Here is a 55,961-nt window from a genome sequence, read left to right as displayed (position 1 = left end):
GGATAATCTGCCGGGCATCTGGCAACCGCATCAATCAGTGCCTGCAAAAGCGTTGTAAGGGCGATGATGCGACAGGCTGGCAGAAAATCCCGGCACATCTTCGGCGCAATCAGCACGGCACGCAGCCTGCTTTCCTTGGGGCTGTGAACAGCATGCACCACACCCGGTGGCAGCAGGAGTGCCCGCCCGGGCGGTACCAGCCACTGGTTATCTTCGGTCGTGACGCGGATTACGCCATGCGTGGTCGCCAGAAGCTGCCCGAGGTCAGTGTGACAATGAGGTTCGACATCCGCAGCTTCCACATGATGCTCCGCATGCACGCGCACTGGACGTAGCTCTGTGGGCGGTGTGCGATCAGCAAGACTGCTGGCCTGCAGGGATCGGGATTGCTTCATCTGGCATATCCTCGATAGTCTATGGCATTCTGTCGAGCGCTTGATAAAAAATCAGCATGTATAGCAGAGGGCATGACACGTTCCGCCAAAACGCTTCTGCCCTGGCTGATGATCTTCGGTGCCGGTATCTGCCTGCGTACCGGAATTGCGTCCCTCTCTCCCATCCTCGACCGGATCGAACGAACTCTTGCCATCTCCAACGCAGAACTGGGCTTGCTGACCACACTTCCTGTCCTGTGCATGGGCGGCCTGTCTCCGCTTGGGCATATGCTGGAACGGCGACTTGGCCTGAAACGCTCCATGATAATGGCATTGGCGCTTCTGACGATCGTCCTGCTCCTTCGCCTTGATGGTGGCAGCTATGGACTGCTGCTTTTCACGGCCGTCGGCGTGGGCGTAGCCGAACCGGCGTCGTTCGCCCGCAAGATCGCGCAGCCGACCACGTGCCTCGGCATCATCTGGGCGGCGTGACGCATAGCGCCACGTCTTCGGGTCCATGCCGATCAGGCGGCAAGCCCACCGCTGCGAGTAATCCCGTTCGGTCATCGCCCAGGTCACGGCCTCCCGCCGCAAACCGGGCGTCACGAGTTTTTTGTCAGCAGGTCCTTCAGCGTCGAGATGTCCATCACGCTCTCCGCCAGGAGCCGCTTCAGCTTCGCGTTCTCTTCTTCAGGAGCCTTGAGCCGTCGCGCCCGCCTAATGCTCCTTCAGGATCCCAATGATCTGGTCCTGCGTGAAACGTGATCTTTTCATCGTCTGTCTCCAGTGGACAGACCTTACTTCAAATCGAGGGCATTTCAGGGGGCTGGGTCAATCGGCCATAGGGTTTATTCTCCGGTAAACCCGGGGCAGTTCAGTTTCTGGAAGAAGCCGAGCTGGACTATTCCATCAGTCCTGGACAGGTTCTTGCCGGACATTCTGGTCAGATATTCATGCGGCTGAGGTTGACAAGCCAGTCACAGAACAGCTCAGCCTGGCTACTACGCGGTGTGCGGGCCGTCAGCACATAGCCCCTGCGGCTTCTGAGTGGTTTCTGCCAGACTTTGACCAGCACGCCGCTTTCCAGACAGGTATCAACCAGCGGCCGCCACCCCAGCGCGATGCCTTCCCCCTGCATGGCAGACTGCAGCAGCAGGGGATAATTGCCAAAAGTCCGGAAACGCGCCGTCTTCTGGCTGCCCCGTGCTGACTGATCCGGGTCCATCCGGGCAAACCAGTCCGTCCATGTAAACCACAGGTTCTCGTGTCCATTCAGGTGCAAAAGATGTGCACGTCCCAGATCAGCCAGTGTCGTGAAAGGGCCATAGGTGCGCGCGTAGGCGGGGCTGCATACCGGATAGACTTCCTCCTCAAACAGCGTAATGCGGTTTTCGCCTGATTTACGGACGGCAGCCTCAAACAGGATGGAGACATCCGCCGTTATCCCCAAGGGGGGCTGGGCCTGCAGCGCTTGGGTTGTCAGGATCTGGATTTTTACGCCCGGACAGATTTTTTCAAAATCCGGCAGGCGGGAAATCAGCCAGTTGGCGGCAAAACCATAATCTGTCAGCACATTCAGGGCCCTATCCCGGCTAACGGCCGTAGCCTGTTCTAGCGCGGTCCTGATGGTGGCCCGTGCTTCCGACGCCGCGGCGACCAGCGTGCGGCCAGCCTCATTCAGCGCAACCCCGCGATGCCTGCGCATGAACAGCGGCATACCGACGACACGTTCGATATGGCCAATCTGCTGACTGACGGCGGGCTGGGTCATGCCCAGTTCGGCCGCAGCAGCGCTGAAACTGCCCAGACGGCCTGCCGCTTCGAGCACCCGCGCATTGCCCATCAGATAATCAACCGTGTAATCCGTCATAATTATTAATTATACAATATATAAGAACAAAACAACATCACAAATCACATTTAATGTCGCATATTAAGTCCATAACACAAACCACTATATTAGTTCGTTGTATATTCGTGAGAAGAGAACCATGCCCGAGCAGCAGCCCAACCGTCCCAATTTCCTTGTAGTGCTGGCAGATCAGTTAACGGCGGCGCTGCTGCCCGCAGTTCTGGGCGGTCGCGATCCATCGCCCGTCATCGTCCCCAACCTGACGGATCTGGCAGGGCAGGGCGTGGTGTTTGGTAACGCTTATACCAACAGCCCGTTATGCGGTCCGTCGCGGGCCGCGCTCATGAGCGGCCTCCTGCCCACCATAAGCGGCGTATATGACAATGCCTGTGAATGGCACGCCGATACCCCGACATTCGGCCACCGGCTACGACTTGCAGGGTACCGGACCATCCTTTCGGGCAAGATGCATTTTGTCGGGCCGGACCAGTTGCACGGGTTTGAGGAACGCCTGACAACCGACATCTACCCTGCCGATTTCAGCTGGGTGCCTGACTGGCTGCACCCGGAAATCCGGCCTGACTGGTACCATTCCATGGATTCAGTTCATCAGGCCGGTCCGGTCGTACGCAGCAACCAGATCGATTATGACGAGGAAGTCGCCTTCGCCACCCGCCGCAAGCTGTATGATCTGGCCCGTACGCGCGATGGGCGACCGTTCTGTATGCTGGTCTCCTTCACCCATCCACATGACCCGTTCAATATCGGGCAGGAATGGTGGGACCGGTATGCTGATGTCCCCATTCCGTCGCCTCAGGTGGACCTTGCACAGGATCCTCATCCCGCCGTTATCCGCATACGTGAGGCGTGCGGCATTGCGGCCGACCCAGCGACGCCACAGGCAGCCCTGCGTGCACGGCGGGCCTATTTCGGCGCGATTTCCTATATCGACCATCAGGTAGGACGGCTGCGCGCGGTGCTGCAGGAAACGGGGCTGGACCGCAACACGGTGATTGTATTCACCAGTGATCATGGTGAAATGCTGGGCGAGCACGGTCTGTGGTACAAGATGTCGTTTCATGAAGGGGCGTCGCGCGTGCCGCTGATATTCAGCGGCCTGGATTTTTTCCGTCCCCGCATCGTACGCGATGCGGTCTCGCTGGTGGATGTGGGAGAGACGCTGTGCACACTGGCGGGAGCGCCACCTGCACCCCGCACCGATGGCCGCAGCCTTGTTCCCCATCTGAATGGATTAGGCGGCCATGATGGCGTGTTTGGCGAATATTGCGGGGAAGGCACGACAGCGCCCGTGAGCATGATTCGCCGCGGGCAATGGAAGTTCATCCATACCCCCGGCGAACCCGACCAGCTTTTCGACCTGAACGATGATCCGGATGAAACCCGCAATCTGAATGGCAGCAATGCTGCGGTAGCCATACTGGCGGCCTTCAGGGAAGAAACGCACAAGAAATGGGATTATGCCCGCATTACCCGCGATGTCATTGCCAGCCAGAAACGGCGGCAACTGGTCAGCCGCGCGCTGGCGATGGGGACCTGTACGCACTGGGACTACCAGCCCCTGCCTAATGCCCACAACGCATACATCCGTAATCACAAGCCTCTAGAAACGCTTGAGGCTGAAGCGCGCCTTTATCCTCCCAGCGTCCGGTGAGACATTCGCCATGAACCGTATTCCCACCCTGTCGTATGTGACGACATTCGCCTTCGCCCTTTCGGTTGGCACGCTGCTCTGCGTCTGTGCATCCTTTGCGGCAGACCTGACCGATACCCAACCCGCCGCAAAACGGGCAAAATCGCCGCGCCATGCTCCCGCAACGACGATGGCCAGCGGCAGACCGGCAAGGAAAGACGCAGGCGGCGTGGAGGAAATAACCGTCCGCTCCACGCGGCGGACCCAGCGATCAAGCACCATTCCTGCCTCCATCGTCGCCCTGTCCGGCAACACATTGCAGACTACGGGCGTGCGGGATGCCCTGACCCTGGCCCATGACGTACCGGGGCTTATGGCCGAAACCACATCAGGCTCCGCCAATCCGCGCTATCGTCTGCGCGGTATCGGCACGAATGACTTCTCGGCCAACATGACCACGGCGGTCGGCGTGTCGGAAGATGACGTGTTTCTGGACAGTGGGGCCTCGCAGGGGGTACCGATCTATGATCTGGACCATGTCGAGGTATTCCGTGGCCCGCAGGGCACATTGCAGGGCAAGAATACCACAGCGGGCACCGTCAATTACTATACCAAACGACCCACCAATCATCTGGACGGCTACGTGCGGGGCACGGCTGGCAATTATGGGCGGCTGGGGGAGGAAGGGGCGATTGGCGGCCCTATTGTCAAGGATCGCCTGATGGCGCGCTTTGCCATCACCAACCAGGATTTTTCCGGCCAATACCATGATAGTTACCGGAAGGAAGATGCCAACGGTTACCAGTATTACGACATGCGTGGCGAGATACTGGCCAAGCCCACTGATAATCTGAGCATACTCGTCAAAGGTCATATCGGGCGCAACAAGACCGATGTGGAACTGGACCATGTGGGCCTGCTGGCCGGGGGAAAGGATGATCAGGGCTATGCCCAGACATCGGCCCGCAACCTGCAGAACAATGGCCGGAGTGACGCGACAACGCGCCGGTCGGGGCTGTCGGTCAATGCGCAGTACGCCTTTGCCCATGGCTGGACACTGACGGATATTTTCGGGCTGGAATGGAATCACTTCAATGTCTTTTCCGACGATGACGCCAGTCCTGCCCCGATCGACTATCAGGAAAACATCGGCGGCGTCGCGCGTGTGCTAAGCAATGAAATCCGCGTCGCATCGCCCCAGAGCAAAAAGATACGCTACATCGGCGGTGTCTATTACATGCGCAACCTGACCCAGTCCTACAGCCAGCAGCCACTCTACAGCCCGGTTGATTTTGGCGCGGGCGGCAACGCGTCCAGTTTCAATATCAACACGCAGGATGCAGCCGTATTTTCCGCCATTTCGGTTGACCTGATGCCCAGGCTGACGCTGGATGTCGGCGCGCGTTTCACATCGGAAACCCGTCAGGCCAATGGCGAGGCGTGGGCCTATGCCACGCAGGCTGGCAACCCCTATAATACATCCGACCGGGTGCTGACCTACATCAACACCAATACGAACACCTATATCGATCCCGCGACAGGCAGCGCCATCAGCGGGCCGACGCTGAAAAAGACGTTCAACAGGGACAGTGAGGACGCCAGCCTTAAATACCGCTTCAACAGCAACATCATGGGCTATCTGCGCTATGCGCGGGGGTTCCGTACTGGCAATTACAATACCTATGTCGCCACGGCGTCTGATTTTAGCCTGTATAACCCGGAAACGCTGACAGATTACGAAGGTGGAGTCAAAGCCCGGCTATGGAAGGGACGCGCCCAGATCAACCTGAGCGGCTTCCATTACGACTACGACAACATGCAGGTCACGATCCTGCAAAATACCGGTACGCACACCACCAATGCCGCCAGCGCCGTATCCAACGGCTTCGAGTTCGAGGGGCAGGTACGACCGCTGGACAATTTTCTCGCGACATTTGGTGTAACCTATCAGGACGCCCATTACACCAGCTTTACCAATGCCAGCGCGCCCACGCCGTTCAATGGCGGCAATCCGGTCAATCTGTCCGGACAACCGCTGGAGCGCGCGCCGCGTGTCACCGCCAATCTGCTGCTTAGTTACACATTGCCCGTCTCATTCGGTGACTTCGCCTTCCAGACAGACTGGCGTTACACCAGCCGTTACCGTTTTCAGGCATGGTCAGACGTCACGCCCACCACACCGGGTGCGCTGCTTTCATCCGCGCAGGCGCAGGCTCTTGTCCGCAACGCTTTTTCACAGAAACCTGTCCTTATGGGCAATGTACGCGTAGCCTGGCATTCGCTGGACAAGAAAACTGAAGTGGCCTTCTGGATGCATAACATCACCAATCAATTGACGTATACTAATGCATTTGGGGAATTTTTCAACGGCAATATCAGCCGCTATCCCGGTGAACTGCGCAGCTTTGGCTTTGAGGTCTTCCGTTCCCTATGACCAGTACCAACGAACTTCGCGCACCAGCGGGGACTGCCGGACGATGGGAATGGGTGGGTATCAGCGCCGCTGACTGCGCGGCCCATAGCATGAACTCGCTTGGACCGTTCGCGGTCAGTGCGCTCATGACCGACCTACACCTCAACACTTTTCAGGCAGGAATTTGGAGCACGGTCGAAATGGTGGCCTATGCCGGGGCCATGTTCGGTATCTCGCCATGGGCTGCGGGTCTACACCTGCGCCGGGTGGCACTGGTGGCGGGTATCATGGTCGTCATGGCTCAAGGTGCTTCTGCCATTGTGGCCAGCTATGGTATACTACTGGCATTGCGCCTGCTGGCCGGGACGGGACTGGGCATGCTAAATGCTGTGGTCAATATCGGCTCAGCCCGGTCGCATGCGCCCGTACGCAGGCTGTCGCTAGTCATGATCGTGCAGACCGTGGTGTTCACCATCGCCAGCCTGCTTCTGCCGCAGGCGGCGGCACTCGGGGGTAGGACAGGGGTATTCGGCTTTCTGGCGCTGCTGGTCGTTTTCCTCCTACCCCTTATGGGGTTTACGACCTCCCGATCGAGCATACCCCGGTCTCATCGTGTTTCCATAACCCGGTCAGGCGAACGGTCGTGTGTTCATTCCCGGTTCATCATTGCCGCCGTTGTTTTCTATACCAGTGGCAGTCTGGCCATATGGCCATTTTCCGCCCATGTGGGGCATCTGGCTGGATTGACGAATACGGCGTTTGGCTGGCTTGCGGCGGTTGCCAATATAGGTGGCCTTGCAATGTGTATCGCAGGCTCGCTGCTGGGGGATGGCAGGGCAGCCTTCCGTCTGCTGGCGCCCGCCGTCCTCCTGACCGCGCTGGCTTGCGTCGTGCAGGCCGTTCCATGGAGCATTTCCGCCTTCTGCACGGCGTTCCTGCTTAATTATGCATTGTGGTTTTTCATTTATCCCAATCTGATCGGCATCGCTTGCCGCATGGATTCGAGCGGCAGGCTGGCGACCCTGTGCAGTGGGGCGTGGATGATATCACAGGCCAGTGTGACCCCGCTTTCCGGGTTGCTTGGGCGCAATGGGCATTTCCTTGGCGTTGGGTTGCTGGGCATGGGCAACTGTCTGGTCAGCACCCTGCTGGTTGTCGGTCTTTATTTTAGCATGCATGGCAGGATCCGTAATCGCTCCATGTCCCAGCATCGATTGCGTAAAAATAAGCAGGTATATGCACGATCAGGACTAGATACCTATTTTTAGGGATCCTGAGGCAAATAAACCTCGATCACGGAGAGATGATCGATAAACGCGATCGCGAAGCTGACGGTTTCGCGGGCTGCACTGGCTCTATGCGCGGCTTCGGCATACAGCGCATGGGCCGCAGCCACCGCTTCTGGCTTGGATCCCGCGTTGGCAATAACGCCGCTGTAAGCGCCTAGTGCGCCCCGCCCCGGTGACATAAGTGTCAGGCGAGCGTCTCCCCCGGAAAGGGTCAGAGTGGTCACACCATCGGTGATATAGTCCACCGGACCGCTGACTGCGGCAATCGTGCTGGTGCGCGCGGCCAGATTCTGAAGAAAAGGTTGGGCTTGATCGGATGTCAACGTGGTACCGATACCGCGCCCGCTACCTGTGCCGTCGGCCAGGGCGATCAGTTCCGAAGCATTATCCCGGATCGCGGTCGGACGGAACGTCAGAAAATCCCACACGACCTGATCGTGGGCTGGCGCGCCGGTCCCGACCGCTAGCAGGAGGTTGGCCGACAGGGTGGCGGCGATGTAATTCGTGATGCCGTAGCAGAACGGCCTGCGTGCTTTGAAGCACACGAATTCCTCACGTACGCTCAGGGATGTCCAAGAACGCGCATCCATTACGATCCTTTCTGTTTCACCAGGCCATACCGGCGAGCATTGGCCGGTTCATAGCCTATCGGTTAGCTGAGGCATGCCACTGGGCACGCGGGATCGACGGTCCATCCGTTCATCGAATCATCATACAGGCGCCTGAAGGGAAGATGGGTCGCCGCCGTGGCCAGAGCCAGCCCCGCCGCAATACAGAATCGGCATGTAGTCTGATTGACGCGTCCAGAACTATCGTATGGCTTGTGTCTGCCTGCATCCAACCGGCTGTTAATTTTCACTGAGAACTGACCCGGGTAGAAGGGCGGGACGCGGCGTAAATAGGCGTAATCGGAAAAGGGTGAGAGAATGTCGCTTTGCCATGACACCGGCTGCCGGACTGTCGGGATAACGCTTCGCGTTGTGGGGCCGCAGGATGTGGGAGGGATGATGTGAAGAGGCCCGATAGGTAAGGGCGATTAGACGCATGTGCCTTCGGCAATGCTGCGGGCAAGCCTGACGACCAGTGCGTCCCTGCCTTCGCGAAGCGCTTCCAAGGCTGTCTGACCCGCAAGTTCGGGATGAGATTGCGTCAGGAAGCGGTAAATGGTCCATCCGCTATCGCCCAGCGTATCGAAAAGTGCGGGCAGGACAGGGAAGGGCTGTCCCATCGCATTGATCTGCCAGGCCGGATAGCGCGATTTCCGTGGTGAGGCCCCTGGCAGAACGAGGATAGTATGGGCCTGTTCCAGATCACGCAGGTCTGAGATAGTCAGTCCAAGACGGTGGGTAAAAACCTCACCCGTCAGCATGTCCGGACCTGACAGAATGGTGGCTGCCAGGTGGCGCCCCCGCTCTTCTGCCCGAGCGAAAGCGTCGCTCCGCGTTCGTGGCCTGTCTGTCATGACTGCTGTCTTTTTGTCTTTCAGGGAGAGAGGAGAGCGAGACCATCATGGGGCGGGCGGAAGGTCCACTGTATCATCTGGCCCGCTTGTATGCATTCGGTGCGTAAGACCCTAAAAATACGGGACATCAACGTCCAAATAGGATATACATAATATATATCCATAGGGAGGGATATCCGATGCTGACCCGTACGACACTCTTTCTATCCAACCGCTCACAGGCGGTGCGTCTGCCGAAGATGGTTGCCTTCGGGGAGCAGGTGCGTGACGTCGTCATCGTGTCCGAAGGGTCGCGGCGGATCATTGCTCCGGCCGATGCGGCGTGGGATGATTTCTTTGCGGCTCCTGGGGTGGATCTGGGGGAGCGAAACCAGCCGGCCATGCAGGAACGTGAGGCGCTCTGAATGCTGCGTTACTTGCTGGATACGAACCTCTGTATCCGGGTGTTGCGGGATCGGCCACAGGGGTTGCGTCCGAGGTTCAACAGCTGTGCGGAGGAACTCTGCATCTCGGACGTGGTTCTGTATGAGCTGCTTTATGGCGCGGAACGCTCGTCCGATCCCGTAGGCACAAGACGCGACGTTGAGCACTTCGCGGCAAGGCTGGCGGTCCTGCCATTCGACAGTGAAGCGGCTGCCCATACGGCGGACATTCGGGCTGTTCTTGAACGGAATGGCCGTATCATAGGTCCGTATGATCTCATGATTGCCGGGCATGCCCGGAGCAAAGGGCTGATTGTGGTGACCGGCAATCTGCGGGAATTTCAGCGGGTGGAGGGTCTTCGAACGGAGGACTGGCTGACTGACACGGTCTGACCGGCAAGGCTGAGGCGAGACAAAATATTGATTAAAACGACTGTTTATCAATCGACTATGTCATGCAACGAGCCTTTCAACGAACCCGCTGACAAGCAGCAATTTTCTTCGGTTGCAGGCCCCCGCAACCAATGTAGCCTGCTCATTACTGGCAGAGCGCAGTTTTCTTCGGTTGTGGGTCCCCGCAATACCCGATACCGACACTCCCGGAGCCCTGGCTCCGGGAGTGTTCGTGTTTTTGGTCCCCTGACCGCGTGAGGCGGCGAAATCCAGCAGGTTTCCGAGTTCGCCATGGAGCGTGGCGTGCATCTCGCCCCGGCCCTTGCCGGGATGGAGCACGATCTTCTCGATCAGCGCGCGGATGGCCTCGGAGGCATCCTGACGGTCCTCGGGATGGTTCAGGGTTTCCGCCAGCCGTTCGACCTTGTTTTTGAAGATCCCGGCGACGTTGGGATGGATATCGGGCACGTCCTGCGGCTGGGCGGCAAGCATAGCGACCAGTTCATCCTCACGGGCCTCCATTTCGCGCATGCGCTCGACCATGCCGCGCGTATAGCCGCCATCCTCGATCACCTGGAGCATCTGTTTCAGCCCCTTGCGCAGCCTGGTCAGTTCCGTCTGCCAGCCGGCCGTGCTGGCGCGGCGTTCGTGGTTGGCGCGATTGGTTTCTTCCACATAAGCGCGCATCGCCTCGGCGGCGGCTTCCGGCGTCATCAGCCGGTCCTTGAGACCCGACAGCACGCGGTCTTCCAGTTCCGGGCGACGGATCGTGGTCCTGTTGGTGCAGGAGCGGTTGTCCATGTGGGTGGAGCAGGCGAATCGGTCGCCGCCCCGGATCGAGCAGGGACCGCCGCATACCCCACAGAACACCAACCCCGACAGGAGCGATTTTGGACGGCGCTGGCCATTGAGCTTGTTGATCGACGCCCGGATGCCGGCACTGATGTTCACGCTCTTCTCAGCGATCAGCGCCTGCCGGGCACGGACGGCCTGCCAGAGATCATCATCCATGATCCGTAGGTCCGGCACCTCGGTGACGATCCACTCCGATTGCGGATTGAGTCGGGACACGCGCTTGCCGGTCTGCGGGTCTTTCAGGTAGCGCAACCGGTTCCACACCAGCCGGCCGATATAAAGCTCGTTGTTCAGAATGCCGGTGCCACGCAGGGCGTTGCCCCGTAGGGTGGTATTGTTCCATTTGCCGCCCGTGGGGCTGAGGATACCTTCGTCGTTCAGGCGGCCGGCGATGGCAAGCGCGCTGCGTCCGGACGCGAACTCACGGAAGATGCGGCGGACGATTTCCGCCTGTGCGTCGTCAATCTCGCGGTCGCCCCGGATCAGTTCGCCTCGCACGTCCATCTGATGCACGACGCGATAGCCGTAGCACAGGCCGCCGCCGGATTTACCCGCCTCGACCCGGCCGCGCAGGCCGCGATGGGTCTTCAGGGCCAAGTCTTTGAGGAACAACGCGTTCATCGTGCCCTTGAGGCCGACGTGAAGCTCACTGATTTCGCCCTCCGCCAGGGTGACAATAGTGACGCCGGCGAATTGTAGGCGCTTGAACAGGGTGGCGACGTCGGCCTGGTCGCGGGACACGCGATCGAGGGCTTCAGCGAGCACGATGTCGAACTGCCCGGCCTGGGCGTCGCGGAGCAGGGTCTGGATGCCGGGACGCAGGATCATGCTGGCCCCGGAGATGGCCGCGTCGCGATAGTAATCGACCACCTGCCAGCCCTCGCGCGCGGCGCGCTCTTCACAGAGGCGGAACTGGTCCTCGATAGAAGCCGCCCGCTGGTTGTCCGAGGAATAGCGAGCATAGAGTGCGACACGGGTCATGGCGGCTTTTCCCCACAGGTGGTTTTTCGTAAGCTTTACCTTTTGCGACTTTTGCCGCTGGGCTGTTTTATCCGGTCGGCTGGCGTCTCCGGGATGCGCCCGGTTGCCGTCGTGTAGATTTCGCTGTCCTCACGGCGTCCGACCGCGATGACAAAAATGACGATCCGCTGTTCCACGACCTGATAGACGAGGCGGTAGCCGTCCTGGCGCAGTTTGATCTTGTAGAATCCCGCGAGATCGCCGTGCAGTTCGTTACCGGGAGAATGCGAGTTCAGAACCAGTTTTTCGAGCTTTTTCTCGAACTTCCTGCGAATGCTGCCGTCAAGCCCGTCCCATTCCCGAAGTGCGCGATCATCGAATTCGATCGCGTATTCAGTCATCCGGATGGCGGGCCTTGAGTTCCGCCAGCGTCATGCGGTGGCGGGGGGCGGGATCGGCGAGGCGTTCTCGGACGATTTCGATCAGCATACTTGCATCTTCGTCGGTCACAAGCCGCCGCTTGACCGGTGGCTGGCCGGTCTCGGCGATATAGGCCAGGGTATCGCGCAGGACGTCGGAGAGAGACAGGCCGTGCGCGGAGAGTTTGGCGACAGCGGCGGATTTGAGGGCGTCATCGACACGGAACGTCACGGCGGACATGGCTTCCTCCTGATTGCATGACAAACGTAATACATTTGTACGAATAGAGGAAGCGCAAAAGTGGGTGATACCGGCCTCCCTGAAATGGTCCCATGGATAGGACGGGCATCATTCATCCGGTTCCTCCCGACTTGCCGTACTGCGGCCCGACGGATCGTTGTCGTTGGCGGTGTCAATCTCACCCAGCCGCCGTTCGAATTCCTCGCGGGCGATCTGGCGTCCCAACATCCTGGCGAGGATGAATACCAGTTCGTCCATCCGCGCTTTCATCGCCGGATCGGATGAGGTTCCCGATGGGTTGTTATCATTGGCCGGCGCGATCGGCCCAGTCGTCGCCGTGCGATCCTTGTCCGTCATCGTCCTGCCTTTTCCGTCTGGAGAGAACCAGATCATGGGGCATAAAAAACGAATACTTCAAGGCGAGCACATTGTACTTTTGAGGTGGGACAATAGTACTGGTGTCGGCAATTGTCGGCGTGTGCGTACTCTGGCGTATCCGGGCGTAATCCGGCGGACGACAAAAGCAGAACATTCGGTGATATGATGAATAACTATTAATTATTCTGAGGGTTTTGTGAATGAGGTGAGGCGTCAGAAGCACGGAATCGTCAGTTGAGCGCCGCGTAATTCACGGCGTTGCTACACCTGCTTTTACCATCGGGCCGGATCGTGACGGGGCAGGTAAGCCCCTTGGTTTTTCTGCCCCAAAACGCCGCCTGGAGACCAGGTGAGCCGAGCGCCGTGCTGGGCGTGGCCCAACTTGCACGCGATGTGGTCGCTCGCGTTGGTAGAGGTTCCCCTCCGTTACGCGAGGCTCTTTATCACGGAAAGCATGCAAGAGTTCAACGGGTCTTCGCGGCATCATAGACGGCAGAGTTCACCAGCGCCGCCACCAGCCTCTCCGCCAGATGTAGCCGCGCGGAGTCCAGAACCAGCGGCCCGGCTCCCAGACATAGCCTCGGCGTGGCAATGGCACCATTTCGTAGGGTGGCACCGGTGGTGGGGGGCGAATGATCGTGAGGGGAGGCGGTGCAATCACGACAGGCGGAGGTGGCGGCGCGACCACGACTGGTGGTGGAACGACAACTGGAGGTCCAGCATAAATCCACGGCCTGGCCTCCGCCGGAGCGGCACTCAGCATGGTCGCGGCGAAAGCCGCGGCCCGCAACTTCCATCTGACGCTATCAGGCATTCTCCTGGTCCACTCTGAACACGCGACGATGCTTTATAGCACGATGCTCGTGAAACGGGCATGGGTCCGTCTCACTCGCGAAGACGCGCAGGCAATGAAAACGCGAACGATAGAGGAAGCCCAAACCAGCCTTTCTGCATTTTTGATGCCTCTTGACACCATGCACGGAGTTCCCAGATTGAATTTGCCGGCCGCCGAAGGGGTCGGCAGACAGAACTATCAGTTTTGATCTTGTGTCCATGTTGCTCAAAGGAGGATATGGCTATGAGAGCCACCGTTGATTTTGCTCCCCTGTTCCGTTCGAGCGTGGGTTTTGACAGAATGCTCAATGCCCTTGATCTCGCCAGCCGGATTCCGACGGTCGATAACTGGCCGCCTTACGATATCGTCAAGACCGGTGAGGATGATTACCGGATCGACATGGCGGTTGCCGGACTTGCCGAGAATGACCTTACGATCACACAGGAGCGTAATACTCTTGTCGTGACAGGACGAAAGGCGCAAGAGCCGCAAAGCGCCGCCGAATATCTCCATCGGGGTATTGCGGGCAGAGAATTCGAACGCCGCTTCGATCTGGCCGAGCATATGAAAGTCACCGATACGCACTTCGAGAACGGACTTCTGTCCATTACCCTGAAACGTGAGATACCCGAAGCGATGAAGCCGCGTCGTATCGCGATTACCTCCTCTACAACACGTGCGGAGGAAGCCGTGCCCCAGATCGAGGCGCGGAAAGAGGCAGCCTGATGGCGTGACGAAAACTCTTCCCCGGCCATTCATCCGACCGGGGAAGAATCTCGAAAGGTCATGAGCATGAAGAGGATGAAAATATCTCTGTCGTGCGCTGCTCTGGGCTTGTCTCTACTGAGCCAGTCGGTCGCACATGCTGGTGATATTGTCCGGACGGCTGCAACATCGTTCGATGCGAGGGCGACTGAGGGAACGTCCACAATCCCCAAAACCGGGGCTCGCACTCATTACGAAGACGGCACAGGTGATATGCTGGTCGACAGCTTAAACGCAAGCCAGTTGGATCAGAACTACAAGGGGCCGGTCTATTATCCCGGACAACCCATTCCGCCGTTCCGGCCCATCGACACAGATCATCTGGCACCGTCAGGGTCAGAGACGGCGAAGAAGACGTCCTCATCGCACGGGACGTAGTGGGGATTGAGTAAAGGCGGCGTTATAGACCGCCTTTACCTCGATTCTTCAGGATGAAGACCGTTCAGGCTCACAGCCGGCCGCAGGATTATCTTCGAGATGCGCCTGTTCCTTGGCATCGCGCGCGACACGCGCATCCTGCTCGCGGACCAGCCAATAGACGACGCCCAGCGCCAGAACAGCCGCCGAGAGAGCGAACAGTTCCATGGCAGTCACATCATGCAGATCCAGCAGGATGAATTTGCGGGCAATCGCCAGGAGGGCGATCAGGACGATGGTCCGCACCCGGATGACGTTCTCATGCTGGGCAAGAACGACCAGCAGGGAGTGTTTGAACTCAAGAGCGATGATAACAGTAAAGATCGCGCCAAAAATCGCCTGGAAGATCGTCTGGTTGATCGGATCGATTCCGACATCGACGACCAGATGCCATACCGCGCCGATCAGATGAATCGTCGCGATGGCGGTGACCAGCATGATGAGCGCAATCAGGGTCAGAATGATCGCCTGTTCAAAACGCTCGTAGAATGTCAGGCCCCTGAACAGCTTGATGAAGCGGGACCAGTCCCTGCTCTGCCAGGAACGTTTCATGGAGAGGTCTTCCATAGCCGTTTTCCCATCTATTAATTGAGTTATAGTTCCCACGTCCTGGGTCTCGTTTTTCTTTTAGCGATGGAGAATGTCCCCATGCAGGACACGTTACGGATCATGGGCGCTCACCGCCCGTTCGAACCGCCTCCGCTTCCTTCTCGGGAGAAGGAACAGCGCCCGCGTCCGGCGCCGGACGAAGAGGAGCCACCAATTGATCCGGACAAGGAAGGACTGGTCGAACCGCTTGATCCCTCGGATGTGGATGCGAACCCCCATGCGGATTGAATCAGTCTCCGGAAGGGCTCGTGGCCCTTCCGGCGCACATCCGGGTCAGAGCCGGTGCCAGCGTGGCAGACGACAGGACAATGTTCTGGCATGGTCTCGCACGGCCTTTGGCAAGGCCGATGTCAGCTGGTTTTCGAGGTCTCCCAACGACCAGCCCAAGGCCTTGGCCATGTGCGTGCGGTCGGCGACAGGCAGGAGTTTTCGGACCACGGCGACGGTCGTCGCTTCCGGGTCTGACGCGGTTCTCCAGCGAGAAACCCGATCGTAAATCCGGTGGTCGGCCGCCCGACGCATGAGGCCGTCATATCCCTGGTTTTTTTCCTGGTCGCCGAGATAGTCGGCCAGCAGGACCGCCAGCTCTGTACCGATCCGAACGGTCGGAAGCGACATAATTCTGTTCGGCCTGTCCGTGTGAAGAGTCATGATGCAGTCCTCAGGCTGGCGCGCGTGTCGCCCGATGTCAGAGCCGTCGCATCCAGAGGGCTGACGCTCAAGCCCGAAACAGTGGCGGTGACGTCGACATGCACGGACCCGAACAGATGCAGGAGAGCGGCCTGAGGCGTATAGGCGCCCTTGACGGCTGCGGAGGTCCGACCGTCTATAAGGATCGGGTCGACAAGGATCGGGCACCCTGACTGGCGGCCTAATATCTCAATGGCGCGGGCCAGTGGCATGGATGGAATGTTCACCGGCTGCTTTTCTGTCTCGCACGACAGCACATCATGCGGCGCATGAGCCGATGCCGGCGAGGCCGTTCCGACCAGCAGCATGAGGACGAGACCGACAGCGACGTGTGGTCTCTCCCTCTGCCGAAGGCGCCGAGGTTGCTTGGCCGTCCGTTCCGCTCGCTCCGTCTCTCCCGCGGAATGCGACCAAACTGGCCGCATTGTCCCGAGTGAACGGGGCACGGGGGGATGGTTATTCCAATAGTGCTGAAGCGCCTTCAGGTTGAGAAAATGGATAAAACTCGACATCTCCCTGTTCTCGCTGCTTTTGACGTCATCTTCAGAAACGCGGGACCTCCGCTGGAAGGCCCCGCTCCACCCTCTCATTCCTGCGGTCGTTCCAGGGAAGATGGCATTTCCGCTCGGAGAAGGCGTTCTGATCTACCCGGCGCGGTCGGTGCCTTACGCGGCGATCGAAACTGGCGGTGCGGCTCTTGCCCGTAGGGGGAGACGGAACGCGAGATCAGACGCCAGGGGATCACACCCGGCAGGGGCGACCGCGCCCGCCTGGACCAGGCGTTCCAGCGTGGAGCGAAGTCTGATCCCCGGTATACCGGTATGGGCCACCAGAGACGTTAGCGTCACGCCACGTCCGTCATGACCGAGGCGGCAGAGCACGGAGAAGACACGCGGAGCGAGCGGATCGTCTCCAAAAAGGGGGCGCGTTACCATGATACGCCTCCCTCCAGTCGGTTGCGCCATCTCCGGGCGGCTGTGCGCAGGGAGCGGCGATAGCGGGAATAAAGTCCTTTCAGTGTCGACATCCACATCCTCCGATTAAAGCAACATGGACTCCAGTTGTCTGGCTCACAGAGCCTATGCCGGACCCGATGGCGTCCGGCGAAAGCAAGATTGGAAGAGATGCTTGCCTCGTCAAGGGGGCACGAAATGCAGATTCTTTTTCATGAATAATTTTATTATTTATATTTGTATTTATTTTTTGTGGCGGTGTTGCGGACGGAAATTACAGGGGTTTTGTTGATATTCGTTAACCATCATGGCGATGATCGCGGAAAATCAATATATTTTCCTTCTAGCAGCCTGTCGGGTTGGGGTACCCTGTGAAGGGGGGCGATTGTAAGGTGGTGTGATGAGCAGCTTCATCCCGTTTGACCGGTCTCAGCCGTATCTTCTGCCGCCTGATCTGAAGTCGTGGCTTCCTGCTGATGATATGGCGCATTTCATTGTAGCCGCCGTTGAGCGGGTTCCGATGAGTGCGTTCTGCGTGCCAGTGCGCACGGGAGGCAAGGCGCAGTATCATCCGCGCCTGATGCTGGCCCTTCTGATCTTCAGCTATGCGAACGGGTTGTTTTCCTCACGCCGGATCGAGCGGGCGACATATCGCGACATCGGGGTGCGATTCGTGGCGGCGAACCTGCATCCGGATCATGATACGATTGCGACCTTCCGCCGGACGAACCGGACAGCCATTGAAGCTGCATTTGCGCAGGTCCTGCTTCTGGCGCGCGAGACGGGTCTGCTGCGTCTGGGCGTGGTGTCGATCGACGGCACGAAAATCGATGCTGACGCATCGAAATACCGTTCGGTGCGCTACGACCGGATCAGGGCGCTGCGCGAACAGCTGGCTGTGGATATCGCGAAACTGATGGACCAGGCGGAGCATGCGGACGTCACAGACAGAGATCCGCAGGCATTGCCGGAAGAGCTTGCCCGGCGGGAAACGCTGAAAGCGAAGCTGGACGAAGCCTGCGCCCGGCTGGAAGCTGATGCGAAGGCGCAGGCTGAAACGGCGCGACCGGCCTACGAGAAGAAGAAAGCCGCTTATGATGCGAAAACAGGGCGTCGCGGCCGGGCGCCCAAACCGCCCGATGATGAACCACCACCCGACCGACAGATCAGTCTGACCGATCCCGACAGCCGCCTCATGCGGCGTTCGGACGCCCACGAGTTCCGGCAGGCTTACAATGCCCAGGCCGTGGTGTGCGCCGAAGGCAGCCAGTTGATCGTGACAACCGACGTTGTCGCCACATCAGCGGATGCGCCGTCCTTTGCCGACACGGTGCTGTCGATGGAAGACACAATCGGTCTCCCAAAGACAGTGCTCGCCGATACCGGTTACGCCAGCGGGCAGGCGGTCCGGAAACTGCGGGAAAAGGGCATTGATCCGCTGGTCGCCATTGGACGGCCCTGTGCCCGCAGACCTTACGACTTCCGACCCCGGCCCGCAGAAAGGGAGCCACGCCGGATAACCGAACCCTGGCGGCTTGCCATGAAGGACAGGCTGGAAACTACAGAAGCCGGAGATCTTTACAGACGACGAAAACAGACCGTGGAGCCGGTCTTTGGAATTATCAAAAGCATCATGGGCTTCAGAAAATTCAGCCTGCGTGGCCTTGCAAAAGTCACGACCGAATGGACACTCGTTGCTCTCGCATACAACTGTAAAAGAATGGCGCGGCTTCAGGCAGCATAAGCCAGGTCAGCCTTGGCGTTATCAGCCGCAAAATGCCCAACCCGACAGGCTGCTAGGGCCTGTTAGATCTTGAATTTCTTCCCATATTGTAGGGATGGAAGAAGGAGACAGAACAGGCACCTTTACGGACGAGACATGGGCGATCTGGGAACCTCTGATTGAGGAGGTTCGCCCGAGGGGCAAGACGCCGCCACATGATCTGCGGCGGACGATAGCAGCGATTTTCTGGCGTCATGAGAATGGCGCGAAATGGCGGAGTATCCCCGCTGAACTGGGTCCGTGGTGGCGGGCTGCGCAGCTTTTCATCCGCTGGGCGAAGCTCGGCGTATGGGAGCGGCTGCTCGCACTGGTTCAGGAACAACAGGGAGTGGCATTCGGAATGACTTTTCTGGATGGCACAAACATCAGGGCTCACCACAAAGCGGCGGGAGCCCAAAAAAAGGGGCCTCTTTCGAAGAGCGAGACCATCGTGAAGCACTTGGCCGCTCTCGCGGCGGCTATGGCACAAAAGTCTGCGTGATCGCTGATGGACATGGAAAAGCCTTCGGTTTTGCGCTGGCCCCTGGACAGGCTCATGAACTGCCTCTGGCACCAGCCATGCTCGACAGCCTTCCCGCCACTCCCCTGTGGGTAGTAGCGGACAAGGGCTACGCGTCGAACGCCATGCGTGAACGGATATGGGACATGGGAGCACGGCCAGCCATTCCCGCGAAACGACGCGATGGCCCGGTCGCCTGCCCGAAATGGGCCTATCGGTGTCGGCATCTCGTTGAGAACCTCTGGGCTCGCCTCAAGGAGTGGCGCGCTGTCGCAACCAGATATGAAAAAACAGCAACGTCGTTCCTCGCGGTCATCCACATCGCTGCCGCAGCAGACTGGATCAAGCCCTAACAGGCCCTAGGGCGTGTCGTCAGTTAATTCCGATGATGGCGGAAACGAGTTGCACTGCTGCGAGGAATGTTGACTTCGGCTTGTCGTAGCGTGTTGCAATGCCTCTGAACTGCTTCAATCTGGCAAAGAAGCGTTCAATGATGTTTCTGTTTTTGTAGAGCTGGAAGCTGATTTTCCGTGGATTGCGTCGGTTTTTCCTTGAAGGGATAACCAGTGTAATCTGCCGTTCTTCGATCTTTTCGACAAGCGGATCGGCGTCATAAGCCTTGTCGGCGATAAAGGCTTTGGGATCGACCTCATCCAGCAGGGGGGCTGCTTCCGTGATGTCCGCTCTCTGCCCGGGCGTCAGGGACAGGGCGACCGCCTTTCCTGCGGCATCGACAATGGCGTGGATTTTCGAAGTCAGTCCACCACGGGACCGCCCGATGGCCTGATCTGTGCCCCTTGTTTACGGGCACCCGCACTGTGCTGGTGCGCCCGGACAATCGTGCTGTCGATCATCATGTAGTCGTTGTCGCGATCGGCGGCCAGATGCCGGAAAATCCGTTCGATCACGCCGCCTTCGCACCAGCGACGCAGTCGCCGGTGAACGTTCTTCCAGTCCCCGAACCGGGCAGGCAGGTCACGCCACGGAATGCCGGCACGGTAACGATACAGAACCGCTTCCACAAACAGACGGTTATCGGCAGCCGTTCCGCCGACATGGCCTTCACGACCCGGGAGAAGATCTTTTATCCGTTTCCACTGGCTGTCACTCAGGCCATATCGTCGCATTCATTCTCTCCCTGAAAACAGAGAGAAAACATCACAGATCAAACGGGAGTACAAGCCTCATAGCGCCAGATGCTAAATGACGACACGCCCTAGAAGGCGTGCCCAATCCCATCGTGAAGGGCGTTGGTGTCGTGCTGGATGTCAGTACGGCCATATATGTCGCTCACGATGCGCTGGCCAATCACTTGCCGGACGGAAAAGGGACGACGGTTCATTCTGAGAATAACGAGGCAATAGACAATTCACCGCCGTCTGGGAGTGGTGGTGTTGCATCTTCAAGAAGTAGCGGAAGTGCAACTCCGGAGCCCGAAGGTGAGGAGCCTCCCCAAGACGAATACAAGACGTCAGATCCAACAAAACAGCTCTTAGACACCGGAAAATTACTTGATCCAAGTGATAAAGCTGGCGAGCTTATCCGGGCTGGCCGGGCTTTACAAAAGCATGGCGGACGAAGGGGATCGGCATTTCCTGCCCCGAAAAGAAATCCAGCAGCAATTAACGCGGCTGGGCAAGCAGAACTAGGGCCTGTTAGGCCTTGAATGACAGAACGGATTGCATAGCTGTTTATGATGAGCATGATGCAGTCTGTCTTTTCTGATGCCGCCTGGTCCGTCTGGGAGCCGTTGATCGAAGAAGTCCGTCCGAAGGGGAAGACCCCACCGAAAAACCTGCGACGGACGATCTCTGCGATTTTCTGGCGCCATCAGAACGGCGCAAAGTGGCGCGCCCTGCCATCTGAGTTTGGTCCCTGGTGGATTGCCGCACAGTTGTTCATTCGCTGGTCGAAGCTTGGGGTGTGGCAGCGCCTCTTTGAAAAGGTAAGAGGCACTGACCCGGAATTGGGCATGGTCTTTCTCGATGGCACGACGATCCGTGCCCATCACAAGGCGGCCGGGGCCGCCAAAAAAGGGGATACGGTGAACGCCGCAGAGATCGTGAGGCGCTTGGCCGCTCACGTGGAGGCTTTGGCACCAAGGTCTGCGTAGCGGCAGATGGACATGGCAAAGCATTGTCCTTCACACTGTCGCCTGGACAGGCACATGAACTGCCATCCGCTTATGCCCTGCTCGACGACCTGCCACACCCACCGACCTATGTTGTTTGTGATCGCGGATATGCTTCGCATAAATTCCGTGAATATCTCTGGGACCGGGGATCTCGTCCTGTCATTCCGCCAAGGAAGAATGATCCAGAAGTCGCCTGTCCAAGATGGGCTTACAGACACCGGCATCTGGTCGAAAATCTGTGGGCAAGGCTCAAGGAATGGCGGGCTGTCGCGACCCGATATGAGAAAACCGCGGCATCCTTCCTCTCCGTCATCTTCATCGCGGCTACAGCAGACTATATCAAGGCCTAACAGGCCCTAACGCCGGTTTGGTTGCAAACACCACGTCATCGGGAACGTGGGCCCGCTTCAGACGCTCAGGCTTTGATGTCCAGTCTTTCGGGAGATACAGGGCGCGGTCAATAAAGGCATGCCCCCGTTCCGAAACATAAGCGCCAAACACACCAATCTGGCAGTTCGTGATCTTGCCGGCAGATCCCGTATACTGCCGCCCCACACCGCAGGACGCCTGACCCTTCTTCAGAAAACCGGTCTCATCAATGACCAGCACGCCCTCTTCAGTGCCCAGATGCTCAATCACATAATCCCTGACGACGTCACGAAGGGCATCGGCATCCCAGTGCCCGCGTCCCAGAAGCGCCTGCTGCCGCCATGGACCAGGATCTCCTGCGGCTTCCGCTCGCATCCATCCCGTCTTGCGTGGTTCATTGCCAATCAAAACATCAAGAAAAGCACAGGCCGAATCTACGACACGTTTTTGCGTGAACAGCGGCGCCATCCGATCCTTGGCGGACCGAAGCGAGCGCGCCCATAATTCCAGCGTCTCTTCAACAGACGTACCGCCACTCATCATATCCTGAATCATGGTTACCCATAGATTCAGAACTCAACACAAAATGCAACTGTAGTGCTAGAATGCCACGACTGAACATAATGGCTGAGATGGACGCTCCGAGCGCTGCGCAGACCATTCTCGCCTCAAATTGGCCCACCAGTTCTTCCAGGACAAAAACGGCACCTGCGGCTGGCGCATTGAAGGCCGTTGCAAGACCTGCTCCCGCGCCAGCGGCAAGAAGGGCACGGCAGTCTGCACGTCCCAGTGAGAGCCGTCGTGCGATCGCATCGGCTACTGCGGCTCCCATCTGTACGCTAGGCCCTTCGCGTCCCAGGGCCAGACCACTCCCAATCGCCAGTAGACCGCCGACGAATTTGACCGGGATGAGTGGCCATGACGCCGGGCCGGTAATGCCCGATAGCACGGCTTCGACATGAGGAATGCCGCTGCCTGCCGCCAGCGGTGCAAGGCGGCGTACCATTTCTACAGCTGTCAGAGCTGCCAGGGCAACGCCGACGACCAGAAAGAAGCCTCCCCACGGCGAACCATGCAGAAACCGAGGGGCCATCTCCGTTCGCGTGAATTCCAGCCACTCCAGAAACAGGCGAAAGGTTCCGCAGATCGTACCGGTTGCGATACCGATCAGGATTGACGCTGACGCGAGGAAAACCAGACTGCAGGAACTGTCGGTTCGTTCTGAGTGCGGTGTTCTATCTGGCACCTGCTGTAGCACGGCGTCTTCTTTCGTTGACTGAGGTTCCCCGGCTTCGAATGCGACATCTGCGATCCGGGTCGCTGTTCATGAGGGACCCGTTTCCGGGCTCGGAGCAGTTTTTTTCTGAATCTCCTTCTGCTCGGTCTTTTCCATGAAACCTGTAGCAAGGACGGAATATAGTGGATGGGGGCAGATCATTCGCGACACTCCGAACGCCAGAAATGCGGTTGCCAGAAGCGCCAGCGTGACCTGCTGGTTATCGCATATCTCCATCACGATGATCGTCGCTGTGAGCGGAGATTGGGCAACGCCACAGAAATATGCCGCCATCCCAAGCAGAACGACAGCACCTGGAGAGGTATGGGGTAGGAACTGTCCGATCCACCCGCCCATGCCAGCACCGATAGCTAGGGACGGTGCAAACATGCCGCCAGGTATGCCAGAACAAAAGGTGATTAGTATGGAGAGGTATTTCAGGAAAAAGAAGGAGGCTGGATAATGGAGGGTGCCGTCTATGATTCCTCGCGCCTGGAGATAGCCCGTACCATAGGTCGCCCCGTCAGAGACTAGGCCGATCAGGGCCAGAAGCAGACCACATAAAGCGGCAAAACCGAGAGGGAAACGTGCCGCAAATGGGCGAAGTGATCCTGGCAGTCCCTTGGAGAGGCGAATGACACAACGCGCGAAAAGGCCGCCCGCCAAGCCACCACTCACGCCACATACCAGAACAGCCAGCCACGCGACACCGACGGGGATAGAGGTATTGGCACGACCAAAATATGTATAATTTCCCAGGAGGGCGATTGCGGTAATCCCGGAAAAGATGATGACGGTCAGTGTCCGGCCCGACGATTTCTGTTCAAAGGAGTGGGCAAGTTCCTCAATGGCGAAAACAACGCCTGCGAGAGGTGTATTGAAAGCCGCCGCCATGCCTGCGGCCCCACCTGCCAGGATCATGCCATGCCGGGTGACATCGTTGTGCTGACGCATGGCCCGCGAGAAAGCGTGCATGATGGATGCCCCGATCTGAACGCTGGGTCCTTCGCGACCAATCGATGCACCGCAGATCAGCCCGAGGCAAGTCATCAGGACCTTGCCTAGCGCAATGCGCAATGTCAGAATTTTGTCCACCAGCATGAAATTATGCATGTGCAATGTTGCGATTGTCTGGGGAATGCCGGAGCCTTGGGCACCATTGAACAGTAGGCGCGTCAACCAGGTAATGGTGATCATTCCAAGTGGTGCAATCAGAAGCATAGACCAGGCATTCAGGGCGACAATGCGGTAACGAAGACCGGCTGCCGCATCTCCCAGATGGGCAAAGATCACCGAAATAATACCGATCAGCACTGCCCCAGAGCAGTACATGAATGTTCTCTGCCATTTCAGTGTTCTGACACGAGCCAGGCGACGAAGGCGACGGGTACGTCTGGAGCGATTTCCACCTTCAGTGGACTGGCGGCCAGCCGGAACTGCACCACGATATGACAATGTCGGGAAAACGGCCACGGTAGGGAAGTTCCACACTGTGATGCAGGAAATGAGGCATATACCATATGTTCATATGCGCCCACTCGGAACCCATACCGGGAAGACGGCTGATATTCACCCTTAAAATCTATGGGACTGCTACGTAGATCATTCATGCATCCTGTAGTTCTGGCTCTACGAGAACGCGCGGACCGGAGCAGCTTAGCGGGCCTGAAGGGCGGGCAACAGGCCTCTTTAATTCCCCCGCAGCTGAAGGAGTGTTGAGGCGCTCTGGAGGCAGGGGTCAAGATAGGCTTAGAAGTTCGACTTTCCCGGATGCTGGCCTCGTCGATATAGGTCTCGAAGACCTGAAGGCTTTTGTATCGCGCGAAGCGCTTCAGTTCCAGGAGATCATACCCGTCTTTCGCCCCCGTGGTGATGGCGCCGCAGCGCTGGCTGTGTCCGCCAAAGTCTCCCTCAAGGTGGGTGTCGCCGCATCGTTTGCGGATGATGTCCGTGATCGCCCGATCCGACAGGGCGCTCTGATCGATCCTGGGAGGGCCCCTGGCGGGAGTGACTCCCGTCCTATAGCCCTCTGCGGACCAGATGCGCCGGAAGGCCAGACCTTCCGTGATCCCGCCCAGCCGGAGCCAGGTCTCTTACGTCAAAACCGGGCAGTTCCGGGTCAGGTCTCGCCCTTGTTCCGGTCATTCGATGACTAATCGTGCGGTTGCCAAAGCAGGCATATACCATTTCTTCGTATCACTTGAGCTGCAGGTGGCATTTAACTTGATGAGTAGCACACCTCTGCCCCGGACAGGATTTAATCCGGGACAGAAAGCGGTGTTTGCCTAATCTTCAGGCAACGCGGATCAGCTTGCGGTTGATGAACTCCTCAATGCCCAGGAAGGACAGTTCGCGGCCAAAGCCTGAATTCTTGATCCCGCCAAAGGGCAATTCGGGTGCTGCGGCCGTGGCCGTGTTGATGAACATCATGCCGGTTTCGACCGCTTCGGCCACTCGTTCCGCCCGGCTTAGGTCATGCGAGAACACGGAACCGCCAAGGCCATAGGGGGAATCATTGGCCAGTTCGATGGCTTCATGTTCGGATGCAACCTTGTGCACGACGGCAACGGGGCCGAAAATCTCCTGATAGAAGACCGGGTTGTCCTTTGACACGTTGGTCAGGATGGTCGGTTCCATGAAGAAGCCCTTGCGGTCCATCCTCTTGCCGCCAGCAACCAGCGTTGCCCCCGCCTTGACCGCTTCGTCGGTCTGCGCCAGTGCGGTGTCGAGTGCCTTCTTGCTGCTCATCGGGCCATGGGTCGTGTCTTCGGCCAGCGGATCGCCGATACGGAACTGCGTGATCGCCGTTTTCAGACCCGCGAGGAAGGCGTCATAAACCTTCTCATGCACGATCATCCGCTTGGCCGCCGTGCAGACCTGCCCGTTATTGGCGAACCGGCCCCATGTCGCCCATTTTACGGCAAGTTCAAGGTCCGCGTCATCCAGCACGATGAAGGCATCACTACCGCCAAGTTCCATCGTGTCTTTCTTCAGCGCCGCCCCCGCTTCGGCCGCGACCGTCTGGCCCGCGCGTTCGCTGCCGGTCAGGGCGACGCCACGAATACGAAAATCCTTGATCAGTTCAGCCGACTGGTCATTGTCGAGGAAGATGTTGGTATAGACGCCCACAGGCGCACCCGCGTCATGGAACAGCTTTTCAAAGGCCAGCGCGCATTGCGGCACGTTGGGCGCGTGCTTGGCGATGACCACGTTGCCCGCCATCAGGTTCGGCCCGGCCACGCGGGCAAGCTGGTAATAGGGAAAGTTCCACGGCTCGATGCAGTAGATCAGGCCAAGCGGCTGGTTGATGATCTTCGCATGGCCTTCCTTGACCTTCAGATGCGTGGGGGCAAGGAACTCTGCCGCACCATCGGCATAGAAGGACAGGATATCGGCGGTGATGTCGATTTCCTCCAGCGCGTCAGGCAGCGCCTTGCCCATTTCGGTCGCGATCAGGCGCGCATGCGCCACGCGGTCTCGACGCAGCAGGTCGGCGGCCTTTGACATGATGACCTTGCGGGCGGCGATGTCGCGCTTTTTCCAGTCGGTCTTCCACACATGGTCCGCGCGATCGACAATCGCCTTCATCTGCGCAGCGGTATGCAGTTCGAACGTGCGTTCCACGGTTTCTGTGGTCGGGTTGAGGGTCTGGTAAAAACTCATTGGTCCGTTTCCCTGTTTATTGGTTATGGAAAGGGTAGTCGGTGTAGCCATGCGCCCCGCCGCCATACATCGTCGCCGGGTCCAGCGGATTGAGCGGCCAGCTATGTTCCAGCCGTGCAGGCAGGTCCGGATTGGCGATGAACTTCCGACCAAAGCCGATCATATCCGCCCATCCATGGCCCAGCACATGCTGTGCCTTGTGCAGGTCGTAGCGGCCCGCGCACAGGATGCGGCCGCCAAAGATGTCGCGCACGCTGGCGCGGAAGGTATCCGGCATTTCGGGCGCGTTGTTCCAGTCGGCCTCGGCCAGCGAGACATAGGCAATGCCGACTTCCGCCAGCACGCGCACGGCTGCGGTGTAGGTCTCCGCCGGATTGTCCTCCAGCAGGCCGAGATACACGCGCTCTTCCGTGGTCGTGCCGAACAGCGGGGAAAACCGCACGCCCATCCTGTCAGGCGTGACGACGGCGGAGACGGCCTCGACCACCTCGCGCAGGAAGCGCAGGCGGTTGGACAGGCTGCCGCCATAGGCATCGGTGCGGAAATTGGCCCGTTCGGAGATGAACTGGTTGATCAGGTAGCCATTGGCGGCGTGGATCTCCACGCCATCGAAGCCAGCGGACAGCGCGTTACGCGCCGCCTGTGCATACATCTCCACTAGTTCATGGATTTCAGGAATAGACAGTGCGCGCGGCATGTCGGGTGGCACCAGCTTTCCCGTGCCCGGCCCCGTGGGGATGAACACGTTGATACCCGTTGCCGCAACCGCCGACGGGGCGATCGGTGCCTCATGACCGGGCTGCAATGCGCGGTGGGACACCCGGCCGACATGCCACAACTGCGCAAAGATGGGTCGCCGCTTTGCGTGCACTGCATCAGTGACCAGTTTCCAGCCCGCGACCTGTTCAGGGGAGTAGATGCCCGGTGTCCAGGCATAGCCCTGTCCGCGGGGTTCGATCTGCGTGCCTTCGGTAATCAGGAAACCCGCCTGCGTGCGCTGTGCGTAATATTCGGCCATCAGCGCGTTGGGAATATCGCCGGGCTGGGTGCTGCGGCAGCGTGTCAGTGGCGGCAGGAAGATCCGGTTTTCAAGGGACAGGTCGCCCAGTCGCACGGGAGCGAATAAAGAAGATGGAGACATAATCAACCTTGTTTACAAATGCAGGCCATCCGTCCGGCCCGCATGTAAACATTGACCCAGCCTGCGGTGTGCGCAAGAACGCACATAAACCGCCACTAGTGTCAGGAATGATACCATGCCCCGCATCCGTCACACCACGCTGGCCTGCAGCCCCGGCTGCACGGTGGAAGCTACGCTCGAACTGTTTGGGGGCAAGTGGAAGGCGCTGATCTTGTATCACCTGTTCGAGGACGGGGTGCTGCGGTTCGGCGAACTGCGCCGCCGCCTGCCCAATGTCACGCAGCGGATGCTGACCAACCAGTTGCGCGAACTTGAGGCGGATGGTCTGGTGTCACGGACTGTTTTTCCCGAGGTGCCCCCACATGTGGAATATGCCCTGACCGAGTTGGGCAAGACGCTGAAGCCGGTCATTCAGGCGCTCAAGACATGGGGAGATCGCTATGCCCATTCTGTCCAGCGGAACACAGCCGCTGATTGAGGTTAACGGCTAAGCGTTATGGATAGTTTCTGCAGCAACCTGCCTGTCTGCTCAGTGATGCAGGAGCAGACAGGCAGCAGTCGCTTTCATGTGGGTCATAAGAAAAGCTGTCGAGGCCTTCCGAAAGCGGTCATACCGTTGCGCAAAAATATGGGCATACAAATGCACATAAACATGTGCTATATCTTGGCCACCAGTCTATAGGAGCAAAGCTATGGTTCGCGTGCATTCCGGCACTCCATCACGTCGCCCCACAAATGTGACGCTACCCGTTCAGTTGCTCGAAGAAGCCAAGTCATTAGATCTCAATATATCGCAGGCCTGCGAGCAGGGGCTTAAGTCAGCGATCGCGTCGATCCGTGCTCAGCAATGGCTGGCAGACAATCGCGCTTCCCTCGAAGCTTCACGGCAATATGTTGAAGAGAACGGGCTTCCCCTGGCGGACTATCGGAACTTCTAAGTGGCCCGTTTTGATGTGTATCGTCTGGCCGGACGGGGAGAAGCACGTTTCGTTCTGGATGTGCAGGCAGATCTTCTGGATGCTCTGGGTACCCGTGTCGTTGTTCCGCTGCTGCCGCAGGGAACCGCACCAAAGCCTGCAAAGAGGCTGAACCCGGTGTTTATGGTTGACGGTTGTCCCTTTGTCATGATGACGCAGTTTATGGCCGCAGTTCCTGACCGTGATCTGAAGAAGATCATTGCTTCATTGTCGCTTTGCCAGGACGAAATTACTCAGGCGCTCGATCTGCTTCTCACAGGTTTCTGAAACGCGACGGTGGTCGGCTTATGCCTTCATTTCGGACATTGAGGTCATTCCAGATAAACCAGAAAGCAGATATTCGTGATGGTGACTTCTCTTGAAAAAATGGATTCAATTCTGAAGGGAGCCCAAAGAGATGTAAAGATTGGGAGATCAATAGAACGTCAACTAATGACTGCCTTGAAATGAAGGATACTATGATAGGTGCTTTCAGTGATGCGGTCCTGACCATTTTCGATCGCGATGAAGTCTCCGTTCTCCTCACCCAGGCTTTTTTTGACAATCCGGCCCATGTTTTCCTCTATCCCGATGCCGTAACCCGGCGCGCGCGCCTGATGTGGCTGATGAAGGCGAACCTTGGCGTCCAGTTCGCGCTGGGACGGAGTTTTGCGGCGCGTGACCATAGGGAAAGGGTTGCCGCCATGGGGTTCTGGCACCCACCCGGCTCTCCTGAAGCATCTCCTGCTCTGTTGGCACGTCATGGCCTTCTGGCATTGCCCTTCCGCCATGGGCTGGAGACCTTTCGATGCACGTTGAAAGTCATCAACATGATCGAGGCCCGGCGGAAAGCATGCCTGAATGGGCACCCAAGTTGGTATCTCAATAATATGGTTGTTCGTTCCGATTGCCAGGGGCGCGGGTTGGGTTCCAGCATATTGCGGCGCGAACTGTCATACGTAGTGGATACATCCCCATTCCCGGCATCACTTGTTACCCAGAAACCACAAAACGTGATCTTCTATGAGAAGCTGGGATTTCAGGTGACGAACGACGAACCCATTGCCATCAATGGCCGTAGCTTCCCGAACTGGATCATGGTCAGACAGAAACCGCGCTGATTTCCGATCATCGGAGATCTCCGTCGATAATGACTCCAGTGTACGTTTGCTCTTGAGCGACCATTCAATGCCTCCTTCCTCTGTAAACAGCCTTCCTGCTCAATGAATGGCAGCAGACAGGCTGTAGTCGCCCTCATGTCGGACATAAAAGTGGGTTGGCTCGCCTTTCGCATAGCGGACATAGTCCGCGCAGTCCCCCGCTATCACTTGGAGCCGAGAGTGGGGTGATCGTTATGGGAAATAACCAGCAAGAATACAGGCGCTTAGGTTGGCCGTAGCAAGACCGCCCAAAGCCACTGGGCAGGGAGCATAAATCATTTGGATTGGGCAACGATACTTTCGGTTTTCGGCCTTGACACGATGATGTTCGGTGCGGGTGGCAATCCAGATTTTCTGGACAGCGTCAAGATTCATGAAGGCAATTCCGAACCCAACCAGAAGGTCGAGCCAGACCGAATGGTGGCCGAGCGTGATACGGAAGCAGTTTTCATTCTGGGTTCTATTGGCATATCGGACATAATCTTCAAGTAGTTCGGTGCAGCAGTGGCCCATACCTGTCACTTGAACAAGGTTTCCGGAACTCCCGTTTCGTTTTCAGAAAAATTACCAAATTTGACAGCAAGAATAGGCAAAACAAACAGGTTAAGTATCATTGATGTCATGAGCCCTCCAAGAATGACAGCTGCCATAGGTCCTTCGATTTCCCGCCCAGGCGCATTCATATCAACAGCCAGAGGCGCCAGTCCAAGCGCCGTAACGAGCGATGTCATGAGTACGGGGACGACGCGGTCTCTGGCCCCCCGGAGCGCTGTTGTTACTCCCCATGTGAGATCTTCCCGCTCGACCAAAGCCTCAAAATGCGAAATCATCATCACCGAATTCCGAAGCGTAATCCCGAATAGTGTAACGAAGCCGACTGTTGCCCCCAGAGTTAGCGTTGTGCCGGAAACAATGATTGTCAGAATGCCGCCCACAAATGCGAAGGGAAGATTGACGAGTATCAGAGCGAGATTGCGCCATCCTTGTGTGATTATTGAGAGCAGAATCATGACCGCTATGGCAGCGAGCCCGGAATTTATAAACAGTTCCCTGCGTGATTGTGATTCAGCTTCCGCTGCGGATGTAAACTGAACGTAGGCTCCAAGAGGCAGTTTGATATTTTTTGCTATAGCCGTGCGTGCGTCCTGAACGAAAGATTGAGCTGATCGTCCTGTAACATTTGCGGTGACAGTCTGTGTTCTCTGTGCTCCCAGATGTGACACCTGATAGCGACCGTTCGTCTCATATATGTCCGCAACAGCGCGGAGTGGTACGTAGTTTCCGTGAACAGTATGCAGTGGCAGGGAACCGACAGACGCAACATCATTACGACTTGCGTCATCAAGACGAACCATAACATTAAAAGCCGCAGAACGCTCGTATATCTGCCCCACGGTTTCACCCTGCCAGGCTGTATGGATGGATCGGAGTACATCCGCCGACCGAAGCCCCCAGCGCTCCAGATCAGCAGGGCGTAGCTGAATAGCAAGTTCCGGAACACCAGGAGGTGCTTCTATCCGGACATCTGTTGCGCCATGTATCTGATGCAACATGCGGACAATATTATTTGCCTGGATATCCAATACATCCAGATCATCGCCAATAATATTGATTGCCACAGCCGAAGACGAACCAGAAAGGGTTTCGTTTACGCGCATCGTCAAAAAACTACTGACAGAAAAACTGGCCCCAACGAACCCGTCAAGCGCTTTGCGAACGCGGGCATCAATCTGTCGGGAAGCCTTCCCATCCACCTGATTCAAATCAACCTCAAACTCGCTGGTATGTGGTCCATACGTGTCCTCATCCAGCGAGGCGCGTCCGACTCTCTGAGCAACCGAACGGATTTCGGGAAGCTGACGAAGTTTTTCTGTAACCTGTCTGCCTAATTTCAGAGACTGTTCCAGGGAAGTCCCCGGAACTGCCGTCATATGAATGATAAGGTGGCCTTCCTTGAAATCGGGAATGAAATCGCTTTCAAGGAATGGAAGGGCCGCAAACCCTATCAAGGTGGTCAGGATCATCCCGCCTATAACAAATCGGGGATGGCGCATTAATCTGGCCAGAAGACGTTCATAAGCTCTGGCGGTCCATCCTGCCAGGGGGGGCTCTCTCCGGATTTCTCCAGGCGTCGCCAAGAGCCATGCGCAGAGTGCAGGTACAACGGTTACAGCAGCGGCAAGAGAAGCCATGACCGCAAGAACATAAGCTGTTGCCAGTGGAGCAAACAGTCGTCCCGAAAGTCCGGGAAGGGCGATGACAGGCAAGAAAACGATAATGACAGCAAAGGTCGCGTAAACCACTGCACTGCGGACTTCAACGCACGCATCGAGTACGACGCGCGCTGTAGATGCGGGCTGGACCAGAAGCCGGTTTTCACGCAATCGGCGTGTAACATTTTCGACCCCGATCACGGCGTCATCCACAACCTCGCCGATGGCAATAGCAAGGCCCCCCAAGGTCATGGCATTCAAAGTAACCCCGAGTGTCTCCAGCAACGACAGGGCTATCAGAATAGCCAAAGGTATGGTGGCGCAACAGATTGCAGCGGTTCGCAGGTCAAAAAGGAAAAGAAAGATTACGACAACCACCAGAAAACCGCCCAGAAGCAATGCTCGTGTGGCATTCCCCAATGCGGTCGTAATGAAATTGGCGGGTCGGAACAGGTCAGCATGCAATGTAATCCCCTGTCCCTGCAATTGCGGGCGGAAATCGGTAAGTGCCGCCTCGATTTCCCGGGTCACGGCCATTGTATTGGCACCGTACTGTTCCCATATATTAACTACAATGCCTGTCTTTCCCTCGATACTGGCCGCACCGAAGGCAGGAATAGGGGCTTCAGTTACAGTGGCAATGCTGCCCAGTGTGACAGCACCATTATCAGAGCGGACAATCACAGTGCGGGCCAGACTTTCTGGCGTCAGGGCCTGACCGTCAGACTGAAGAACGACTCTTTGGTTCGGGGTATCAATAAAGCCGGCCCCCTGTATGCCAGTCGCTTCCTGGGCAGCCGCAAGGACGTCATCGAGTCCGATATGATGCAAGATGAGTTGGTCTGGATGTACCTGTATCTGGAGTGACCGACGCTCCCCGCCAAACACGCTGACTCCAGCCACACCAGGCAACGCCAGCAGACGCGGCCTTAATGACCAGTCAGCAAGCGTGCGCAACTGCATAAAGGACTGTTGTTCCGACGTCAGACCGATCACCAGTACCAGACCGGCGGATGAGGTCAGTGGCGTCATAGTCGGAGCATGAACACCGGCTGGCAATTGCTGTGCAACAACATTCATTTGTTCCCCGACCAGTTGCCGGGCTCGATAAATATCGGTCGATGTCGCAAACAGGACGTTGACGACTGACAGTCCCTGAATCGAAGTCGATTGCACGCGCTGAATACCCGGGAGGCCGGTCAGGGCAATTTCCATTGGGCGACTAACCAATGTTTCGACCTGTTCCGGCGTGAAACCAGCGGCTTCGGTCTGGATCGTGACCCGTGGCGGAATGAATTCCGGAAACACATCATAGCTGGCATGTCTCAAGCCATACAGGCCATAGAAGAACAACAGACATGCGGTTGCGATAACCACGCCCCGGAAGCGGATCGAAAACCCGATAATAGCTGCCTGAAGGCTGAAAGAACGTCCCGTCATCAGTCGTCATCGTCTCCTGATTCAAGCTGAGCTCGGAATTCTTCAGACAGAAGTAATTGCGTACCCTCTATGACGATTTGCGTTTCGTGTGTGATTTGTCCTGGAGTATCTTGGATCAGGTAGCCACCTTCTCGGTCCGGCACGTCGGTCGTAAGGGGTAAGCGTGTAAATTTTCCGTGTCCGTTATCACGGTATATCCACGACTTACCTTGCAGCCAGATAATAGCTGATGCAGGTATCCGGATACCGGGACGTTCCTCTTCGGTAGGCAGGAGAACGGAAACATTCATGCCCGCGACAAGCTGACTTTCAGCCGACGCAAAATAGAAAAAGCTACGCCCCTGAATAGCAGGATCGGTCATGGTTACAGGAGACAAATAGTGGAGCATTGTCCCGTGTCCACCCGTGTTTCCATAATCGGTCACATCCGCCTGACTTGGTGGGGTTGGTAGATCCGTATCTGGTGGAAGGGTCACCTTGACCAAGACCACTTGTTGTTGAAGTAACTGTGTAATGAAAATTGTATTTTTTTCGGTAGCGTCAGATATGACCGAACCAAATTGCTGTCTGATAATATTAAGTGCGTTATTTACCAGGACCTGTTCTGCTTTTACCATAGCTGAATTGGACTGAAATCTAGCTGTTGTCTCCTGGAATTGTTCCTGAGAGATATTCTGCCGATCGCGATACAGTCCTTTGTCACGATCGAGTTTCGCACGGGCAAGCGTCTGCTGTGCCTGCATGCTCTCCAGCCGCGCTTTCATGTCAGCATAATTACTAACAAGAGTGATAAGTTGTGTTGCGTTCAGAACGTAACCATAGGCGGGAACCAGCTTTCTCCAAGGCACGATGCTGGGTCGTGCAGAAGCAATGCCGCTCTTCGTAACTGCTTCCGGGGAGACCGTCACGGTCGCCTCTGCACCAAGAACCGAAACTGGTTGATCATCATCATCTGCAATGGCAATGTCTGTCCCGTTTAGAACTAGGAAGACAGAAAGACCTGCAAGAGGCAGCCAGAAGGCCCTCGCTTTCATGGTGAATTCCTGTGGTTATTTTCAAGTAGGCCGGAAGCCTGCGCGGCATTGGTGTGATCAAAAATGGGCTGCTGCATGCCATCTTCGATCTGACCTATGGCTTGCCGTTGCTGAATTTCTGCTTCAAGAAGAGCGGTCTCCGCTTGAATCTGCTCTATATGAGTCATAACCATCGTTGGTCGGTCGATTGCACCTGACTGAAGGCGGTGCTGCATCTGGTTCAGCCTTACCCGTACGGTTTTGGCAAGTTCTTCCGCCTGTAGCAGAATTGATGTCGTGCCGCGGTAATTGGCCGTAGCCTGCGAGATGGACTTAAACACCGTGTTCTCTGCACGCCGGAGACGAGCCGCCGCCTCATGCTCCTGCCCAACAGCTTCAGCTATGGGGCCTTCGTTCTGATTGAAAATCGGAATTTGCAGAGAGGGATTTACCTCAAAGCGATTTGAAATATCCCAGTTATAGGCGGGACTGATGGTGACATCGGGATAGCGTCGAGAAACTTCGACCCGTAGAGCCTGTCGGGCGGCGTCATAAGACGCAAGAAGTTCCCGCAGATCCGCGCGTTGCATTACGGCTTGGTATCTCATGTCCTGTGAATCGCGGTATTCTATGAGGTCGGGACAGACATCAAATGCTTTTGTATCAAGAGCAATGGAATCAAGTGCTTCGGCAGGAACCCCGATTGCTCCTGCCAGAGCTGCCTTACGGACGGCATACTCGCGCCGCAGATCACTGACAGACAACTCGGCATGGATCATTTCCGTCCGTACCTGCGATATTTCGAAAGCGGATGCTCGTCCCTGATCAAAACGTGCCTGTTCCAGGGTAAAGAGTTCGCGTTTAGCTGCCGCAGTCTCTTCCACAAGCTTGAGGCGCCCGGATACAGCCCAGACGCCGAGAAGAGCAGACCGCGTGTCGCTGCGTAGTTTCCATGCAGTATTGATGACTTCCCATTGCGCGACCGCAGCCCGATATCTGGCTTCTTTGATACGGTGATAACGCCTGCCGAAAAATTCGATCAGTATTGACGCGCCGTAGCCGACGTAATGAGCCGATGGGCCACCCAGCACCGTGAAACTGGGATTGGGCAGTTGACCGGCTGTCTTGATTCCAGCGCGAGCCGTTTCCAGTTCAGCTTTAGCTACAAGGATATCGGGATGAAAATACAAGGTAGCAAGCGTCAGGCGAGTGATGCCCCATGCGTTTTCCTGACTCGATACGTTTGGTCCGAGAACTTTTGTAATGAATTCTTGCAATCCGGCATCCGTAAATTGACGGCTGGAAAATTTCTGGACATCTGATTCCGGCGAAATATTTGAGTGACCACTATTTGTGCAGCCACAGAGCAGGGGAAAAATCAGGAGAATGAATGCCGCATTATAGCGTGTTCGTCTCCTTACCTTCTTAATATATTCTAGAGTATTATATGATTTATACATTGATATGTCGTGATATATCTGATTTTTTATCTGTTAGTTCTACTTTCGATTGTCGCATAATCTGCACACCTCCACTAATACCAAGCATCGCAAGGATGGAAGCTACCGCAATATCCGGCCACGCAGAACGAGTGCCAAACACGCCCAGAGCTGCCAGCACAACGGCAACATTTCCGATCGCATCATTACGAGAGCAGATCCATACGGAACGGCGGTTGGCATCACCTTTCCGATGTGTCCATAATATGAGGGCACAGGCTAGATTGACCGCGAGGGCAAGCAGACCAATGCCGCCCATTGCGTCTGGGTGAGGCGGATGGTTGCTGTTCATTACCATCCACCCAGCATTGGCCATTACCCATATCCCAGCCACGAACAGGGTCAGGCCTTTCAGAAAGGCCGCGCCAGCTCGCCATCGCAATGCCATTCCGGCAACACTGAGGCTTATTGCGTAGTTGGCGCTGTCGCCAAGGAAATCAATCGCGTCCGCCTGTAAGGATGCAGATCCAACCGACACGCCAGCCCCAGCTTCAACGGCAAACATGCTGGCATTGAGAAAAAGCGCGATCAGGAGCGCTCTCCGCCATGATTTATTGATTGGTAGCGGCGTATCTGTGCATCCACCACAGCATCCTCCTGCCATCCAGCGCCTCCCTGACGAATCATCTGTTTTAATGTATGCTGCCTGTAGCAACTACAGGGTCAAGAGGCAGGGAATGCGATCGATTGGCGCCTTGGGAAAGGCAACGAATACCAAAGTCGAGACGATCCGCTATTATGAACGGATCGGACTGCTGGCTCCGCCACAGCGGACCGATGGCAATTATCGCGTTTATGATGATGCGGCGCTCGCGAGACTGTCTTTTATTCGTCGATCCCGTGATCTGGGTTTTTCATTAGATCAGGTAAGAGTTCTATTATCCCTAACGGATCAGGGAACCCAGGATTGTAAGACAGTTGATAGAATTGCTCGTGACCATATGGCAGAGATTGAGCACAAAATTGCGGATCTCAAGGCATTGCGTCATGAACTTTCTACGATAATAAAATCATGCCGGGGAGGTAATATTTCAGAATGCCGAATTATTGAAGCACTTTCTCCGTTTGATAATTAGTTCTCCTGACTTTTTTCGCAGCTAGTCGATTCTGTATTTGATGGGAAGATTACCCGAAATAATTATACGGCCTCATCCTCACGTGTCAGAATCTGAAAAATCCTCATGGGAAATTCAAGGACTATACGTGCTCCCATGGTGGCAGTTTATGATCAGGCCAGTTCTGAAGCAGACATTCTGCTGCCCCCCCAAGTCAGACGTTCCAGTCCGGCGGTTCATGCGGGGAGAAATTATCTTCGAATAAGGCTGGCATGATCTATGAAGCAGATATGTCTACTGGTGCGTCTTCACATGTGAAGGCGAGTGGAGGCGTTCTGGAAAATGGGGTCAAGACAGGCTCAGAATCTTGACCTTCCCGGATGCCGGGCCTTGATGCTGGCTTCGTCGATATAGGTCTCGACGACCTGAAGGCTTTTGTGCCGCGAGAAGCGCTTCAGTTCCAGGAGATCATACCCGTCCTTTGCGCCCGTGGTGATGGCGCCGCGGCGCAGGCTGTGTCCGCCAAAGTCCCCCTCAAGGTGAGTGTCGCCGCAGCGTTTACGGATGATGTCCGTGACCGCCCGGTCCGACAGGGCGTGCGGCCCGATCCTGGGCGGGGTTCCGACGGGCGTGGCGCCTGCCCTGTAGCCCCGCGCGGACCAGATGCGCCGGAAGACCGGACCTTCCGTGATCCCGGCCTGCCGGAGCCAGGTCTCGTATGCCAGAACCGGGCAGTTCCGGGTCAGGCCCCGCGGGATGCCGATCAGAGTACCCTTGCGCTGGGGATCGCCCTTGGACCGGCCCAGCCGGATCTGCATGCCATCCTCGTCCACCGTGATGTCGTCCACCTTCAGTGCCGCAAGCTCGGAGCGTCGGAACGCGCCGGCAAAACCGAGCAGGAGAATGGCCCGGTCCCGCGCACCGACCAGATCATGGGGACTGATGGCCTCGACGACCCGGACCAGCCTGTCCCAGGTGAGCGCGGTTTTCTGGCGGGGCAGGGTCTCCTTTGCCTCCCGCCGGATGCCGGCAAGCGTTGCGGTCACCATCGGGTGGGCGGTGGGTACGGCAATCTGCGCCAGGTGGTGCAGGTAACGCAGGGCGGCCCGATGCAGGTCGATGGTGCTGGTCCTGCGGCCCTGCAGCGCCATGTCGGCCAGATAGGCGGCAACGTCCTCGCTACGGGCCGGCAGGGCGGGCAGGGCATGACCGGCAGCCCAGCGACACCAGGACCGCACGGCGGCGCGATAGGTGCGTAGTGTGTTCTCGGCCTTGCTGCGATGCATATAGGCATCGGCCGCCTGACGGGCCGTAGCCAGGCGGCCATCATGTTCGGGTACGGGCTGGGCCGAGACGACAGAAAACCATTGCGCGACGGCAGCAGCTGGCTGGCCGACGGGCGCAGGAGGCGCTGTGTCTGCCGTCCCGGGACAGGAGCCTACGGGCTGGAGCGGCCGGAACCAGGCCAGGAAACAGGGGGTGCCATCATCGATTTCCAGTCCGACGACCAGTTCGAACCCCGATGGGATATCGGCTACATGGTCCTGAGCCATCTGCTGGGCCGCCGACGCATACGGCACGTTCTGGGCGAGGGGGGTATCCGGAGAATAGCTACCGTCCGGCTGTTCGATGCCCGCCAGAAGCAGGGGCAGGGGCGGGGTGAACCGCGCGGTCGAGAGGATTTCGCGCCAGCGCGCCGGGTCCTGTGTCTCGGCCAGACGCTGCCGTGTCAGGGGGTCAACGCGGGTATGCAGCGCGGCCTGCGCCTGCCCGCTGGCGCCAAGGATCCGGACATCGCTCAGCATGGCAGGCTTGCCCGCGCGTATGCTCCCTGGCCGTCACCTGGGCAGCAGGGGAGGGGTACGCAGACAGGCTTGGGGAAAAGGCTCTGGAGCAGGCGCATTTCGGGATTCTAGCAGGCATTTTGGAATTTTTCATCTACTTCCGACAAGATAACTTATCGGAAGTAAGAGTTTGATCAGTCGGATTTTGCCTGGCGGGGAGGGGAGGAGCAGAAAGTCCAGGAAACCGCGCCTTTCGGGATCAATCGGGTGTTTTTTTGTTCTCCAGAACTCGTTAACATGATACGACGTATTATATGAAGCGCGGACGCCTTAATGTGGTCAGGGTCAGGCGGCGCAGTTGCTCGCTGAGGATGGGCAGGCTGCCCTCTTCGAAAGCCCGTTCAGGATCGGCCCGCAGAGCGTTCGGGCCGGAAAACCGGGGATCCGATCAGAATGGCTGAGACCGGCCGACCGCTGCAGGCGGCGCGGCCGCCGACCGGGCTATCGCCGGCCACGGCGCGGGCTTACGCAGCGTCGTGGCGCGCCTTTGTCGGCACCCTGCCCGCCGATAGCGGCTTTCCGGTTGGCCCTGTCGCGGTGGCAGTGTGGCTGGAGGCCCGGGCCAAGGCCGGACGGCCGCGGCAGAGCCTGGTGGTGGATCGCGCGGCGCTGACGGCGTGGTGTGCCGCCAATGGCGAGGGGCTTGATGTCGCCATGCCCTCTACGCGGGTCCGCCAGACGGGGGCCGGGGTCGATGTGGCTTCGCTGCTGGCCGCCGCGCAACGCTGCGGCCCCGACCTGTCTGGCCTGCGCGACCGGGCTTTGCTGTTGCTGGCGGCCACGCTGGACATCGGCGCCGAGGCGTTGGCCCGGCTGGCTGTCGAAGACATCACCGACACGACCGACGGGATGACCGTCGCCCTGCTGCGGCCCCGGTCGGGGCGCCACCAGCTGCGCCGGTTGCGGCGACGCCGGGATCCGGCCGTCTGTCCGGTGCGGTCCTGGGCCGCCTGGCGCGATGCCGCGCAACTGCGCTGGGGCGCGGCGTTCCGGGGGATCGATGCGCATGGCACGGTCGGGGATCCTTTGTCGGTGCCGGGGATCCGGTTCGTGCTGGACCAGGCGCTGGGACGTCCGGACCGCCCGGCCCACCGCGCGCGGCGGACAAAATCGGGGTCCCCGCCAGAGTCCCCAGTTGGGACGGCGGCGTGTCGACGCACGACAACGCCCGCCCCGGACTGGATCCGGACGACGCTCACGGTAAGCGGTCCAGTGGATACGGTGAGCCGGTTCCGGGTGGCGGCCCAGGGTCCGGGGATCATTCCCTGGCAGGTGGATTTTGATTACGAACAGGCGCGCCTGCTGGCGCCGATGGCGGCAAAGGGGGCGCAGGCGGTGACGCTGGCCCGGCTGCTGCGCCAGGCATCCGAGCGCCTGCATCGGATTGCCCTGCAGCATCAGGCGGCGGGCACGCCGTCATGCGCGTTTGACCTGCACCGGCTTGTGCCGGTTCCCGGTCCCATTCTGGAAGCCGGGGCAGACTCCCGCGCGGCGGCAGCTTGGCTGCAGGCGCATTGGGGCACGCTGCTACCGCTGCGCCGGGTGGAGGTCGAAGCCGTGCGCGACCAGCGCGCCCGCCGCAGCGCCCGGCTGGTCTACCGCTTCTGGTCGGCGGAATGGACGCCGTGGCAGGCGCTGGAGCGGGTGCGGACGGATTGGCCAGAACTGGTGTTCGACATCAGACCGCAGTACGCGCGTGCTGGTGCCGGGAAGACCGCCGATGCGGCCTGACGAGGACGAAGACTGGGGTGACCCGCCGCGTCGGCTGCCGCGCTCGGTGGTGCCGGAGTTCCATGTTGAGGGGTTTGACGGGCCGCTGGACCTGCTGCTGGATCTTGCAGAACGGCAGCGTCTGGATCTGGGTGTGCTGTCCATCGCGGACCTGGCGGCCCAGTTTGTCGCTGAGGCGGAGAGGCTGGCCCGCACGACGCCGCTCATGCAGCGCGCGGACTGGGTGATCTGGATCGCCCGGCTGGTATTCCTGCGCTCGCGGCTACTGTTTGCCACGCAGGCGGAAAAACAGCTTGCCGAAAAAGAGGCGCGCCGGACGGTCGGCCAGATCGAGGGGCTGCTGGAGATGCGTGCGGCGGCTGACTGGCTGGAGGCGCGGCCGCAGCTTGGTGTGTCGGTTTTTGCACGAGGCAGGGCAGCCGTGGAGAATGGCGTTTCGGGAAGGCAGGGGACATATTTCAGTCTGATGGAAGCCTGTCTCGGTGTGCTGGAGCGGGAACTGGCTCAGGTTGAGATGGCCGTTCCCGTCTATCGTATCGAACTACCTGCGTACTGGCGCGTGACTGATGCGCTGGCTTTTGTCAGAGAGAAAATAGGGAACGGGACCTTCCGCAATATATGGGAAGAGTGCATACCCCCGATGAACTTAAATGGGCCGAACAAGACCATTGCCCGTCGAGCGGCTGTTGCTGCTACGTTTGTGGCTGGCCTTGAACTGGTGCGACAGAAAGAGGCATTGATTGAAAATGTCAGCTTCCCAAGCTGTGATCTACATCTATTCACCATAACAGGAATATCCATTCGATAGGCGCGGGTAGATCGCCGATATGGTCTGATACGCATGATTGTTCTTTCAGATATGTTTTTAAGAACATTTCTGGAACACATGTGTGGACATATGAATGTTCTGGCGCCATCATGGCGCCATGAGCCATGCTACAGAAAATTCGGGAGTCTGCGCGATGGGCCGGATCAATCTGCGTCTCTCTACGGAGACGTTTGGTGCGATTGATGACGCGCGCGCAAAAAGGGCTGGAAGAGTGTCTCGTAACACGTGGATAGCGGAAGCGATTGAAGAAAAGCTCGCGCGTGAGGTGGTGTCGTTACAAGAAGATGCCGTCAGGTCTGCAGCCAATGCCTAGCTTTTACGAATTTTTTGCCGGCGGCGGGATGGCCCGTGCGGGACTGGGGGCCGGCTGGACGTGTCTGTTCGCCAATGATTTTGATCATAAAAAAAGTCTGAGTTATCAGGCCAACTGGGGGACAGGAGGAGAATTGCGGGTTGGGGACGTCAATGATGTCCGTGTTGAAGACTTACCTGGTGTTGCGGATCTCGTATGGGGTTCATTCCCGTGCCAGGATTTGTCGTTGGCTGGAGGGGGTGCAGGTCTCAAAGGAGAGCGTTCTGGCACCTTCTATCCTTTCTGGAATGTCGTGAGAGAGCTCGTTTCAGAGGGAAGAGCCCCGAAAATTATAGCTCTTGAAAATGTCATTGGCACGCTGACTTCTCATGGGGGACAGGATTTCGACGCTATCTGTCGGACTTTTGTCGAGACCGGATATCGGTATGGAGCGCTCGTAATCAACGCCTCATTGTTTGTGCCCCAGTCACGTCCTCGCTTGTTCATGATCGGGGTGCATAATGATGTGGAAATTCATCCGTCATTGTTATCTCCTGAACCGCTTGACCCGTTTCACACCAATGGATTGAAGAAGGCTGTACAGGGAATATCAAAAAAGGCGCAAACTCAATTTTTGTGGTGGAATATCCCCACTCCATCGCATCGGCATACAACTTTCGCTGATCTGATTGAGGAAGCGCCTACTGGAGTGCCTTGGCATACAGCCAGCGAAACCGAAAGATTGATTTCGATGATGTCGGCCACCAATCTTGCCAAAGTAAATGCTGCAAAACGTGCGGGCAGGCGCATGGTGGGAGCCATCTATAGACGAACACGTCTTGATGAAAACGGGGCGAAGGTTCAGCGTGCTGAAGTGCGGTTTGACGATATCGCTGGTTGTCTTCGGACGCCGGCAGGAGGTTCAAGCCGTCAGACGATTATTGTTGTTGACGGCCGGAAGGTTCGGTCGCGGCTAATTTCCACTCGCGAAACAGCAAGGCTGATGGGGCTCGAAGATCATTACAAGCTGCCTAAGAATTATAATGAAGCTTATCACCTGACAGGGGATGGCGTAGCTGTGCCTGTCGTTCGTCATCTGGCGCAGCATATCCTGGAACCGCTACTTGGCGTGGTTTCCGAAGGGAAACAGGAAGCGGCATGACAATTATTCCCTGTAAACAGAATAAGGGATTGCGCGATCAAATTGAGAGATTTGCCGAAACACTTAAAACAGAAGCGCATAAACTTGGCGACCATGGTTTAGGTGAGCGAGAGTTCTATCAGTCTGGTTTGTTCCGTGGTGCGATAGAGCGTGTCCGTGGCCAGTTTTCGGCCACTATGCGTGGCAAACGAGAGTTTGTTCAGCATGCGCTGAATTATATGGAAGACGGCGGTTTTATTGCTGGATGGGATCTGACAGATAATACGAACCGTAATGATTATATTGTTCGTCTAAATAGTGGACGTGTTGCTGTTATTGACCTTAAGGGCTGTCTTGATGGGAATAACACGAATATTTTTGAACGACCGCCACTCGCTGATGAGTTTGTAATCTGGAGTATCTGTTCCAATCCTGGTGCAGATCCTCAACGAAACGCTTGGTCGGGCATTCACACACGTCTTAGCGCTGAAATGATTGCGCGGAACCAGCGGGTGGACGGGGTGCTGTTGTGGGATATGGTTTGTGCGACAATTGGTAGACCTTGCCCAAAATCCGTAGATGGTGATCGGTTGACCAATCTTGGTCCTTTTTGTGTGCCTCCTCCGTGTATCTATCTGTTTCCTGAGAATATCCCTTCAATTTCTATTCCTTTCGTTAAAGGACGGGATATTAGAGAAGTTGAAATTCTCGCGGCCTTTAATGCTGCTTTTGGTGGATATGCCGAGGAAATCCATCATGTCGACTTTCGGATGGAAATGCGGGGAAGTGAGTTGATGCGTCAGACAGTTGTGCGACGTGCTGGCACGATAGAACAGGTCTCAGAAATGACGGCAATTCGACGAGTTGAGAAATATTTATGATGCTATCACAACGAGCAGTATTGGCGGCGTTTGACAACGATTATATCGGCTTGTCAAAAGGGTCTTTATCTCTTGCTTTGATCCTAACGAGGAATGCGGCATCGAAGCGGTTCCCGTTAGATAAAAATTCGTTCGTAACAACAAAAGGTGGGCAAGTCGCCGGATTGGGCGGTGGGGCGGTAAAGAAAATACTTAAAGACCATGGCATTGAGCGTATTCTCTCTAGTGAAGGGGGTAGAACAAGTCGAGGGAATATGGAGAGAATGAATGCATATATTGATGTTTTAAACGATCTGCATTCTCATAATTTATTGGACTTAGACGCTGCGGAGGAATATTGGGTAGAGCGTGCTCAGGCGTATTTTGACGCTCTTCCGTTTACTTTCAAACTTGATCCATCACGCTCTTTACGGGCTTGTGTAAGAGATCTTTTGGCGCAGGCCGTAGAACGTCAACGTGAGGTTTCCGGCACCATGTATGCAGGCGCTGTTATGCAGCATCTGGTCGGAGCCAAACTAGATGTGATCACAAAAGGTAGTATTCTTCATCACGGTTTTTCGGTTGCGGATGCGCCATCTAATCGCGCAGGAGATTTTTTGATCGGAGACGTGGCTATTCATGTCACAACTGCGCCTGGAGAAGCACTTATTCGGAAATGCCAGGACAATCTTAGTTCCGGTTTACGTCCTCTTATTGTGACTACAGAAGATGGGGTAGGTGGCGCCAAAGCACTCGCCAAGCAGGTTGGAGCAGACGATCGCCTCGATATTATTGAAATCGAGCAATTTTTGGCGACCAATGTTTATGAGTGGAGTACGTTTGAACGGGACGCCAGGCAGACGGCAGTGAGGGATATTATCGAACGTTATAATAACATTATCGCTGAGTGCGAGAGTGATCCCAGCCTCAGAATTGAATTTGATGGATGAAAGTAGATCCTGTTCGCTCGCGGACTATGAGGGCAGTTAAGTCGAAGAATACGAGCCCAGAGTTGGTAGTGAGGAAGCTTATCCATGCAATGGGATATAGGTTTCGGCTTCATCGTAAAGATCTACCTGGCTCTCCAGATTTGGTTTTCCCAGGTCGAAAATTGGCTTTATTTGTGAATGGATGCTTTTGGCATGGACATGATTGTCAACGAGGAGCACGGATTCCGAAAAATAACGTAGAGTATTGGACAAAAAAAATTGAACGCAATCGCGCACGAGATAAGGAGACGTTAATCGCCTTGCAAAAGTTGGGCTGGCGTGTCCATCTTGTATGGGAATGTGAACTTAAGGATCATGAACGCCTTCAGGCTGATATTCAGGCGCTTATGGAAGAATAAGACGATATAATATTTTAGAACGGGGGGAGATCATGGCGCGTATGCAAGACACCACATTACTCTTTGATAGTCGTGTAAAATGTTTTTCGTTGATGACGGCCTTAAAAATAGGCGATTATCTCAAGCTAGTAGAGAAAGCTTATGCTGCCCGTGGTGGATTACAACACCAGCGTGAAGCGTTAAAAACGACCACCGCACGACGTATCCGCGGTCGAATGATCTCGGATGTAAAACGTGGCGCTGTATTGCCGCCTGTCGTTATTGGCGTCGTCGTGGATCAGGAAATACTAGAAAATATCCCTGACTTTAAACCCGACGATGTTATTCGTATGATGAGCGATACGTTGGTTGATTCGATTTCTATCATCGATGGTATGCAGCGTACTACAGCCCTATTAGACGCTATGGATCAAGATCATACTGTTTCAGAAAAAGTTGTGCGAGTAGAGTGTTGGATCGCTGAGAGCACTGATAGCCTTATTTATCGCATGCTCGTTCTCAACACTGGGCAAGTGCCATGGAATCTTAGCCGTCAACTCCAGGTAGTTTATGCCCCTCTTATTAAGGAAATGAAAAAACGTATTAGATTCGAGAGAGTGTTAAACCGTGAGAAAGCAGAGCGTCGTACAAAGTCCGGTGAGTATGCGCCTGACGACTTAGTTCAGCTTTACATTGCTTTTGCTTTAAAGAAAACGGACGTCGATACTCAAGAAACGTTGGCTGATGAGTTCTCTCGTCTTGATATGACTGATGCTCTTGCTGAAGATCAGTATAACCATTATTTCTATCCCGTCCTGCAGATGATGCTAGATCTTGATAGAGCTTTTTCGCGGCTCGATGATGAAATGCCTGCAGAGACGGAAGAGACTGGCGTGAAGAAAGCCATCAAGAAAGGGCGTAGTATTTTCGATAGTCAACCGGCCCGTATTGGCTTTGTCGTAGCTACTGCTATTGCTATTCTGGGACGGATGGGTATGGAGCGCAAAGCTGATGAAAGTCAAAAGCGCTTGACGGAAATTATTCGCCAAGTAAGTAATTTTATTGCAAGACTCGATGAAATGGACGTCAACCAGCTTACAGACTTCCTGCGACTTGATGTCCTTTCTGAACGACTTTATGGCCAAAAACGATCTGCCGTTGGGCGGTATGAACGTGCCTTCTTTGATGCAGCATTTAAAGTGTTGATCGAAGAGAAATTTGACGTGCCGACGATGGAGCCATCTTGGCGGGTATAAGTACATGGTAAATAGATCTCGGATGGAGATGAGCCGTATTATTTTTCAACGCCTCATCAACCATGCTAAAGCTTCTGATACTTTAGTCATGAACGCGGATAAAGATCGGTATATAAAACGATATAGCGATCTGGATGCCGAACTCATGGCGAAGGCTGCGGTTAGGGATAAACGAACAATCACTCGCCAGATGCGGGCTGTTATGTTTGAATATAATGGGAGGCGATACTACGCTTTTTTTGGTTTTACCTTTTCTTGCGGGATCCCATCGCGCATGCCTGAGGGTCTGACAGAGCTTGATGCTACGCCCGGGCTGTTTGCGATTGCCGTAACAGAAACTGACGTGATCGTTCGGGCAACACCCGCTGAAATTCGGGATATAATTGAAGAAGAATACATAGGTCATGATCATTACATAGGTCATGATTTAAATGATGTCGCTAATTTGTTTCCATCAGCAATATTTGTCGAGGCGGATACGAATTATGATTATACGGAGGATATTGATAGAGTAATTGGCGCAATGGTCGCCACAACGTATATTGATGGCCCAATTGCGTTTGATAAAGATACTCTGGGCGCGGCCGGAGAATTATTCACCAGCGGATCAAAGTTCATCCCTTTCGATAAAGCTTTACAGGGAATTCTTTCGATTTCTTGGAGCGGTTTCTATATCGAGTTATATCGGTGCATAGAGCAGCTTTATCCAGTTCCAAGACTGATGGACCTACTTCAGGAGTGGTCGAGTTCGGAGTCATTTTGTGACTTAGCTAATTTATTGCAGACTCGTTTAGGATGGCGCCCACGTGAAGACGAGTCTCTTATTAAACTCATTGCAGCTTGTTCTGAATCGATCGCCAGCGATCTTATTGCCGCGTTTGACATACAGTTCGACGAAAAAAGCACGCGTTCGGAAATCGCGGGACGACAGGTGTATGCAATGCGAAATGGTCTTGTGCATTTCCGTAACAACCACGGTATTCCTCCTTTATCGGATGAGAGGTGGAATGCCATTATAGTGGCCATGATTGCACTTGTGACTGCAGCTTATACGGAATTTGGGCTGAAGTACCATCAAGGATCGTAATGTTTGACGTTTCCCCGAAAATCTGCCCATTTTAAAATAGGAGCTGTTAGGCCTTGAATGATAGGACGGGCTGCGTAGCTGTTTATGATGAGCATGATGCAGTCTGTCTTTTCTGATCAGGCTTGGTCTGTCTAAGAACCGCTGATCGAGGAATTTCGTCCAAAGGACAAGACCCTATCAAAGAACCTTCAACGTACGATGTCCGCGACTTTCTGGTGCCATCAGAACGGCACGAAATGGCGTCACTGCCGCTTGAGTTTAGTCCCTAGCACTACTTTGGCAGAATGTGTTGCGGGGTCTGGAGTAGAAGGTTTCCACAGTGCGGGCATTGCCCGATGGGTGGTCGCAGGATGCGATCAAGAATGGCCTGTCGTATTGCTGGCAGACTGGGCTGTGGTGGTGGGCCGGTGACTCTTTTTTTTCCGCCCGACCGCCGTGAGGCGCCGGGACTGGAGAAAGGCGTAGGCCATCATGGACATCAGGGCGTGTCGGTGCAGGCCTGTCCATGATCGCCCCTCAAAGTGATTGAGGCCCAGTTCCTCCTTGAGTTGCTGATGCGCCTGTTCGCAGACCCATCGGGCCTTGATCGCAGCGGCCAGTAGCCTGAGGGAGGTGTCGGCAGACAGGTTGGACAGATAGTATTTCCGTTCTCCGGTGGAACGGTGCTCGCCAATCAGCCAGGCTTCCTCCCCGGGCATATGCTGGGCCGTCCGGCCACCGATACGCTGGGCTGGACCGTCTGCAAGTAAGCATCCGACGAGGACCACAGGCATGCGTCAGGCCGCCTGTGTATGATTGGCGTGACGGGTGTTTTTCCAGTTCCAGGGGAGCAGTTCGTGCAGGCGTGAGACGGGCTGGTCGTTGATCCGGGCGAGAACGTCGGCGAGCCAGGCTTGGGGATCGACTCGTTGAGCTTTGCGGTGACGATGAGGGAATACATATCGGCCGCGCGCTGGCCGCCCCGATCGGAACCGGCGAACAGCCAGGCTTTCCTGCCAAGGGCGATGCCGCGTAGTACTCGTTCAGCGGCATTGTTGGTCAGGCAGATCCGTCCGTCGGAGAGGAACCGGGTAAAACTCTCTGGCCTGCGCAGGATATAGGCCGTGGCTGTGGCAACGGGGGTCTTCTTCGACAGGCGGGCGCAACTTTCGCGCATCCAGGCGAGCAGGCCATCGACCATGGGAGCGATGCTTTCTTGTCGCACAGCGAGACGCTGCGCCGACGTTGCGCCATTGATGGCGCGCTCAGCCTCAAAGATTGCGTCGATCCTGCGCACGGCCTCCACGGCAAGAGGTGCGCGGCCGAGTTCGGCCAGCCTGAACAGGCCGCGTCGGGCATGCGCCCAGCAGCCCGCCGGCATGACGGGTGCCGGTTTGCGGTCGGCGTCGAACAGCCGGTTGTAGCCGCCATAGGCGTCGGATTGCAGGATACCGCTCCAGCCGGCGAGATGCTCCATGGGATGTTCGCCCTTGCGGTCACGGGAGTAACGGAACCAGGCCGCCGCGGGCGGTGCGGGGCCGCCGAATGGCCGGTCATCGCGCACATAGGTCCACAATCGCCCGGTCACGGTGCGGCTTTTGGCCAGCACCGGCACCGTGGTGTCGTCGCCATGCAGCCGTTCTGCCGCCAGCACATGGGCGCGGATCTGCGCGATCAGCGGCGCCAGGGTGGCGGTGCTGGCACCCACCCAGTCAGCCAGCGTGGAGGTGTCGAGATCGATTCCTTCGCGGGCAAAGGCCGCGCTTTGGCGGTTCAGCGGCAGGTGATCGGCAAATTTGCCGGTCAGGATCGTCGACAGCAGCCATGGCCCGGCGCGGCCCCGAGCGATCGGATGGAACGGTGCCGGCGGCTGGGTAATGCTTTCGCAGTCCCTGCAGGAGAATTTCTCCCGCACCGTCTGGATTACCCTGAATTGTCTGGGGACGACTTCCAGCGTCTCGGTCATGCTCTCGCCCAGTTTTGCCAGACGGGATGAGCCACAGCATGGGCAGTGCACGGGGGCTGGGATAACGACCCTTTCACGCGGCAGAGCCGCAGGGAATGGCCGGCGCGCCGGGCGCTGCCGCTCAACACCCGTTTCCGATGCCCTGGCCATGGTCTCTGGCGCGTTGGCGGGATCGTCTTCGGCGATCGCCGTTTCCAGATCCTCGAGTTCGAGTTCCAACTGCTCAAGCAGGCGTCGGCCGCGCTCAGAGGACGCACTGAAGCGATCCTGCCGCATCTTTGCGATCAGCAATTTCAGATGCGCGACCATCGCCTCGGCACCCGTTGCGCGCCGTTCAGCTTCCTGACGGGCCACCTCGGACGCTGCCAGGGCCGCCAGCAGGCGATCGATCTCCGATATCCCGGTCTCCAGAGCAGCCTCAAGTGGCGCACTGTCCCACACACCGGAACTGACGAAATGATGCAGCCGGTCATAAGGGATATCGCCATTGCGTGCAGCCATGGGCTGCACGCTCTTACGGTCACCAGGTCCGATCGGGCCTGCAATATAAGCCGGACACATCGCCCGCTGCGCTTTGTGACCCAGGGCCGCCAGAAATGGCGCAAGCCATACTTCCAGATCCGATCGCCAGTCGGTGTTCATCGCCAGCTCCCACTACAACTGGTCTTCCATGAATCACCGATCGCATCCGTTGGGAATCCTTATCCCAAATTTTCTGCCAAAGTAGCGCTAGGGCGTGTCGTCAGTTGGCATCTGGTGCCATGAGGCTTGTACTCCCGTTTGATCTGTGATGTTTTCTCTCTGTTTTCAGGGAGAGAATGAATGCGACGATATGGCCTGAGTGACAGCCAGTGGGAACGGATAAAAGATCTTCTCCCGGGTCATGAAGGTCATGTCGGCGGAACGGCTGCCGATAACCGTCTGTTTTTGGAAGCGGTTCTGTATCGTTACCGTGCCGGCATTCCGTGGTGTGAGCTGCCTGCTCGGTTCGGTGACTGGAAGAACGTCCACCGGCGATGACGTGCCCCCCGAAAATGTGCCCATTTTAAAGTAGAGTCCGATCGAGAAGGATACGGACGGATGAAACGCAGTCGCTTTACGGAAGAGCAGATCATAGGGATCCTGAAGGAACAGGAAACTGGGCTGAAGGTCTCTGATCTTTGCCAAAGACACGGGATCAGTGACGCAACCTTCTACAAATGGAAGACCCGCTATGGTGGTCTTGAAGTGTCTGAGGCCAAACGGCTGAAGGCGCTGGAAGATGAAAACAGCCGCCTGAAACGTCTTCTGACGGATGCCATGCTGGATAATGCAGCGCTGAAGGAAATCGTTGGAAAAAAGTGGTGACGCCTGTCGCCAAGCGGCAGGCGGTCGACCATATTCGCGGTGTTCTGGCCCTGAGTGAACGCCGTGCCTGTGCGCTTGTCGGTCTTGCCCGCCGTGTTGCGCGCTATATTTCGACCAGGGCGGACGATGTCGTCCTGCGCCAGCGTCTGCGGGAACTGGCGGGCCAGCGGCGCCGCTTTGGATTCCGCCGCCTGAGCTATCTTCTGGCGCGGGAAGGCCTCACACCCAATCACAAGAAGCTGTTCCGCCTTTATCAGGAGGAGGGGCTGAAAGTCTGTCATCGGGGAGGCCGAAAGCGAGCTTTGGGGACGCGTTCTCCCATGACCGTCCCCCAGGAACCTGGGCAGCGCTGGAGCCTGGACTTTGTGTCCGACGCCCTGATCTGTGACCGCCGGTTCCGCATTCTGGCTGTTATCGACGATTTCAGCCGGAAAAACCTGGCATTGGTTGCCGACATATCGCTGTCAGGCGGACGTGAAGCGTGGGAACTGACAACTCTGGTGGAGCGATATGGCAACCCTCTCATGATTGTCAGCGACAACGGGACGGAATTCACATCCCATGCCATTCTGAAATGGGCCGACGGGATGCAGATCGAATGGCACCATATCGCGCCGGGGAAGCCGCAGCAGAACGGGTTTGTCGAAAGCTTCAATGGCCGACTCAGGGATGAATGTCTCAACGAAACGCTGTTCACATCCCTGACGCATGCCCGCCAGATTCTGGCTGACTGGCGGGAAGACTACAATACGGTACGCCCACATTCCCAACTGAATGGCAGGACACCGGATCAGGTCGCCAGACAAGGGCCTCGGGGGCATGCCCCCGAGGCCCTTGTCATCCCATCAACCCCAAGACATAAAAACCGGGAACTCTCCTTTTGAGTGGATACAAAAAGGAGGGCACGTCATTCGTCGTCCATATTCTGCCAGTAAGCCTCGTTGAACACCGCGTCCAATTCACTTAGGTTTCTTAGACCAAGTTCCGCGGCGACGCGCCGAGCGTCCAAGCAAAATTGTGCGTATGTTTGAGGCGTGATATTGCTGTTAGAGGGCCGTTCGGGAAATTCAGGACCGGCCAGCCGCATTCCTGCTGAGCTATTTCGATTCAGGACCGCGAATTTCGATGGATCGACGCTATGGAGCATCTCCGTGCGCCAATTCGGCCCCACGCCCCGGATGCTCACTTCTCTGACCTTCTCGAAGGCCTGTTCCGGGCTGAGATCGCCTGATGCCAATGCTCTCGTGCATAGCTCCGCAAAGGCGGCCGGCTCGTCCGCGATGGCCTTCATAAAAATGGGAACGATCGCCGAGTGAAAGCTAGCGTCCAGCTTACGGAGCTGGTCATCAAATCGCTCTCCGGTCGGCCTTGACGTAGCGATGAGTTTCATAATTTTGCTCGCGCGCTCGGCCGCCTCAGCGCGATTGCGCACTTGCGCGTCGAATCCTTGCTCGGACTTATCGAGGCGGAATTCGCGCAGTAATTCACGCAGCACTGCGAATGTTGTGGGCTTTGCGGTGCGCAGGCGCTTCAGCCGCCGTTGTTCGGTAGCCCGGGTGGCCCTGGCGATATCGTATCTCCGAGAGTAGTCGCGGAGGATGCAGGGGTTGAGCGCGCTAACGAGTCCGTCCTTGCACAGCTCGTCTAGACGGTTCCGAATTTTGGTCTCGCTATTCAGGCGCAACAGGACTGAGCATTCGTAGTTATCCACCATGCCGCCATTCGTCCAGTTCGCCGAGCCGATGAGCATAGAAACAGACTTGTTAACGTATTCGAACCGATAGACTTTCGGATGAAAAACACCGTCGAGTTCGTCTCCGACAAAGACCGACAGCGAGTGTTTCCGTGATAGCTGGAGCAACAACTTCAATAGCGTCGGCTCTGACTGACAGAAGTCCAACCCGATGATGAATCGTGCCGAACCGCCCTGTTCGAGATGGTGCAGCAGGTGGTCCTTAATATGCCCCCAGCCTGACATCTTGGCGAACGCCACTGCGACATCCACGTGCCTGGCATTCTTGAAAAGACGGGCGAGTGCTGCGGAATGTTCGCTACTCTCGTCATTCCATATGAGGTCGTAGTGGCCCGTCTTCATATTTCGATTACCTATGTGTGCTTCACTTTGCGCTATGCATAACGTTACATCAAGGTGATGCACCTCAACAATGTGAGTCGCTTTCCAACAACGGCCGCATCATGGCGAGCAGCGGCGAGATTCGTGCTGACGCGCTCCTCCTCGAACGTCTGCTTTCCCTTCGCGGCCCAGGGCGCCAAAGTCCTCTCGCGCTTGTCGCTTCGGAGCTTATCGGTCACCCAGAGCAGTGCGACGTTGTTTCTACACTTCGACCACTCTCGGCGCTGCATTTTGCATGGCGGTGTCGAAAACCGATACTGCCACGTGATCAGCCTTAAAGCGAACCTTCACGCAGCTAAACACGCGAGAGGAATACCACCAAGGGACCATCCTACTCTTTCCGAGGCCAGTTGCTATACAGGTCCTCTTGCGAAATCTCGAATTCGGTATGGAATGGCTTGATGGTTTCCGTCATCGCCGTGACGGCGGCGGCCAACGGTGCTGGCATCTTTTCGCCGCCTGCCCATGACCGTTCACTCAGGAACAGGCTGAAAGAAGTAAGTGAAACCATGTCGCTTAGCATTCGGCAAATATGTCCCATTTCCAACGGGACGAGGTCGCTTCCCCGGGTTGCACGGTCTTCTAAGAGGTCCAGCGCCCTCGAGTTAGCGTGAGCAACGTGGCTAGACATGCTATAGTTGTGTGCAAAAACCTCAATGCCAATCAGTGGAATGATACCGTGACGACCACTGTTTAACGCTTCAAGTATTCCAGAGAACGACCATCGTTGCTCCAATTGTTTCCGGAAGCGCTTATCCCCAAGCGGGTTGGTCCTGTAGACGCGGTTATCGCGAAGCGTTGCCATCACGCGAGAACTGCCATCGCTGTCAGAGCAATTGAAGAGACGTTCGCATGGCTCGGCTTTTAAGGCTGCCTGCCTGTCATAGACAGCGCCGAGTAGCTCCCAATACTCGTGGAGCAATTCCGGACGTTGCTCTTCAGAAGCAGTTGCCAGAAAAGCCACCTTAGCGAACGTCTCATAAACGACCCGGATTATGACCTCGGCATCCCAGACGAGCCCATTTACTATAAGACAATATGCTGCTTGAGTGCGGTCTTGCTGAAATTGGTTCAGCACCCGCAGCGTCTCGGAATACAAGGTTTTTTCCGGATTTTTTGTAAAAACTTGAAAGTGGTAGTCCTTGATGATTCGCATGCACTCAACAAATTTCACGAATAATGGCTTACTCGTGGCGAGTGCCGTCTCTGATATCTGCATGTCTTCGTGCCTTTGCTGCTAACTAGGATTTTCCACTTCCCGTTCTAGCTCAATTCTGCGTCGCCGGATCACTGAGGGCAGTTTTTAATTCCGTGCCACATCGGATTGAACTGGGAGATTTAGGCTGCGTAGCGGGTAATCAGCTCTCTAAGATCGCGAACGATCAGTCCCTGCGTGAACGGGCATTCCTACGACCACCTCAAAACGGCTTGAGTTGACCGGCAGCCGTTATGAACGTGAGCGCTGCAAATGGCTGATTTCGGTCTTCTTTTCCCAATAACCGGGCTTTCTGCTTCCCCCCAAAGGCGACATTTAATAACTGCCTGTCGGGGAAGCATGTACCATCTTTAGGGCATTGTCGGGCAGGGGGCGCTGCAACTGTAGTGCTTCGTCCAGAGGCACCTTCATCCACAGATCCAGTTCTTCCGACCGGGTCAGGATTACCGGCATAGCTTTCGGATGAATGGCGCCGACTTCCCGATTGGCCGTGGTGGTCAGGAAGCCGAACAGATCATCCGTCGTCTCGCCATCCGCCAGTTTCCGCACTGACGTCCACCGGCACCAGATCCCTGCAAAGAAAGCCAGCGGCTTCCCATCGCTACGGGCAAACCAGACGGGCCTGCTGGTCCCATCCGGCAGGCGTTCCGGTTCGGAAAAGGCCGTGAGCGGTACCAGGCAGCGATGCGCGACACCTTCCCAGCGTTTCCACCAGGTCGAGGTGGGATTGCGGATATTGGTCACACCCCGATCGACCCTGTGCCCTTTCAGGTAGCCCGGCGGGGTGGGCATGCCCCAGCGTGCCATGACCAGTTCGCGACCATCCGGCGCGTTCCGCACGATGGGCGCCATGGTGTTGGGCCAGATCTCGGGCAGGGGCCGGAGATTGCCTGTGCGGTCGGTCATGACCCTGGCCGCCTCCCGGATCGCCTGCTGGCTGCTGGTCATCGCATAGAGGTTGCACATCACGCCGTCCTTTCGCGAGTCTGGATATGGGTGTCCTGCCAGACGGTATCCACCCTGCAGGAAGGGGATGGCCGGACTGTTCCTGATAAATCCCTGCAATCCAGACAGTTTTCATCGAGCCTGGACCGTGTGGCAGCCCTGCGTCCGCGTCCGGATCACAGTCGCTTTTCCGAAACGGGTTGACATTCGTCACCGCCCTAGAACAAATAACGAACATAATTACTGATTTCGTGCCAGAAACACCCGAATGGACTGTCCACCCCCATGCCCGCACCCGAACCCCGTCCCGCGCTGGAGGCGCTGAGAGCACAGGTCAGCCGCCTCGAAGGCCAGGGTCGGCGCAGGCGGGGCGCGCTTCCCTTCGGCGTGCCCGAGATTGACGGTCGCCTGCCGGATGGCGGCCTGGCGCTGGGCGCGCTGCATGAGGTGGCCGGCGGCGGCCATGACGCCCTGAATGCAGCAGCGTCCGGTCTGTTTTCCGCCGGGATCGCAGCGCGGACACGGGGCAAGGTGCTGTGGATTGCCACCCGCCAGGACCTGTATGCCCCGGCACTGCAGCAGGTCGGCCTGTCGGCGCGACGGACCATTTACGTCGCGGCCAGTTCGGACGTCGATGTCCTGGCCTGTTTCGAGGAAGCACTGCGCCATCAGGGGCTGGGGGCGGTCGTGGCCGAGGTGGCCCGCCTGTCCATGACCGCCTCGCGCCGCCTGCAGCTGGCGGCCGAGACATCCGGCGCGCTGGGCATCGCCATACGGCGCTGGCGGCGACAGACGGATGCGGCCGATTTCGGCCAGCCTACCGCTTCG

General features: G+C 56.9%; 56 protein-coding genes and 4 pseudogenes (2 of these 60 running past the window's edge). 30 read left to right on the top strand and 30 right to left on the bottom strand.

Annotated features, from left to right (window positions below; genetic code table 11):
- On the bottom strand, positions 1 to 395 hold the start of the coding sequence (locus R5N89_RS14845; protein WP_239019527.1) for a helix-turn-helix domain-containing protein. 406 nt of this gene lie to the left of the window's left edge; 395 of the gene's 801 nt are visible here — the first part of the coding sequence; it begins with the start codon at positions 393 to 395; its stop codon lies off the left edge, out of view.
- 21 nt (positions 396 to 416) lie between these two features.
- Here R5N89_RS14845 and R5N89_RS14840 point away from each other — a divergent pair, with 21 nt between their 5' ends.
- Positions 417 to 866, top strand: coding sequence for an MFS transporter (locus R5N89_RS14840; RefSeq protein WP_354680724.1), 450 nt, complete (start codon positions 417 to 419; stop codon positions 864 to 866).
- Here the strand turns inward: R5N89_RS14840 and R5N89_RS14835 are convergent.
- Together R5N89_RS14835 and R5N89_RS14830 are read right to left on the bottom strand one after the other, a co-directional pair.
- Positions 792 to 1,148 (bottom strand): annotated as a pseudogene (locus R5N89_RS14835) (IS3 family transposase); the annotation flags it as partial. The gene R5N89_RS14840 and the pseudogene R5N89_RS14835 sit on opposite strands and share 75 nt — an antisense overlap.
- 169 nt (positions 1,149 to 1,317) lie before the next feature.
- Positions 1,318 to 2,244, bottom strand: coding sequence for a LysR substrate-binding domain-containing protein (locus R5N89_RS14830; protein ID WP_110570044.1), 927 nt, complete (start codon positions 2,242 to 2,244; stop codon positions 1,318 to 1,320).
- A 121-nt stretch (positions 2,245 to 2,365) separates the two neighbouring features.
- On the opposite strand from R5N89_RS14830, the gene betC reads away from it, so the two are divergent.
- From betC to R5N89_RS14815, 3 genes are all read left to right on the top strand, one after another.
- Positions 2,366 to 3,898, top strand: a complete 1,533-nt coding sequence (betC, locus tag R5N89_RS14825; RefSeq protein WP_110560939.1) for a choline-sulfatase — start codon at positions 2,366 to 2,368, stop codon at positions 3,896 to 3,898.
- 10 nt (positions 3,899 to 3,908) lie between these two features.
- Complete coding sequence (locus R5N89_RS14820; protein ID WP_010510938.1) at positions 3,909 to 6,311, top strand: TonB-dependent receptor; 2,403 nt, start codon at positions 3,909 to 3,911, stop codon at positions 6,309 to 6,311.
- Positions 6,312 to 6,736: 425 nt separating this feature from the next.
- Positions 6,737 to 7,558 carry a hypothetical protein gene (locus R5N89_RS14815; protein WP_146220230.1) on the top strand — a complete coding sequence of 274 codons (822 nt, stop codon included), beginning with the start codon at positions 6,737 to 6,739 and terminating at the stop codon, positions 7,556 to 7,558.
- On the opposite strand, the gene R5N89_RS14810 is transcribed toward R5N89_RS14815, so the two are convergent.
- Together R5N89_RS14810 and R5N89_RS14805 are read right to left on the bottom strand one after the other, a co-directional pair.
- Entirely contained in the window at positions 7,555 to 8,169 is a 615-nt protein-coding gene (locus R5N89_RS14810) for a hydroxyethylthiazole kinase (protein ID WP_110570046.1), read from the bottom strand. The genes R5N89_RS14815 and R5N89_RS14810 overlap by 4 nt on opposite strands.
- Positions 8,170 to 8,615: 446 nt before the next feature.
- On the bottom strand, positions 8,616 to 8,948 hold the full coding sequence (locus R5N89_RS14805; RefSeq protein ID WP_010511770.1) for a recombinase family protein: 333 nt from the start codon (positions 8,946 to 8,948) through the stop codon (positions 8,616 to 8,618).
- Between the two features lie 272 nt (positions 8,949 to 9,220).
- Between R5N89_RS14805 and vapB the strand changes: the two genes are divergently transcribed.
- Both vapB and vapC read left to right on the top strand, forming a co-directional pair.
- Complete coding sequence (gene vapB / locus R5N89_RS14800; protein ID WP_010511771.1) at positions 9,221 to 9,445, top strand: type II toxin-antitoxin system VapB family antitoxin; 225 nt, start codon at positions 9,221 to 9,223, stop codon at positions 9,443 to 9,445.
- On the top strand, positions 9,446 to 9,856 hold the full coding sequence (vapC, locus tag R5N89_RS14795) for a tRNA(fMet)-specific endonuclease VapC (RefSeq protein WP_010511772.1): 411 nt from the start codon (positions 9,446 to 9,448) through the stop codon (positions 9,854 to 9,856).
- Positions 9,857 to 9,916: 60 nt separating this feature from the next.
- Here the strand turns inward: vapC and R5N89_RS14790 are convergent, their stop codons facing one another.
- The 5 genes from R5N89_RS14790 to R5N89_RS14770 all read right to left on the bottom strand — a co-directional run bounded on the left by R5N89_RS14790 (position 9,917) and on the right by R5N89_RS14770 (position 13,310).
- Positions 9,917 to 11,692, bottom strand: coding sequence for a recombinase family protein (locus tag R5N89_RS14790; RefSeq protein ID WP_110570047.1), 1,776 nt, complete (start codon positions 11,690 to 11,692; stop codon positions 9,917 to 9,919).
- A 35-nt stretch (positions 11,693 to 11,727) separates the two neighbouring features.
- Positions 11,728 to 12,072: a type II toxin-antitoxin system RelE/ParE family toxin gene (locus R5N89_RS14785; RefSeq protein WP_010511776.1), complete on the bottom strand. Its 345-nt coding sequence runs from the start codon at positions 12,070 to 12,072 to the stop codon at positions 11,728 to 11,730.
- Positions 12,065 to 12,331, bottom strand: coding sequence for a type II toxin-antitoxin system RelB/DinJ family antitoxin (locus tag R5N89_RS14780; RefSeq protein WP_110570048.1), 267 nt, complete (start codon positions 12,329 to 12,331; stop codon positions 12,065 to 12,067). The genes R5N89_RS14785 and R5N89_RS14780 overlap by 8 nt, the downstream gene beginning before the upstream one ends.
- A 108-nt stretch (positions 12,332 to 12,439) precedes the next feature.
- Positions 12,440 to 12,688 (bottom strand): hypothetical protein, encoded by a 249-nt coding sequence (locus R5N89_RS14775; RefSeq protein ID WP_010511782.1) that lies wholly within the window; start codon positions 12,686 to 12,688, stop codon positions 12,440 to 12,442.
- A 520-nt stretch (positions 12,689 to 13,208) separates the two neighbouring features.
- The gene (locus tag R5N89_RS14770) at positions 13,209 to 13,310 is read right to left on the bottom strand and encodes a YXWGXW repeat-containing protein (RefSeq protein WP_124296136.1); all 102 of its coding nucleotides are present in this window, start codon (positions 13,308 to 13,310) and stop codon (positions 13,209 to 13,211) included.
- 160 nt (positions 13,311 to 13,470) lie between these two features.
- Here R5N89_RS14770 and R5N89_RS14765 point away from each other — a divergent pair, with 160 nt between their 5' ends.
- A complete protein-coding gene (locus R5N89_RS14765) occupies positions 13,471 to 13,752 on the top strand; it encodes a hypothetical protein (RefSeq protein ID WP_010511784.1) in 282 nt (93 codons plus the stop codon).
- A gap of 35 nt (positions 13,753 to 13,787) precedes the next feature.
- On the top strand, positions 13,788 to 14,270 hold the full coding sequence (locus tag R5N89_RS14760; protein WP_110570050.1) for an Hsp20 family protein: 483 nt from the start codon (positions 13,788 to 13,790) through the stop codon (positions 14,268 to 14,270).
- Between the two features lie 465 nt (positions 14,271 to 14,735).
- Here the strand turns inward: R5N89_RS14760 and R5N89_RS14755 are convergent, their stop codons facing one another.
- Positions 14,736 to 15,293, bottom strand: a complete 558-nt coding sequence (locus R5N89_RS14755; protein ID WP_029335933.1) for a phosphate-starvation-inducible PsiE family protein — start codon at positions 15,291 to 15,293, stop codon at positions 14,736 to 14,738.
- 81 nt (positions 15,294 to 15,374) lie between these two features.
- Here R5N89_RS14755 and R5N89_RS14750 point away from each other — a divergent pair, with 81 nt between their 5' ends.
- Complete coding sequence (locus tag R5N89_RS14750; protein ID WP_010511790.1) at positions 15,375 to 15,563, top strand: hypothetical protein; 189 nt, start codon at positions 15,375 to 15,377, stop codon at positions 15,561 to 15,563.
- Positions 15,564 to 15,608: 45 nt separating this feature from the next.
- Here R5N89_RS14750 and R5N89_RS14745 read toward each other — a convergent pair whose 3' ends face one another.
- A complete protein-coding gene (locus R5N89_RS14745; RefSeq protein ID WP_239019534.1) occupies positions 15,609 to 15,953 on the bottom strand; it encodes a hypothetical protein in 345 nt (114 codons plus the stop codon).
- A gap of 29 nt (positions 15,954 to 15,982) precedes the next feature.
- Entirely contained in the window at positions 15,983 to 16,333 is a 351-nt protein-coding gene (locus R5N89_RS14740) for a hypothetical protein (RefSeq protein WP_244192283.1), read from the bottom strand.
- 1,045 nt (positions 16,334 to 17,378) lie between these two features.
- Here R5N89_RS14740 and R5N89_RS14735 point away from each other — a divergent pair.
- Positions 17,379 to 18,722 carry an IS1182 family transposase gene (locus R5N89_RS14735; protein WP_233043190.1) on the top strand — a complete coding sequence of 448 codons (1,344 nt, stop codon included), beginning with the start codon at positions 17,379 to 17,381 and terminating at the stop codon, positions 18,720 to 18,722.
- Between the two features lie 94 nt (positions 18,723 to 18,816).
- A protein-coding gene (locus R5N89_RS14730) for an IS5 family transposase (RefSeq protein WP_082779839.1) occupies positions 18,817 to 19,613 on the top strand; the annotation gives its coding sequence in 2 pieces (ribosomal slippage) (positions 18,817 to 19,156 and positions 19,156 to 19,613; 798 coding nt in all).
- Between the two features lie 19 nt (positions 19,614 to 19,632).
- Here R5N89_RS14730 and R5N89_RS14725 read toward each other — a convergent pair.
- A protein-coding gene (locus R5N89_RS14725; RefSeq protein ID WP_110570266.1) for an IS5 family transposase occupies positions 19,633 to 20,387 on the bottom strand; the annotation gives its coding sequence in 2 pieces (ribosomal slippage) (positions 19,633 to 20,048 and positions 20,048 to 20,387; 756 coding nt in all).
- A 384-nt stretch (positions 20,388 to 20,771) separates the two neighbouring features.
- On the opposite strand from R5N89_RS14725, the gene R5N89_RS14720 reads away from it, so the two are divergent.
- Entirely contained in the window at positions 20,772 to 20,909 is a 138-nt protein-coding gene (locus R5N89_RS14720; protein WP_010511923.1) for a hypothetical protein, read from the top strand.
- A 56-nt stretch (positions 20,910 to 20,965) separates the two neighbouring features.
- Positions 20,966 to 21,744 (top strand): IS5 family transposase gene (locus R5N89_RS14715; RefSeq protein ID WP_110570267.1). Its coding sequence is split into 2 segments (ribosomal slippage): positions 20,966 to 21,308 and positions 21,308 to 21,744, totalling 780 coding nucleotides; the frame shifts between segments, so codons are not numbered across the junction.
- Between the two features lie 7 nt (positions 21,745 to 21,751).
- On the opposite strand, the pseudogene R5N89_RS14710 reads toward R5N89_RS14715, so the two are convergent.
- From R5N89_RS14710 to R5N89_RS14690, 5 genes and pseudogenes are all read right to left on the bottom strand, one after another.
- Positions 21,752 to 22,318: pseudogene (locus R5N89_RS14710) on the bottom strand (IS701-like element IS1452 family transposase); the annotation flags it as partial.
- Positions 22,281 to 23,021 (bottom strand): chloride channel protein, encoded by a 741-nt coding sequence (locus R5N89_RS14705; RefSeq protein ID WP_354680719.1) that lies wholly within the window; start codon positions 23,019 to 23,021, stop codon positions 22,281 to 22,283. The gene R5N89_RS14705 and the pseudogene R5N89_RS14710, both read right to left, overlap by 38 nt.
- Positions 23,022 to 23,087: 66 nt before the next feature.
- Positions 23,088 to 24,371, bottom strand: coding sequence for a chloride channel protein (locus R5N89_RS14700; RefSeq protein ID WP_193733919.1), 1,284 nt, complete (start codon positions 24,369 to 24,371; stop codon positions 23,088 to 23,090).
- A gap of 960 nt (positions 24,372 to 25,331) precedes the next feature.
- A complete protein-coding gene (locus tag R5N89_RS14695) occupies positions 25,332 to 26,702 on the bottom strand; it encodes an NAD-dependent succinate-semialdehyde dehydrogenase (RefSeq protein ID WP_102325882.1) in 1,371 nt (456 codons plus the stop codon).
- Positions 26,703 to 26,718: 16 nt separating this feature from the next.
- Entirely contained in the window at positions 26,719 to 27,843 is a 1,125-nt protein-coding gene (locus tag R5N89_RS14690; protein ID WP_053323966.1) for an alkene reductase, read from the bottom strand.
- Positions 27,844 to 27,958: 115 nt separating this feature from the next.
- On the opposite strand from R5N89_RS14690, the gene R5N89_RS14685 reads away from it, so the two are divergent.
- The 4 genes from R5N89_RS14685 (at position 27,959) to R5N89_RS14670 (ending at position 29,920) form a co-directional block, all read left to right on the top strand.
- Positions 27,959 to 28,321 carry a helix-turn-helix domain-containing protein gene (locus R5N89_RS14685; RefSeq protein WP_025811845.1) on the top strand — a complete coding sequence of 121 codons (363 nt, stop codon included), beginning with the start codon at positions 27,959 to 27,961 and terminating at the stop codon, positions 28,319 to 28,321.
- A gap of 259 nt (positions 28,322 to 28,580) precedes the next feature.
- On the top strand, positions 28,581 to 28,781 hold the full coding sequence (locus tag R5N89_RS14680; RefSeq protein ID WP_010510340.1) for a type II toxin-antitoxin system CcdA family antitoxin: 201 nt from the start codon (positions 28,581 to 28,583) through the stop codon (positions 28,779 to 28,781).
- Complete coding sequence (locus R5N89_RS14675) at positions 28,782 to 29,087, top strand: CcdB family protein (RefSeq protein WP_053323965.1); 306 nt, start codon at positions 28,782 to 28,784, stop codon at positions 29,085 to 29,087.
- A gap of 179 nt (positions 29,088 to 29,266) precedes the next feature.
- A complete protein-coding gene (locus tag R5N89_RS14670) occupies positions 29,267 to 29,920 on the top strand; it encodes a GNAT family N-acetyltransferase (protein ID WP_053323964.1) in 654 nt (217 codons plus the stop codon).
- Positions 29,921 to 30,151: 231 nt separating this feature from the next.
- Here the strand turns inward: R5N89_RS14670 and R5N89_RS14665 are convergent, their stop codons facing one another.
- The 5 genes from R5N89_RS14665 to R5N89_RS14645 are packed head-to-tail and all read right to left on the bottom strand — an operon-like array spanning position 30,152 to position 36,728.
- Positions 30,152 to 30,481, bottom strand: coding sequence for a hypothetical protein (locus R5N89_RS14665; RefSeq protein WP_354680718.1), 330 nt, complete (start codon positions 30,479 to 30,481; stop codon positions 30,152 to 30,154).
- Positions 30,478 to 33,612, bottom strand: a complete 3,135-nt coding sequence (locus tag R5N89_RS14660; RefSeq protein WP_014106912.1) for an efflux RND transporter permease subunit — start codon at positions 33,610 to 33,612, stop codon at positions 30,478 to 30,480. Before R5N89_RS14660 ends, R5N89_RS14665 begins: the two co-directional genes overlap by 4 nt.
- Entirely contained in the window at positions 33,612 to 34,646 is a 1,035-nt protein-coding gene (locus R5N89_RS14655; protein ID WP_014106911.1) for an efflux RND transporter periplasmic adaptor subunit, read from the bottom strand. Before R5N89_RS14655 ends, R5N89_RS14660 begins: the two co-directional genes overlap by 1 nt.
- Positions 34,643 to 36,085: a TolC family protein gene (locus tag R5N89_RS14650; RefSeq protein WP_208624740.1), complete on the bottom strand. Its 1,443-nt coding sequence runs from the start codon at positions 36,083 to 36,085 to the stop codon at positions 34,643 to 34,645. Before R5N89_RS14650 ends, R5N89_RS14655 begins: the two co-directional genes overlap by 4 nt.
- The gene (locus R5N89_RS14645) at positions 36,078 to 36,728 is read right to left on the bottom strand and encodes a cation transporter (protein ID WP_014106909.1); all 651 of its coding nucleotides are present in this window, start codon (positions 36,726 to 36,728) and stop codon (positions 36,078 to 36,080) included. Before R5N89_RS14645 ends, R5N89_RS14650 begins: the two co-directional genes overlap by 8 nt.
- A gap of 73 nt (positions 36,729 to 36,801) precedes the next feature.
- On the opposite strand from R5N89_RS14645, the gene R5N89_RS14640 reads away from it, so the two are divergent.
- Positions 36,802 to 37,200, top strand: a complete 399-nt coding sequence (locus tag R5N89_RS14640) for a helix-turn-helix domain-containing protein (RefSeq protein WP_014106908.1) — start codon at positions 36,802 to 36,804, stop codon at positions 37,198 to 37,200.
- Between the two features lie 338 nt (positions 37,201 to 37,538).
- Here R5N89_RS14640 and R5N89_RS14635 read toward each other — a convergent pair whose 3' ends face one another.
- A complete protein-coding gene (locus R5N89_RS14635) occupies positions 37,539 to 38,984 on the bottom strand; it encodes a tyrosine-type recombinase/integrase (RefSeq protein WP_110570191.1) in 1,446 nt (481 codons plus the stop codon).
- Between the two features lie 432 nt (positions 38,985 to 39,416).
- On the opposite strand from R5N89_RS14635, the gene R5N89_RS14630 reads away from it, so the two are divergent.
- The 9 genes from R5N89_RS14630 (at position 39,417) to R5N89_RS14590 (ending at position 47,546) form a co-directional block, all read left to right on the top strand.
- The gene (locus tag R5N89_RS14630; protein WP_208624739.1) at positions 39,417 to 40,754 is read left to right on the top strand and encodes a transposase; all 1,338 of its coding nucleotides are present in this window, start codon (positions 39,417 to 39,419) and stop codon (positions 40,752 to 40,754) included.
- The gene (locus tag R5N89_RS14625) at positions 40,744 to 41,562 is read left to right on the top strand and encodes a ScpA family protein (RefSeq protein WP_110570190.1); all 819 of its coding nucleotides are present in this window, start codon (positions 40,744 to 40,746) and stop codon (positions 41,560 to 41,562) included. Before R5N89_RS14630 ends, R5N89_RS14625 begins: the two co-directional genes overlap by 11 nt.
- Positions 41,563 to 41,656: 94 nt before the next feature.
- Entirely contained in the window at positions 41,657 to 41,896 is a 240-nt protein-coding gene (locus R5N89_RS14620; protein WP_244192301.1) for a hypothetical protein, read from the top strand.
- Positions 41,889 to 43,037 carry a DNA cytosine methyltransferase gene (locus tag R5N89_RS14615; protein ID WP_354680717.1) on the top strand — a complete coding sequence of 383 codons (1,149 nt, stop codon included), beginning with the start codon at positions 41,889 to 41,891 and terminating at the stop codon, positions 43,035 to 43,037. Before R5N89_RS14620 ends, R5N89_RS14615 begins: the two co-directional genes overlap by 8 nt.
- Positions 43,034 to 43,897 carry a hypothetical protein gene (locus R5N89_RS14610; RefSeq protein WP_265001369.1) on the top strand — a complete coding sequence of 288 codons (864 nt, stop codon included), beginning with the start codon at positions 43,034 to 43,036 and terminating at the stop codon, positions 43,895 to 43,897. The genes R5N89_RS14615 and R5N89_RS14610 overlap by 4 nt, the downstream gene beginning before the upstream one ends.
- Positions 43,894 to 44,826 carry a DUF4928 family protein gene (locus tag R5N89_RS14605; protein WP_110570263.1) on the top strand — a complete coding sequence of 311 codons (933 nt, stop codon included), beginning with the start codon at positions 43,894 to 43,896 and terminating at the stop codon, positions 44,824 to 44,826. The genes R5N89_RS14610 and R5N89_RS14605 overlap by 4 nt, the downstream gene beginning before the upstream one ends.
- On the top strand, positions 44,823 to 45,224 hold the full coding sequence (locus tag R5N89_RS14600; RefSeq protein ID WP_354680716.1) for a very short patch repair endonuclease: 402 nt from the start codon (positions 44,823 to 44,825) through the stop codon (positions 45,222 to 45,224). The genes R5N89_RS14605 and R5N89_RS14600 overlap by 4 nt, the downstream gene beginning before the upstream one ends.
- Before the next feature lie 32 nt (positions 45,225 to 45,256).
- Positions 45,257 to 46,459: a hypothetical protein gene (locus R5N89_RS14595; protein ID WP_208624728.1), complete on the top strand. Its 1,203-nt coding sequence runs from the start codon at positions 45,257 to 45,259 to the stop codon at positions 46,457 to 46,459.
- A 28-nt stretch (positions 46,460 to 46,487) separates the two neighbouring features.
- On the top strand, positions 46,488 to 47,546 hold the full coding sequence (locus R5N89_RS14590) for a hypothetical protein (protein WP_146220234.1): 1,059 nt from the start codon (positions 46,488 to 46,490) through the stop codon (positions 47,544 to 47,546).
- Between the two features lie 356 nt (positions 47,547 to 47,902).
- Here the strand turns inward: R5N89_RS14590 and R5N89_RS14580 are convergent.
- Together R5N89_RS14580 and tnpC are read right to left on the bottom strand one after the other, a co-directional pair.
- Positions 47,903 to 48,289: pseudogene (locus tag R5N89_RS14580) on the bottom strand (transposase); the annotation flags it as partial.
- A 33-nt stretch (positions 48,290 to 48,322) separates the two neighbouring features.
- Positions 48,323 to 50,052 (bottom strand): IS66 family transposase gene (tnpC, locus tag R5N89_RS14575; protein WP_408887039.1). Its coding sequence is split into 2 segments (ribosomal slippage): positions 48,323 to 48,453 and positions 48,453 to 50,052, totalling 1,731 coding nucleotides; the frame shifts between segments, so codons are not numbered across the junction.
- Between the two features lie 261 nt (positions 50,053 to 50,313).
- On the opposite strand from tnpC, the pseudogene R5N89_RS14565 reads away from it, so the two are divergent.
- Positions 50,314 to 50,508, top strand: a pseudogene (locus R5N89_RS14565) (transposase); the annotation flags it as partial.
- A gap of 63 nt (positions 50,509 to 50,571) precedes the next feature.
- Positions 50,572 to 51,722 (top strand): IS3 family transposase gene (locus R5N89_RS14560; protein ID WP_110570107.1). Its coding sequence is split into 2 segments (ribosomal slippage): positions 50,572 to 50,830 and positions 50,830 to 51,722, totalling 1,152 coding nucleotides; the frame shifts between segments, so codons are not numbered across the junction.
- Between the two features lie 23 nt (positions 51,723 to 51,745).
- Here the strand turns inward: R5N89_RS14560 and R5N89_RS14555 are convergent.
- The 3 genes from R5N89_RS14555 to R5N89_RS14545 form a co-directional block, all read right to left on the bottom strand.
- Complete coding sequence (locus R5N89_RS14555; RefSeq protein ID WP_110570108.1) at positions 51,746 to 52,933, bottom strand: restriction endonuclease PLD domain-containing protein; 1,188 nt, start codon at positions 52,931 to 52,933, stop codon at positions 51,746 to 51,748.
- Positions 52,934 to 53,303: 370 nt separating this feature from the next.
- A complete protein-coding gene (locus R5N89_RS14550) occupies positions 53,304 to 54,191 on the bottom strand; it encodes a DUF5677 domain-containing protein (RefSeq protein ID WP_110570110.1) in 888 nt (295 codons plus the stop codon).
- Between the two features lie 312 nt (positions 54,192 to 54,503).
- Positions 54,504 to 55,154, bottom strand: a complete 651-nt coding sequence (locus R5N89_RS14545) for an SOS response-associated peptidase (RefSeq protein WP_110570111.1) — start codon at positions 55,152 to 55,154, stop codon at positions 54,504 to 54,506.
- A gap of 264 nt (positions 55,155 to 55,418) precedes the next feature.
- On the opposite strand from R5N89_RS14545, the gene R5N89_RS14540 reads away from it, so the two are divergent.
- Positions 55,419 to 55,961, top strand: partial view of an ImuA family protein gene (locus R5N89_RS14540; protein WP_110570112.1) — the 5' portion only. Its footprint extends 234 nt past the window's final position; only the first 543 of its 777 coding nucleotides appear in the window; its start codon is at positions 55,419 to 55,421; its stop codon lies off the right edge, out of view.

The organism is Komagataeibacter sucrofermentans DSM 15973 (genome assembly GCF_040581405.1).
Taxonomy (GTDB): domain Bacteria; phylum Pseudomonadota; class Alphaproteobacteria; order Acetobacterales; family Acetobacteraceae; genus Komagataeibacter; species Komagataeibacter sucrofermentans.
Note: the sequence above shows the minus strand (reverse complement) of the source record. Positions and strands in the feature narration are given on the sequence as shown.

What these genes read in the sequence shown, in the direction of transcription:
- R5N89_RS14840 (WP_354680724.1), top strand. Translation starts at nt 417, where the DNA reads ATGGCATTCTGTCGAGCGCTTGATAAAAAATCAGCATGTATAGCAGAG.
- R5N89_RS14830 (WP_110570044.1), bottom strand. Translation starts at nt 2,244, where the DNA reads ATGACGGATTACACGGTTGATTATCTGATGGGCAATGCGCGGGTGCTC.
- betC (WP_110560939.1), top strand. Translation starts at nt 2,366, where the DNA reads ATGCCCGAGCAGCAGCCCAACCGTCCCAATTTCCTTGTAGTGCTGGCA.
- R5N89_RS14820 (WP_010510938.1), top strand. Translation starts at nt 3,909, where the DNA reads ATGAACCGTATTCCCACCCTGTCGTATGTGACGACATTCGCCTTCGCC.
- R5N89_RS14815 (WP_146220230.1), top strand. Translation starts at nt 6,737, where the DNA reads ATGATCGTGCAGACCGTGGTGTTCACCATCGCCAGCCTGCTTCTGCCG.
- R5N89_RS14810 (WP_110570046.1), bottom strand. Translation starts at nt 8,169, where the DNA reads ATGGATGCGCGTTCTTGGACATCCCTGAGCGTACGTGAGGAATTCGTG.
- R5N89_RS14805 (WP_010511770.1), bottom strand. Translation starts at nt 8,948, where the DNA reads ATGCTGACGGGTGAGGTTTTTACCCACCGTCTTGGACTGACTATCTCA.
- vapB (WP_010511771.1), top strand. Translation starts at nt 9,221, where the DNA reads ATGCTGACCCGTACGACACTCTTTCTATCCAACCGCTCACAGGCGGTG.
- vapC (WP_010511772.1), top strand. Translation starts at nt 9,446, where the DNA reads ATGCTGCGTTACTTGCTGGATACGAACCTCTGTATCCGGGTGTTGCGG.
- R5N89_RS14790 (WP_110570047.1), bottom strand. Translation starts at nt 11,692, where the DNA reads ATGACCCGTGTCGCACTCTATGCTCGCTATTCCTCGGACAACCAGCGG.
- R5N89_RS14785 (WP_010511776.1), bottom strand. Translation starts at nt 12,072, where the DNA reads ATGACTGAATACGCGATCGAATTCGATGATCGCGCACTTCGGGAATGG.
- R5N89_RS14780 (WP_110570048.1), bottom strand. Translation starts at nt 12,331, where the DNA reads ATGTCCGCCGTGACGTTCCGTGTCGATGACGCCCTCAAATCCGCCGCT.
- R5N89_RS14775 (WP_010511782.1), bottom strand. Translation starts at nt 12,688, where the DNA reads ATGACGGACAAGGATCGCACGGCGACGACTGGGCCGATCGCGCCGGCC.
- R5N89_RS14770 (WP_124296136.1), bottom strand. Translation starts at nt 13,310, where the DNA reads ATGGTGCCATTGCCACGCCGAGGCTATGTCTGGGAGCCGGGCCGCTGG.
- R5N89_RS14765 (WP_010511784.1), top strand. Translation starts at nt 13,471, where the DNA reads ATGGTCGCGGCGAAAGCCGCGGCCCGCAACTTCCATCTGACGCTATCA.
- R5N89_RS14760 (WP_110570050.1), top strand. Translation starts at nt 13,788, where the DNA reads ATGAGAGCCACCGTTGATTTTGCTCCCCTGTTCCGTTCGAGCGTGGGT.
- R5N89_RS14755 (WP_029335933.1), bottom strand. Translation starts at nt 15,293, where the DNA reads ATGGAAGACCTCTCCATGAAACGTTCCTGGCAGAGCAGGGACTGGTCC.
- R5N89_RS14750 (WP_010511790.1), top strand. Translation starts at nt 15,375, where the DNA reads ATGCAGGACACGTTACGGATCATGGGCGCTCACCGCCCGTTCGAACCG.
- R5N89_RS14745 (WP_239019534.1), bottom strand. Translation starts at nt 15,953, where the DNA reads ATGTCGCTTCCGACCGTTCGGATCGGTACAGAGCTGGCGGTCCTGCTG.
- R5N89_RS14740 (WP_244192283.1), bottom strand. Translation starts at nt 16,333, where the DNA reads ATGCTGCTGGTCGGAACGGCCTCGCCGGCATCGGCTCATGCGCCGCAT.
- R5N89_RS14735 (WP_233043190.1), top strand. Translation starts at nt 17,379, where the DNA reads ATGAGCAGCTTCATCCCGTTTGACCGGTCTCAGCCGTATCTTCTGCCG.
- R5N89_RS14700 (WP_193733919.1), bottom strand. Translation starts at nt 24,371, where the DNA reads ATGTACTGCTCTGGGGCAGTGCTGATCGGTATTATTTCGGTGATCTTT.
- R5N89_RS14695 (WP_102325882.1), bottom strand. Translation starts at nt 26,702, where the DNA reads ATGAGTTTTTACCAGACCCTCAACCCGACCACAGAAACCGTGGAACGC.
- R5N89_RS14690 (WP_053323966.1), bottom strand. Translation starts at nt 27,843, where the DNA reads ATGTCTCCATCTTCTTTATTCGCTCCCGTGCGACTGGGCGACCTGTCC.
- R5N89_RS14685 (WP_025811845.1), top strand. Translation starts at nt 27,959, where the DNA reads ATGCCCCGCATCCGTCACACCACGCTGGCCTGCAGCCCCGGCTGCACG.
- R5N89_RS14670 (WP_053323964.1), top strand. Translation starts at nt 29,267, where the DNA reads ATGAAGGATACTATGATAGGTGCTTTCAGTGATGCGGTCCTGACCATT.
- R5N89_RS14660 (WP_014106912.1), bottom strand. Translation starts at nt 33,612, where the DNA reads ATGACGGGACGTTCTTTCAGCCTTCAGGCAGCTATTATCGGGTTTTCG.
- R5N89_RS14655 (WP_014106911.1), bottom strand. Translation starts at nt 34,646, where the DNA reads ATGAAAGCGAGGGCCTTCTGGCTGCCTCTTGCAGGTCTTTCTGTCTTC.
- R5N89_RS14650 (WP_208624740.1), bottom strand. Translation starts at nt 36,085, where the DNA reads ATGTATAAATCATATAATACTCTAGAATATATTAAGAAGGTAAGGAGA.
- R5N89_RS14645 (WP_014106909.1), bottom strand. Translation starts at nt 36,728, where the DNA reads ATGGCAGGAGGATGCTGTGGTGGATGCACAGATACGCCGCTACCAATC.
- R5N89_RS14640 (WP_014106908.1), top strand. Translation starts at nt 36,802, where the DNA reads ATGCGATCGATTGGCGCCTTGGGAAAGGCAACGAATACCAAAGTCGAG.
- R5N89_RS14635 (WP_110570191.1), bottom strand. Translation starts at nt 38,984, where the DNA reads ATGCTGAGCGATGTCCGGATCCTTGGCGCCAGCGGGCAGGCGCAGGCC.
- R5N89_RS14630 (WP_208624739.1), top strand. Translation starts at nt 39,417, where the DNA reads ATGGCTGAGACCGGCCGACCGCTGCAGGCGGCGCGGCCGCCGACCGGG.
- R5N89_RS14625 (WP_110570190.1), top strand. Translation starts at nt 40,744, where the DNA reads ATGCGGCCTGACGAGGACGAAGACTGGGGTGACCCGCCGCGTCGGCTG.
- R5N89_RS14620 (WP_244192301.1), top strand. Translation starts at nt 41,657, where the DNA reads ATGTTCTGGCGCCATCATGGCGCCATGAGCCATGCTACAGAAAATTCG.
- R5N89_RS14615 (WP_354680717.1), top strand. Translation starts at nt 41,889, where the DNA reads ATGCCTAGCTTTTACGAATTTTTTGCCGGCGGCGGGATGGCCCGTGCG.
- R5N89_RS14610 (WP_265001369.1), top strand. Translation starts at nt 43,034, where the DNA reads ATGACAATTATTCCCTGTAAACAGAATAAGGGATTGCGCGATCAAATT.
- R5N89_RS14605 (WP_110570263.1), top strand. Translation starts at nt 43,894, where the DNA reads ATGATGCTATCACAACGAGCAGTATTGGCGGCGTTTGACAACGATTAT.
- R5N89_RS14600 (WP_354680716.1), top strand. Translation starts at nt 44,823, where the DNA reads ATGAAAGTAGATCCTGTTCGCTCGCGGACTATGAGGGCAGTTAAGTCG.
- R5N89_RS14595 (WP_208624728.1), top strand. Translation starts at nt 45,257, where the DNA reads ATGGCGCGTATGCAAGACACCACATTACTCTTTGATAGTCGTGTAAAA.
- R5N89_RS14590 (WP_146220234.1), top strand. Translation starts at nt 46,488, where the DNA reads ATGAGCCGTATTATTTTTCAACGCCTCATCAACCATGCTAAAGCTTCT.
- R5N89_RS14555 (WP_110570108.1), bottom strand. Translation starts at nt 52,933, where the DNA reads ATGAAGACGGGCCACTACGACCTCATATGGAATGACGAGAGTAGCGAA.
- R5N89_RS14550 (WP_110570110.1), bottom strand. Translation starts at nt 54,191, where the DNA reads ATGCAGATATCAGAGACGGCACTCGCCACGAGTAAGCCATTATTCGTG.
- R5N89_RS14545 (WP_110570111.1), bottom strand. Translation starts at nt 55,154, where the DNA reads ATGTGCAACCTCTATGCGATGACCAGCAGCCAGCAGGCGATCCGGGAG.